The organism is Glaciihabitans sp. UYNi722 (genome assembly GCF_040549465.1).
Classification (GTDB): domain Bacteria; phylum Actinomycetota; class Actinomycetes; order Actinomycetales; family Microbacteriaceae; genus Lacisediminihabitans.
In genome coordinates, this window is record NZ_JBEPTL010000007.1 from 109509 (window position 1) to 153955 (window position 44447).

44 protein-coding genes and 4 pseudogenes (1 of these 48 only partly in view) are annotated in these 44447 nt (G+C 63.3%); 22 read left to right on the forward strand and 26 right to left on the reverse strand.

Annotated features, from left to right (window positions below; all coding sequences use genetic code 11):
- Positions 1-796 carry the 5' portion of an aminopeptidase N gene (gene pepN / locus ABIB56_RS07260; protein ID WP_354568442.1) on the reverse strand. The gene continues 1751 nt to the left of window position 1, outside the view, so 796 of the gene's 2547 nt are visible here — the first part of the coding sequence; its start codon is at positions 794-796; its stop codon lies beyond the left edge, outside the window.
- Positions 797-896: 100 nt separating this feature from the next.
- Positions 897-1544, reverse strand: coding sequence for a hypothetical protein (locus tag ABIB56_RS07265; protein ID WP_354568444.1), 648 nt, complete (start codon positions 1542-1544; stop codon positions 897-899).
- A gap of 224 nt (positions 1545-1768) precedes the next feature.
- On the opposite strand from ABIB56_RS07265, the pseudogene ABIB56_RS07270 reads away from it, so the two are divergent.
- The 6 genes and pseudogenes from ABIB56_RS07270 to ABIB56_RS07295 all read left to right on the forward strand — a co-directional run bounded on the left by ABIB56_RS07270 (position 1769) and on the right by ABIB56_RS07295 (position 7892).
- A pseudogene (locus ABIB56_RS07270) lies at positions 1769-3192 on the forward strand (NAD(P)/FAD-dependent oxidoreductase).
- Between the two features lie 436 nt (positions 3193-3628).
- Positions 3629-4273, forward strand: a complete 645-nt coding sequence (locus tag ABIB56_RS07275) for a DinB family protein (protein ID WP_354568446.1) — start codon at positions 3629-3631, stop codon at positions 4271-4273.
- A 48-nt stretch (positions 4274-4321) separates the two neighbouring features.
- Positions 4322-4807, forward strand: coding sequence for a ribose-5-phosphate isomerase (locus tag ABIB56_RS07280; protein ID WP_354568448.1), 486 nt, complete (start codon positions 4322-4324; stop codon positions 4805-4807).
- Positions 4808-4816: 9 nt separating this feature from the next.
- Complete coding sequence (locus ABIB56_RS07285; RefSeq protein ID WP_354568449.1) at positions 4817-5794, forward strand: Fpg/Nei family DNA glycosylase; 978 nt, start codon at positions 4817-4819, stop codon at positions 5792-5794.
- Positions 5791-6420, forward strand: a complete 630-nt coding sequence (locus tag ABIB56_RS07290; RefSeq protein WP_354568450.1) for an FMN-binding negative transcriptional regulator — start codon at positions 5791-5793, stop codon at positions 6418-6420. The genes ABIB56_RS07285 and ABIB56_RS07290 overlap by 4 nt, the downstream gene beginning before the upstream one ends.
- The gene (locus ABIB56_RS07295; protein WP_354568451.1) at positions 6417-7892 is read left to right on the forward strand and encodes an amidohydrolase; all 1476 of its coding nucleotides are present in this window, start codon (positions 6417-6419) and stop codon (positions 7890-7892) included. Before ABIB56_RS07290 ends, ABIB56_RS07295 begins: the two co-directional genes overlap by 4 nt.
- 51 nt (positions 7893-7943) lie before the next feature.
- Here ABIB56_RS07295 and ABIB56_RS07300 read toward each other — a convergent pair whose 3' ends face one another.
- Positions 7944-8432, reverse strand: coding sequence for a Dps family protein (locus tag ABIB56_RS07300; protein ID WP_354568452.1), 489 nt, complete (start codon positions 8430-8432; stop codon positions 7944-7946).
- Positions 8433-8652: 220 nt separating this feature from the next.
- Between ABIB56_RS07300 and ABIB56_RS07305 the strand changes: the two genes are divergently transcribed.
- On the forward strand, positions 8653-10044 hold the full coding sequence (locus tag ABIB56_RS07305) for a sensor histidine kinase (protein ID WP_354568453.1): 1392 nt from the start codon (positions 8653-8655) through the stop codon (positions 10042-10044).
- 58 nt (positions 10045-10102) lie between these two features.
- Here the strand turns inward: ABIB56_RS07305 and ABIB56_RS07310 are convergent, their stop codons facing one another.
- The 6 genes from ABIB56_RS07310 to fadE16 all read right to left on the reverse strand — a co-directional run bounded on the left by ABIB56_RS07310 (position 10103) and on the right by fadE16 (position 14471).
- Positions 10103-10252, reverse strand: a complete 150-nt coding sequence (locus ABIB56_RS07310; RefSeq protein WP_354568455.1) for a hypothetical protein — start codon at positions 10250-10252, stop codon at positions 10103-10105.
- 300 nt (positions 10253-10552) lie between these two features.
- Positions 10553-10945, reverse strand: a complete 393-nt coding sequence (locus tag ABIB56_RS07315; protein WP_354568456.1) for an Rv1678 family membrane protein — start codon at positions 10943-10945, stop codon at positions 10553-10555.
- Positions 10942-11496: a DoxX family protein gene (locus tag ABIB56_RS07320; protein ID WP_354568457.1), complete on the reverse strand. Its 555-nt coding sequence runs from the start codon at positions 11494-11496 to the stop codon at positions 10942-10944. Before ABIB56_RS07320 ends, ABIB56_RS07315 begins: the two co-directional genes overlap by 4 nt.
- A gap of 17 nt (positions 11497-11513) precedes the next feature.
- The gene (locus ABIB56_RS07325) at positions 11514-12503 is read right to left on the reverse strand and encodes an Rv1681 family radical SAM protein (RefSeq protein ID WP_354568458.1); all 990 of its coding nucleotides are present in this window, start codon (positions 12501-12503) and stop codon (positions 11514-11516) included.
- 2 nt (positions 12504-12505) lie between these two features.
- On the reverse strand, positions 12506-13330 hold the full coding sequence (locus ABIB56_RS07330; protein ID WP_354568459.1) for an Rv1680 family SBP-like protein: 825 nt from the start codon (positions 13328-13330) through the stop codon (positions 12506-12508).
- Between the two features lie 7 nt (positions 13331-13337).
- A complete protein-coding gene (fadE16, locus tag ABIB56_RS07335) occupies positions 13338-14471 on the reverse strand; it encodes an Rv1679 family acyl-CoA dehydrogenase (protein WP_354568461.1) in 1134 nt (377 codons plus the stop codon).
- 406 nt (positions 14472-14877) lie between these two features.
- On the opposite strand from fadE16, the gene ABIB56_RS07340 reads away from it, so the two are divergent.
- The 5 genes from ABIB56_RS07340 (at position 14878) to ABIB56_RS07360 (ending at position 18582) form a co-directional block, all read left to right on the forward strand.
- Positions 14878-15135, forward strand: a complete 258-nt coding sequence (locus ABIB56_RS07340; protein ID WP_354568463.1) for a dienelactone hydrolase family protein — start codon at positions 14878-14880, stop codon at positions 15133-15135.
- On the forward strand, positions 15132-15596 hold the full coding sequence (locus ABIB56_RS07345; RefSeq protein WP_354568464.1) for a dienelactone hydrolase family protein: 465 nt from the start codon (positions 15132-15134) through the stop codon (positions 15594-15596). The genes ABIB56_RS07340 and ABIB56_RS07345 overlap by 4 nt, the downstream gene beginning before the upstream one ends.
- Before the next feature lie 560 nt (positions 15597-16156).
- A complete protein-coding gene (locus ABIB56_RS07350) occupies positions 16157-16570 on the forward strand; it encodes a hypothetical protein (protein WP_354568466.1) in 414 nt (137 codons plus the stop codon).
- A gap of 12 nt (positions 16571-16582) precedes the next feature.
- On the forward strand, positions 16583-17308 hold the full coding sequence (locus ABIB56_RS07355) for an ATP-binding cassette domain-containing protein (protein ID WP_354568467.1): 726 nt from the start codon (positions 16583-16585) through the stop codon (positions 17306-17308).
- Entirely contained in the window at positions 17305-18582 is a 1278-nt protein-coding gene (locus tag ABIB56_RS07360; RefSeq protein WP_354568468.1) for a DUF7224 domain-containing protein, read from the forward strand. Before ABIB56_RS07355 ends, ABIB56_RS07360 begins: the two co-directional genes overlap by 4 nt.
- Positions 18583-19340: 758 nt before the next feature.
- Here the strand turns inward: ABIB56_RS07360 and ABIB56_RS07365 are convergent.
- The 6 genes from ABIB56_RS07365 to ABIB56_RS07390 form a co-directional block, all read right to left on the reverse strand.
- Complete coding sequence (locus ABIB56_RS07365; protein WP_354568469.1) at positions 19341-19538, reverse strand: hypothetical protein; 198 nt, start codon at positions 19536-19538, stop codon at positions 19341-19343.
- 107 nt (positions 19539-19645) lie between these two features.
- A complete protein-coding gene (locus tag ABIB56_RS07370; protein ID WP_354568470.1) occupies positions 19646-21028 on the reverse strand; it encodes an LLM class flavin-dependent oxidoreductase in 1383 nt (460 codons plus the stop codon).
- A complete protein-coding gene (locus ABIB56_RS07375) occupies positions 21025-22725 on the reverse strand; it encodes a dipeptide ABC transporter ATP-binding protein (protein WP_354568472.1) in 1701 nt (566 codons plus the stop codon). Before ABIB56_RS07375 ends, ABIB56_RS07370 begins: the two co-directional genes overlap by 4 nt.
- Positions 22722-23579, reverse strand: a complete 858-nt coding sequence (locus ABIB56_RS07380) for an ABC transporter permease (protein ID WP_354568473.1) — start codon at positions 23577-23579, stop codon at positions 22722-22724. The genes ABIB56_RS07375 and ABIB56_RS07380 overlap by 4 nt, the downstream gene beginning before the upstream one ends.
- Before the next feature lie 18 nt (positions 23580-23597).
- Positions 23598-24608: an ABC transporter permease gene (locus tag ABIB56_RS07385; protein ID WP_354568474.1), complete on the reverse strand. Its 1011-nt coding sequence runs from the start codon at positions 24606-24608 to the stop codon at positions 23598-23600.
- Positions 24586-26253 carry an ABC transporter substrate-binding protein gene (locus ABIB56_RS07390; RefSeq protein WP_354568476.1) on the reverse strand — a complete coding sequence of 556 codons (1668 nt, stop codon included), beginning with the start codon at positions 26251-26253 and terminating at the stop codon, positions 24586-24588. The genes ABIB56_RS07385 and ABIB56_RS07390 overlap by 23 nt, the downstream gene beginning before the upstream one ends.
- A 190-nt stretch (positions 26254-26443) precedes the next feature.
- Here ABIB56_RS07390 and ABIB56_RS07395 point away from each other — a divergent pair, with 190 nt between their 5' ends.
- Entirely contained in the window at positions 26444-27097 is a 654-nt protein-coding gene (locus ABIB56_RS07395; RefSeq protein WP_354568478.1) for a response regulator transcription factor, read from the forward strand.
- A 22-nt stretch (positions 27098-27119) separates the two neighbouring features.
- Here the strand turns inward: ABIB56_RS07395 and ABIB56_RS07400 are convergent, their stop codons facing one another.
- Together ABIB56_RS07400 and ABIB56_RS07405 are read right to left on the reverse strand one after the other, a co-directional pair.
- The gene (locus ABIB56_RS07400) at positions 27120-27290 is read right to left on the reverse strand and encodes a DUF2510 domain-containing protein (RefSeq protein ID WP_354568479.1); all 171 of its coding nucleotides are present in this window, start codon (positions 27288-27290) and stop codon (positions 27120-27122) included.
- Positions 27291-27417: 127 nt separating this feature from the next.
- Positions 27418-31248, reverse strand: a complete 3831-nt coding sequence (locus ABIB56_RS07405; protein WP_354568480.1) for an SCO7613 C-terminal domain-containing membrane protein — start codon at positions 31246-31248, stop codon at positions 27418-27420.
- A gap of 150 nt (positions 31249-31398) precedes the next feature.
- Between ABIB56_RS07405 and ABIB56_RS07410 the strand changes: the two genes are divergently transcribed.
- Positions 31399-32061: a pentapeptide repeat-containing protein gene (locus ABIB56_RS07410; protein WP_354568481.1), complete on the forward strand. Its 663-nt coding sequence runs from the start codon at positions 31399-31401 to the stop codon at positions 32059-32061.
- Positions 32062-32111: 50 nt separating this feature from the next.
- On the opposite strand, the gene ABIB56_RS07415 is transcribed toward ABIB56_RS07410, so the two are convergent.
- Together ABIB56_RS07415 and ABIB56_RS07420 are read right to left on the reverse strand one after the other, a co-directional pair.
- The gene (locus ABIB56_RS07415; protein WP_354568482.1) at positions 32112-32522 is read right to left on the reverse strand and encodes a VOC family protein; all 411 of its coding nucleotides are present in this window, start codon (positions 32520-32522) and stop codon (positions 32112-32114) included.
- A 10-nt stretch (positions 32523-32532) separates the two neighbouring features.
- Positions 32533-32985: a helix-turn-helix transcriptional regulator gene (locus ABIB56_RS07420; protein ID WP_354568484.1), complete on the reverse strand. Its 453-nt coding sequence runs from the start codon at positions 32983-32985 to the stop codon at positions 32533-32535.
- A gap of 57 nt (positions 32986-33042) precedes the next feature.
- Here ABIB56_RS07420 and ABIB56_RS07425 point away from each other — a divergent pair, with 57 nt between their 5' ends.
- The 6 genes from ABIB56_RS07425 to ABIB56_RS07450 all read left to right on the forward strand — a co-directional run bounded on the left by ABIB56_RS07425 (position 33043) and on the right by ABIB56_RS07450 (position 37515).
- Entirely contained in the window at positions 33043-33876 is an 834-nt protein-coding gene (locus tag ABIB56_RS07425) for an alpha/beta fold hydrolase (RefSeq protein WP_354568485.1), read from the forward strand.
- Between the two features lie 24 nt (positions 33877-33900).
- On the forward strand, positions 33901-34479 hold the full coding sequence (locus ABIB56_RS07430) for a DapH/DapD/GlmU-related protein (RefSeq protein WP_354568486.1): 579 nt from the start codon (positions 33901-33903) through the stop codon (positions 34477-34479).
- Between the two features lie 155 nt (positions 34480-34634).
- On the forward strand, positions 34635-34976 hold the full coding sequence (locus ABIB56_RS07435; protein WP_354568487.1) for a helix-turn-helix transcriptional regulator: 342 nt from the start codon (positions 34635-34637) through the stop codon (positions 34974-34976).
- Positions 34963-36207: a type II toxin-antitoxin system HipA family toxin gene (locus ABIB56_RS07440; RefSeq protein ID WP_354568489.1), complete on the forward strand. Its 1245-nt coding sequence runs from the start codon at positions 34963-34965 to the stop codon at positions 36205-36207. Before ABIB56_RS07435 ends, ABIB56_RS07440 begins: the two co-directional genes overlap by 14 nt.
- A 367-nt stretch (positions 36208-36574) precedes the next feature.
- Entirely contained in the window at positions 36575-37210 is a 636-nt protein-coding gene (locus tag ABIB56_RS07445; protein ID WP_354568510.1) for a site-specific integrase, read from the forward strand.
- Positions 37211-37242: 32 nt separating this feature from the next.
- A complete protein-coding gene (locus tag ABIB56_RS07450) occupies positions 37243-37515 on the forward strand; it encodes a hypothetical protein (RefSeq protein ID WP_354568490.1) in 273 nt (90 codons plus the stop codon).
- Positions 37516-37566: 51 nt separating this feature from the next.
- Here the strand turns inward: ABIB56_RS07450 and ABIB56_RS07455 are convergent, their stop codons facing one another.
- From ABIB56_RS07455 to ABIB56_RS07475, 5 genes and pseudogenes are all read right to left on the reverse strand, one after another.
- The gene (locus ABIB56_RS07455) at positions 37567-38043 is read right to left on the reverse strand and encodes a hypothetical protein (RefSeq protein WP_354568491.1); all 477 of its coding nucleotides are present in this window, start codon (positions 38041-38043) and stop codon (positions 37567-37569) included.
- 336 nt (positions 38044-38379) lie between these two features.
- Positions 38380-38709, reverse strand: coding sequence for a zinc-ribbon domain-containing protein (locus tag ABIB56_RS07460; RefSeq protein ID WP_502917581.1), 330 nt, complete (start codon positions 38707-38709; stop codon positions 38380-38382).
- A pseudogene (locus ABIB56_RS07465) lies at positions 38686-38775 on the reverse strand (zinc-ribbon domain-containing protein); the annotation flags it as partial. The gene ABIB56_RS07460 and the pseudogene ABIB56_RS07465, both read right to left, overlap by 24 nt.
- A 71-nt stretch (positions 38776-38846) precedes the next feature.
- Positions 38847-39578: a metallophosphoesterase gene (locus ABIB56_RS07470; protein ID WP_354568492.1), complete on the reverse strand. Its 732-nt coding sequence runs from the start codon at positions 39576-39578 to the stop codon at positions 38847-38849.
- Between the two features lie 1281 nt (positions 39579-40859).
- Positions 40860-41348 carry a hypothetical protein gene (locus ABIB56_RS07475; protein WP_354568493.1) on the reverse strand — a complete coding sequence of 163 codons (489 nt, stop codon included), beginning with the start codon at positions 41346-41348 and terminating at the stop codon, positions 40860-40862.
- Between the two features lie 254 nt (positions 41349-41602).
- Between ABIB56_RS07475 and ABIB56_RS07480 the strand changes: the two genes are divergently transcribed.
- Positions 41603-42424: an aldo/keto reductase gene (locus tag ABIB56_RS07480; protein WP_354568495.1), complete on the forward strand. Its 822-nt coding sequence runs from the start codon at positions 41603-41605 to the stop codon at positions 42422-42424.
- Between the two features lie 233 nt (positions 42425-42657).
- Here ABIB56_RS07480 and ABIB56_RS07485 read toward each other — a convergent pair.
- Both ABIB56_RS07485 and ABIB56_RS18490 read right to left on the reverse strand, forming a co-directional pair.
- Positions 42658-43107, reverse strand: a pseudogene (locus ABIB56_RS07485) (sulfocyanin-like copper-binding protein); the annotation flags it as partial.
- Positions 43108-43369: 262 nt separating this feature from the next.
- Positions 43370-43891: pseudogene (locus tag ABIB56_RS18490) on the reverse strand (transposase); the annotation flags it as partial.
- A gap of 86 nt (positions 43892-43977) precedes the next feature.
- Between ABIB56_RS18490 and ABIB56_RS07500 the strand changes: the two are divergent.
- Positions 43978-44447, forward strand: a 470-nt coding sequence (locus ABIB56_RS07500; RefSeq protein ID WP_354568499.1) for a helix-turn-helix domain-containing protein, incomplete at its 3' end; no start/stop codon positions are given.

Genomic DNA, 44447 nt, shown 5'->3' on the forward strand with positions numbered 1-44447 from the left:
CGTTGAACTCCGGTACGAAGAGCTGGTCGTACTTGGCGAAGGGATATGGGTAGTCGAACTTCTCCTCGTAGTAGGCGAAGCCCTGCCGGGTCTTCTCGAAGATGTAGTCGGCGTCGACGTACTCGCTGAGCGACTTACGGGAGAAGATGCCGAGCGGGATGACGCGACCGCTCGAACTGGTGAGCTCGCTGCGGATGACCGCGTACGGTCCCGCGATCAGCGCGGTGACGTAGGAGGAGAGCACCGGGGTCGGCTCGAAACTCCAGGTCGCGGAGTCGGTGCCTTCGACAGGCTGAGGAACCGGAGTGGGGGAGTTGCTCACCATCTCCCAGGCGGCGGACGCCGTCACGGTGAAGGTGAAGGTCGCCTTGAGATCGGGCTGCTCGAACACGGCGAAGACGCGGCGGGAGTCTGGAACCTCGAACTGCGTGTACAGGTAAACCTCGTTGTCGACCGGGTCGACGAAGCGGTGCAGGCCCTCGCCGGTGTTGGTGTACTCGGCGTCGGCGACGACGGTGAGCACGTTCTGTTCGGCGAGACCGTCGAGCTGGATGCGCACGTTGTCGCTGACCGCGGCCGGGTCGAGCTCTGCGCCATTGAGATTCACCGAGTGGACGGTACGGGTGAGCGCATCGATGAAAGTGGAGGCCCCTGCTGTGGCGGAGAAGGTCACGACAGTTGTGCTGCGGAACACCTCGCTGCCGGTGGTGAGGTCGAGCGTGATGTCGTAGCTGGCGACATCGACGAGAGCCTTACGCTCCTGTGCTTCGATACGGGTGAGGTTCTCTCCTGGCACTGGTGTGCTCCTTCTGCGTCGACGGATCGTGTCCGACAGCCAGCCTAACGGGACGGCCCAGCGTCTGGATGGAGAGGGTCAGCGGCCGACGGAACGGTCGTTACACAGATTGCATGGTTCGTGCGTGAGCGGTGACGCGGGGCTGCAGGTCGTCGATCGCGACGGTCAGGAGCCGCCGCATCCTGGCATCCGCATCGGGTACGCAGGCCTCGGCGATACCGACCACGGAGGTGCGGATGATGGCTTCGCAGAGCCGCACGACGGATCGCGGGTTGAGCGGCCCGACCGAGGACACGTACTGTCTTGCCCACTTGGCGGAGTCGGGCACAGCGGCGAGCGCCTCACTCACCAGTGCGCTGGCCGCAACGAGGGGAGTGCCTTCGAGCAGTTCCTCGCAGCGGATCAAGCCCGCGGCGAGCGCGTGCTGGCGGCTCGCGCTCGCGATCGCGATAGCCTCGCTGGCAGCTCGTACGGCGACGAGCACATCCGTGTCGTCATCGCCGAGCTGTCCGATCACCGAGGGAATGAGTGTCGCGAGTTCACCACGCGCTGCGTTCGACGTACAGTCGTTGACCGCCCTGGCCAGTGCGCCGAGTGCCGGATGGGTGCAGGTCGGATGGTCGCTCCACTTCTCCCCGGCGAGCACAGAGGCGTATTCCATGAAGCAGGCGCCGCGCCTGGCGCTGTGGTGTTTGCCTCGCGAGAGCACAGGCATGAGGTCCGGGGGACTGGTTCTCGTCGGGGACATTTCTTCCTCCCACTGCTCGCGCTCTGCGTCATACCAGTTTCCTCCCAGTTGGCCCGCGAATCCAGAGCTGGAAAGGAATAGTCCATCGGTCTATCCTCGTTTTTCGCGCAGTTTTCGAGTTGAAGCGGTCACGCACCCGCGACCCGCAGTTCGACTGAGGGTGTTTCGATCGGTTTTATGCACGGCTCACAGCACCGGCTCCCAGGGAAAGCTAATCTGAACGGGTGGCCAGCACCGTCTTCGAACGCTCAGTACCCGACCCCCGCCTCGTCATCGATTCGCTGACGGATGCCCGCCTCACTCCGTTCTGGCTCGACGACCTGCGTGCACCGACTCGCTTCCCGCGCTACCGGGGTACCGCCGGCTTCGACGTCGTCGTCGTCGGCGCCGGATACACCGGCCTTGGACCGCGCTGCAGGCCAAGGAGCGCGATCCGGGCCTTCGCGTTGCCGTGCTCGAAGGGAAGACCGTCGGCTGGGCGGCGTCCGGGCGCAACGGAGGATTCTGCGAGGCCACTCTCACGCACGGGGCATCCAACGGGATCACCCGGTTCCCTGATGAAATCGAGCAACTCGACAGGCTCGGCCTGCGGAACCTCGACGAGATCGAGGCCACGGTGGCACGACTGGGCCTCGACTGCGACTTCGAGCGCACCGGTTCCCTCGCGGTCGCGGTGGAGGAGTACCAGCTGCAGGAATTGAAGGACGCCCACGACGGCAACGGCGAGATCTATTTCGATGGCGCGGGCATCCGGAAGCTCCTTGATTCTCCGACCTATCTCGGCGGGCTGTGGAGCAAGAACGGCACGGCGATGATCCATCCCGCGAAGCTCGCCATGGAGCTCGCCCGCGCCTGCGTGGAGGCCGGGGTTGAGATCTTCGAGCGCTCGCCGGTCCGCGGCATCGACAGCGAGCTGCCGAGCGGTCCCGTCACGCTCATCACCGAGGGCGGCTTCGCTCACGCCGACAGGGTGGCGCTGGCCACCAACGCCTTCCCCTCGCTGCTGAAGCGCTATCGGCTGCACACCGTACCGGTCTACGACTATGTACTCATGACCGAGCCGCTCACGGATGCCCAGCTCGCCTCGATCGGATGGGGCGGGCGCCAGGGCGTCGCCGACACTGCCAACCAGTTTCACTACTACCGCCTGAGCGCCGACAATCGTATTCTCTGGGGCGGCTATGACGCGGTCTACCACTACGGGGGCCGCATCCGCCCCGCCTATGAGGATCGACCGGAGACCTTCCGTCGACTCGCAAGCCACTTCTTCACCACGTTCCCCCAGCTCGAGGGGCTGCGTTTCAGCCATCGCTGGGCCGGTGTGATCGACACCAGCAGCCGATTCTGCGCGTTCTTCGGCCGCGCGCGCCAGGGCCGCGTCGCCTCTGCGGCCGGATTCACCGGGCTCGGGGTCGCGGCCACCAGGTTCGCCGCGAACGTGATGCTCGACTACCTCTCCGGGGAGAGTACAGAGCTCACCTCGCTCGAGATGGTGAGTTCGCTGCCGCTGCCCTTCCCACCGGAGCCGGCAGCCTACGCAGGCGTGCAGGCGACCAAGTGGGCGCTCGACCGGGCCGACCACAATCGCGGTCGGCGCAACGCGCTGCTGAAATCGCTGGATGCTGTCGGCCTCGGCTTCGACTCCTGAGCTTTCGGCCGGTCGGGTGTCTTTGGCCACCGGTTTCCTCCGCTCGGCTTCCTTGGCTGTTGTCCCAGTTCTGCTATCCCGCCAGTCGGCTTCCCGCCCACCTTCCCGGCTGCCTTTCCCGGCCCGCCTTTCCCGGCCCGTGAACCTTCGCAGCCCGTGAACCTTCGCAACCTCACCAACAGGACGGATGCCACCCCGCTGCGCCGCAGCTCCTGTTCACGGGCTCACGAGGGGTATCCGTCCTGTTGACCGGCTGATCGGAAGTCGGTTCCGGCACGCGTTCCGGCACGGTTGACTGCCACTCGTCCCTACCATCCATCCGCTTGCCAACAGGACGGATGGCGCCCGGTGCCATCGCATGTCCTGTTCACGGGCCCAAGACGGGCGTCTGTCCTGTTGACGGGCTGGGGACCGGCGGGCCGAGGACGGAGGACGGATGACGGAGGACGGCAGACGGCAGACGGATGCGGATGTCGCCGCCCGCTGCTACGGTGCCCACATGAAACAACGAGACCTCTTCCTGATGGCCGATGCAGCGCTGCGCGATGTCATCGACATGATCGACCTCGACCAGCTCAGCCTTCCTGCTCCTCCGGAATGGTCGCGCACAGAGAACCCGACGCTGCGCGACATCGTCGCTGCCCACGCCTATGACGAGGCCTGGGTACCCGACGTGCTTGCCGGGCGCACGGCAGACCAGGTCGGCACGCGCCACGACGGCGACCTGCTCGGCGACGATCCGATCGAGAGCTACGACGCGATCAATGATGCGGCCACAGAAGCGGTGACTCGGGACCTCGAATCCGCTGCGATCGTGCACCTCAGCTACGGGGACTTCAGCCTCGCCGAATACCTCGAGCACGTCACCATCTACCGGGCATTCCAGGCCTGGTCGATCGCGAAACTCGTGGGGCTCGACTACTCACTGCCGGATCCTCTCGTCGACGGTCTCTGGGAGCAGCTCCTTCCCAATCTGGAGGACTGGCGCGCCATGGGGGTGTTCGGCCCTGAGGTCGAGGTGCCGGCCGGATCCGACCGAGAGGTGCAGCTGTTGGGCAAGACGGGGTACTGGGTGCCCTGATCGACTGTGCCCCGGAGAGCTCCCGGCTAGCGCGCTAAATTGGAGACCATGCGCATCCACATCGCGACGGACCATGCCGGCCTCGAGTTCAGCGAAGACCTGCAGTCCCATCTGCGGGCAGCCGGCCATGAAGTCATCGACCACGGACCGAAGGTCTACGACGCCGTCGACGATTATCCGAGCTTCTGCATCAACGCGGCCCGTGCCGTGGTCGCGGATCAGAAGGCAGGAGTCGAGGCCCTCGGCATCGTCTTTGGCGGCTCGGGAAACGGCGAGCAGATTGCAGCTAATAAGGTACTCGGCGCTCGTGCCGCTCTCGTCTGGAATGTCTCGACAGCGCTGCTCGCGCGCCAGCACAACGACGCGAACCTGATCTCGATCGGCGCACGCCAGCACACCGTCGACGAGGCGAAGCTCTTCATCGACACCTTCATCAACGAGCCGTTCTCGGGCGAGGAGCGTCACGCCCGTCGCATCGCCCAGCTTGCAGAGTACGAAGCGACCGGAGCTATCGCCGGGCACGAGATCGACTAAGGGCGAGTCGTGCCAGAGGGTCATTCCGTCCATCGCATCGCCCGCCAGTTCGCGCTGCACTTCGTGGGACACAAAGTCGCAGTGTCATCGCCACAGGGCCGGTTCGCCGAGGGTGCAGCGCGAATCGACGGCCTCGAGATGACGGATGCCCGTGCCGTCGGCAAGCAGATGTTCCTCGAGTTCGATCACTCGTTGTGGTTGTGCGTGCACCTCGGACTCTACGGAGCCTGGGATTTCGCCGGCGACATCACCGCGGATGCGACCACGGCGTCCTCGAACGGCCGCATGGGTCAGACCAACCAACGAGGCACGATCCTCGATCGCGACGCCGCCGAGGACTCCGCTGCGAGCATCGGCGCCCCGCGTCGCACGCGGCTGCGGATGTCCGAGCAGGAGAAGCTCGAAACGCCCATCGAGAGCTTCCCTCCGGAGCCGATCGGAGCGGTGCGGGTGAGACTGCTCACCGACGATGCTGTGGCCGACCTCCGTGGCCCGACCAAGTGCATCGTGCAGACACCCGACGAGGTGGATGCCGCGATCGGTAAGCTCGGACCGGATCCGCTTGTCGACGATAGCAAAGCCGCGGAGGAACGTTTCGTCAGCACGGTGCTCAAGAAGTCGACGCCTATCGCCCTGTTGCTGATGGACCAGAACGTCATCAGCGGAATCGGCAATGTCTACCGCGCCGAGATGCTTTTCCGTGCACGCCTCAACCCGCACACACCGGGCAAGGACCTATCGGTGAAGACAGTTCGTGCGCTCTGGCATGACTGGGGTTACCTGCTCGGCGTCGGCGTGAAGACCGGCCAGATGCTCACCATGGACGATCTCGACGACGAGTCCTACCGCAAAGCGCTCGCCCATCGCGATGACCGGCACTGGGTATATCACCGCACCGGACTACCATGCAGGGTCTGCGGCACGCACATCCTCATGGAGGAGTTGGGCGGCCGCAAGCTCTACTGGTGCCCGAAGGACCAGGCATGAGGCGCACGCCGAGCTACCTCCTCGAGGACGAGGCCGAGGTCAAGCGACTCATCCGCGAGAATCCGTGGGCGACGATCGTGTCCAACACGGATGCCGGGCTGGTGGCATCGCACTACCCCGTTGTGCTCGAAGAGGGTGCCGACGGTATCAGCATCGTCAGCCACGTCGGCCGGCCCGACGAGCAGCTGCACGAGCTCGGGCAGCACGAGGTGCTGGTGATCATCCAGGGTCCGCACGGTTACATCTCTCCTGGCTGGTATGACGCCAATCCGGCGGTACCCACTTGGAATCACGTCACCGCACACCTCTACGGAACGCCGGAGATTCTCAGCGACGAGGAAAACTACCGTGTTCTCGGTGACCTCGTCGACTTCTTCGAGAACCGGATGCCGGAGCCTCGTCGTCTCGAACACAACGAGGAATACGCCCGACGTATCGTCAAGGGAACCGCCGGTTTTCGCCTGCGCGTCACCCGATTCGACGCTCGGCTGAAGCTCAGCCAGACCAAGTCGCCGGAGGTCGTCGCGACCATCATCGACGAACTCGAGCACGGTGAGAACTACGCCCAGCCTGCCCTTGCCCGTGAGATGCGCCGGGTGCACGAAGGAAACGATTCGGTGCAGTGACATCGACGCTGTTGCGCGACGCCCGCCTGGTCGGAGGCCCAGATCGGCCGCAGGATGTTCTCGTCGCCGACGGGGTCGTCACGGCGATTGCCGACTCACTCCAGCCGGGAACCAGCGAGGTCGTAGAACTCGACGGGCGCTACCTCGGCCCAGGGCTCTGGGATCACCACGTCCACTTCAGCCAGTGGGCACTGGTGAGCCAGCGTCTCGACATCTCTGCTGCAACTTCCGCCGCCGAGGCCGCGGGGATGATCGCGACCCACCTGCTGAGCCAGCCGGACAAAGCAGTGCAGCTGGTCGGGTTCGGTTTTCGCGACGCACTCTGGCCGGATGCCCCCCACCGCAGTCTCCTCGACGCCGTCGCGCCCGCCGTGCCGGTGGTGCTGATGAGCGGTGACCTGCACTGCGTCTGGCTCAACTCCGTCGCGCTCACGTTGTTCGGCCACCCATACCACTCGACCGGAGTGCTGCGAGAACAGGACGCCTTCGCGGTCAACACAGCACTGAGCACGATCCCGGACGACCTGCTCGACCGCTGGGTCGACGAAGCGGCGACCGCCGCCGCAGCAAGGGGAGTGGTCGGCATCGTCGACCTGGAGATGTCGCTCACCCTCGACTCCTGGACGAGGAGGGTAGCAGCGGGAACCGGTCGACTGCGGGTCGACTGCGGTGTGTATCCCGAAGACCTGGAGGCAGTGATCGCCCGCGGGTTGAGAACCGGCGATGCGCTGCCCGGTACGGATGGCCTCATCCGGATGGGTCCGTTCAAGATCATCATCGATGGTTCGCTCAACACCCGCACTGCGGCGTGCCACGATCCGTTCTCGGGCTTCGAACACGATCCGAATCCGAATGGACTGCTCGCCTATGAGTTCGATGAACTCGTCGCCTACCTTCGCCGCGCATCATCGAACGGAATTGTTCCTGCCGTGCACGCCATCGGCGACCTCGCCAACCAGCTCGCCCTCGATGCTTTCGAGGCGGCCGGTGTCGGCGGAGGGATCGAGCACGCACAGCTCATCGCCGTGACCGACTTCGCCCGTTTCGCCTCCCTCGGCGTCACCGCGAGCGTGCAGCCGGAGCACGCCATGGACGACCGCGACATCGCTGACCTGCTCTGGGCAGGCCGCACCGATCGCGCCTTCGCTTTCGCGAGCCTCGTCGAGGCCGGAGTGACGCTCCACTTCGGGTCGGATGCGCCCGTAGCCCCGCTTGATCCGTGGGTCACGATGGCGGCGGCGCTCAGCCGCAGTCGCGACGGGCGGGAGTCGTGGCATCCGGAGCAGCGAACGGATGCGCGAACGTCGTATGCCGCCTCCACCGACGGCCGGACTGCAGTTGCCGTCGGTGACGTCGCCGACCTCGTGGTGACCGAGCTGGATCCGCTCATCGCAAGCGATGTCCAGCTGCGGTCGATGCCGGTGTTCGCGACCATGCTCGGCGGCGAATGGACGTTTCGTTTGCTGCGTTAACGACGGATGCCGCCCCGGCGAATCGGGGCGGCATCCGTGCTGCTGAGTGGGTTACTTCTCGCTGATGTGGGCGAAGAGGAACCAGCGGTCCTTCTCGAGGCCCCGAGCGATCTCGATCGCGACGTCCTGGCTCACCGGGTCGAGCGCCGCGAGTTCTTCAACGGCCGTGCGCACGGTGGCGAGCGCGGCATCGATGTGAGCGATGATCTCGGCGATCACGATGTCAGAAGGCTGGAAGCCGGGCGTGAGTTGCGGGGTCGTGGCCTTCGCGGCGACCGTCTGTACACGCACATCGAGCGGGAGGCCGAGGGCGACGACCCGCTCTGCGGCGGTGTCGGCGTAGTCATGAGCGTGGTCGACCACAGAATCCAGCAGCTCGTGCACTGCCTGGAAGTTGGCGCCACGAACATGCCAGTGTGCCTGCTTGCCGTCGACGGCGAGGGCGGTGAGGTCGATGACCACCAGCCCGAGGAATTGGGCGACACCAGACGTCACGTCAGGGTCGATCGCGCTTGTCGGAACTGTCTGCGTTTCGGTCATTTTTCTGCTGCCTTTCGGTTCTGCGTAGTTCAACGCTAGCCAGGCCTCCCTATTCCGCAAGCAAGCTGAGGCTCTGCTAACACCGCTGCGGCAGGGCTCACTCGCGGCATCCGGGGGTAAACCCCACCCCCGATCTGTGAGGCTGCCGGATGCCGCGCGCGAGTCGCAAACATGAAGCTGGATGCATGACCGGACCGACTTCGCGATGAAGGACACGACCATGACCACCACTGAGAACAGCGCGATGGCTGCCGAGTCTGCCACTCTGGATGCTGTGAGCACGACATCCGCTACACCGAAGGGCTCCCTCTACGGACGCCTGTGGCGCACGGTGCCGCAGGAACTCGGATTCCTGCTGGCGAGCCTGCCGATCGTGATCTTCGCGACGGTGATCCTCTGGGTCGGTATCTCGCTGGGCATCGGCCTGCTGCTGACATTCATCGGCATCTTCATCGTCATCGCGACGCTCTACGTCGCGCGGGGGTTCGGCACTTTCGAACTCATTCGCCTGCGCGGTGCCGGTCGTCCCGTCATCAAGCGTCCGAACTGGAACCCGTACAGGGTGTCCGGATTCTGGGCGAACATTTTCGGCACCGTTCTCAACCCGCACTACTGGCTCTATCTCGTGCACGCACTGTTGGTGAACATCGTGGTCGGGGCGGTGACCTGGGCGGTCTCCTTCGCCTGGGTGGTCACGGCCCTTTCCGGCATCACCTACTGGATTTATTCGCGCTGGATTCCGACCGGCGACAACGGTTGGACGCTCTACGACTGGGTGAAGCGCACCTTCTTCCCCGCCTGGAACATGGATCCGCAGACCGCCGACGCCCTGCTCTACTTCCTGATCGGCGCGATCTTCCTGGCGACTCTTCCCTTCGTCACCCGGGGACTGACCATGGTGCACTACGGCATCGCACTCGGGATGCTCGGGCGCTTCCGGGTGGCAGAGCTGCAGGGCGAGGTCGCGGGGCTCTCCGCATCGCGCACCGCGGCGGTTTCGGCGGAGGGCACCTCGCTCAGGCGGTTGGAGCGCGACATCCACGACGGTCCGCAGCAACGACTGGTGCGGATGCAGATGGATCTCGCTTCCGCCGACCGCCAGCTGGCCGACGATCCTGAGAAGGCACGCACTCTTATCGCCGAGGCCATGGAGCAGTCGCGCGAGGCGCTCGAAGAACTCAGGGCCCTCTCCCGCGGATTCGCGCCGCCGATCCTGCTCGACCGTGGGCTGGTGGCGGCCATCGAGTCGCTCTCCGACCGCAGCACCATCCCGGTGCGAATCGTCAACCTGCTTGCGCCAGGGGCGGATCTCCCACAGGAGATCGAGCGCAACGCCTACTTCGTCGCGGCTGAGATGCTGACGAATGTGGCCAAGCACTCCGGCGCGAACGACATCGAGTTACGACTCGAACTGCGACGCATCCCGGAGCCAGATGCCACCTGGCTGGATGTCGTGGTTGCCGACAACGGGATCGGCGGGGCCATCGCGCAGCCCGGCCACGGCATCGCGGGCCTCGAGGAACGCCTACGTGGTCTCGGCGGAACCCTCGAGATCAGCAGTCCGGCCGGTGGACCGACGGTGATCTCGGCTCACCTGCCGGTGACCTACTAATCAAACCCGTCGGTTGCTCGATTGCGCAGCGATCAACGACGCTCTCCGGCGCCGCCTCTCAGGTGCGTGAATCGGATGCGACGATTTCCAACAGTTCGTCGACCGACCATTGATCGCCGGCATGCGCCCCATACTTCACCGCAACGACGATCCCATCGCTGTTGACCAGGATGTCGGCAGTACACGTGGTACGAGCGGTCGTTGTCATCGCGCCGAGGAGAGCTCGGGGCAGGGTGGGCCAGGCGCCGAGAAGGGCGGTCGACGATCGCTCTACCCCGAACTTGCGGTAAGAGGTACTGGTGGGGATCCGCTACTACCGTCATCGGCAGTTCACTTTCGTAGCGGATCACTTCCTCGCCCGTGGAGTGGAAGACGACGACGTCGTCGAGGGTCGGTTGGCCGAATGGCATGAACAGCACTCACGCCACCGGCAACTCGTTGAACCCCCAACATCGGTCAGGCCGCGACGAGGGCTTCGTCAGAGTTCGCGAAATGAACGCTGATGTCATCAGCTCTCCTCTCGCACCGGCCGCGAGGTGATCCATATCGCGATGAACGCGGTGCCGAGTCCGACCATGAGCGCGGCAGCATTGACCGAGCCGGAGATGATGCCGATCGTCGCACCGTAGGTGACGAGGCGCACCAACCCGACGACGATCAGGATCGCGCCGGCCGCAAGCAGGAGCACGGGTTTCCGTAGTGCACAGCCGAGTGCGGCGAGGGCACCCAGCGCGACCAGCACGAGTGCCTGCACCAGGTTGACCGAGACGAACTGTAGCGGCGTGTAGTGCAGCAGGGAGAACAGGGAGCTCAGCGCGGTGAAGCCAGCGACGATCAGGCCGCGGATACGCCAGGCCGTTGACGTGGGAGCGGAAGGGATAGTGCGTGTGGTGGCGCTCATGAGAGCACCATCGCAATCCGGGCCGGCCGACCTGGGGTGAGCGACCATCGGGGTCTCAGCAGTCCATCGACACCGGCGATCCGCCCAGCCGCGGTGGCCAGAATCACGAACTGCGCAGCGAACATCAGGTAGTAGCTCCACTGCCATTCCCCTGGGGTGTTCAACACCGACAGGGTGATGGCCACGGTCTGCAGGATGCCGATGGCCGCCCAGAATCGCGTCAGGAATCCTGCGAGCAGGAACGCGCCGAGGCAGAATTCTGCGATCAGCACCCCCCAGCCGAACAGAGCGAAGTTGGGGTCGATGACGTTCTGTACCAGCCAGCTGAAGGCCCCGAGCACCGGATGCTTCACCGCGTCGGCGGTGTACTGGTACAGCCCGTTGTGCGCAGCCTGCCCGAAGTCGGGCGGACGTTTCCAGTTCACGTTCTGCAGCCACATCAGTCCCACTGCGATCCGCACGGCGGCGAGCACTGCGCGAGTAGGCCGCCCGATCGCGATCGCGTTGACCTCCCGCTCACCGGCGGTCACATGCGTTCTGGTTCCTGTCATTTCGTTCTCGTTCCCGTTCAGGCGCAGGCGAACATGGCCGACGCGGCCGTAACCGACGACCACTGTTGGGCGAAGAGGTCGCTGACCCGGTCGAGAGAGGGGGTGAGGGGCAGAATCTGGCGACTCACGAGCGCGTTCTCGTCAAGCGCGGCGACGGGATGCCAGTAGACACCCTTTGCCGTGACGGTCACCTCCGGGATCAGCGACTCGCGGGCGAAAGCCACCCCCTCCTCGGCGACTCCCTGCCGGGCGATGGGGCGGATCACCTGGTCGGATCGCGGGATCCCGAGTCCATCGAATAGAGCGTGCAGCTCGTCGAGGGCGGGATCATCGTTCGCCGAGATGGTCGCGGCGACCCGAACGGTGAAGCCCTCGTCGAGTGCAATCCGGATGCCGGAGAGCGCCCGTTTCCAGCTCCCGGCGCCGCGGTGTGAATCGTGCACCTCAGCGGTTGGGGAGTCCACACTGATCTGCAGCGCGAAGCCCTCGCGCGGCATCGCCTGCAATTTGCGCAGCCCCTGGCCGCGGAACAGCATTCCGTTGGTCAGCAACGTGGTCGGCAGCCGGTCGACGCAGGCCCGTACGATGACATCGATGTCGGGTAGCAGAAACGGCTCGCCGCCGGTGAGGTACAGCGACCGCACGCCCCAGTCGGCGGCTTCGGCGACGAGTGCCAGGATGTTGTCGATGCCAAGCAGTCGCGGGTCCGTCTTCGGTGATGAGGCCACGCAACAGTAATCGCAGGCCAGGTTGCAGTGAAAGTTCGTGTACAGCCAGAGCCGCGCCCCGGGCATCCGGTCGGCGGGGATCATGCTTCCAGGGTTGCGCGGCCGGCCTCGGCCTATAGTGACCTGACCGGTATCCTGTTCGACCATCAGGGTGTTGACGAGGGTGTTGCCGGTCTTCTCGCACCAGCGGCGCACCAGATCCAGTTCGCTCGCCGACGCCACCGAAAACTCAGCCGTATCGCCCTCGGCCATTTGTTCGACGATGCGCATGAGCGCCATGACTACCATCGGGAGTCGACGCCCTGTTCCGCGATCGCCGCAAATAGCCCGTCATAGCCCTCGAGGTGCGGTTCGACCCATTGGGTGAGTCCCTCGAGTTCGAGGATGCGCCGGTGCGCTGGCACCTCCCAGTCCATGGCAAGAAGCTTCGCCACCCACGGCGCATAGACCGACTCAGGCAGGGTGTCGAGAGCGGTGAACATGCAGTGCGAGTAGGTCTCGGTCTGCCATACCGGCTCGAGCATCCCAGGCATTAGGTCGCCGCGACCGATGTTCTCCCACACCGTGATGCCGATGGCAGCGACATCAGCATCGCCGGCAAGTACCGCATCGATCGCGTCCAGCTCGCTGCGCCCGGTGTCACCGTGTTTGCCGATGTCACTATTGAAGCGCTGGATGTGCATGTGGTCGACGTCCACCCCCGCTGCGCGAAGGTAGTGCAGAGGCAGGATTGCCGCGTGAGCTGAGTCTGCCGACCCGAGTGCCAGTCGCCGGGTCGCGATGTCGCCGGGGCCCGACCAACCGCTTTCCGCGGCCGCCAGGAACACCGTTGAAAACTTGGCGTCCGTGTCGCGCATGGCGAGCGCCCTCACGTGCCCGTCGGTCTGCAGAACCGCGCGCGCATACGCGAGGTTGGTATTCCAGGCGATGTCGATCATTCCCGCCTGCAGCGCGTCGACCAGGCGTCCGTAGTTCGAGAACAGCACGAAATCCATGGTCGTACTGGGGTCGTCGAAGTATTCGCGGATGCCTTCCCAGATGGGAACGACGTTCGGCGTGTAGGCGACCGCTCCGACGAGCAGAGGCGCTCCGACGAGCTTCGACATCCGAAACTCAGAACAGCGGAAGGCCGGTAACGGCCTTACCGTAGAAGTCGTAGAGCACGTCGGCAGTCGGCGCCATAACCGAGCCGGCGCGTGCATCTCGGAACGCTCGCTCGATGGGCAGGTGTTTCGAAAACGCTGCCCCACCACACACCCGCATTGCCGATTCGGTGATCGTCAGCGCGGCATCGTTCGCGGAGGCCTTCACCCCGAGCACAAACAGCGGAGTGTCCTCAGCCGGGCTCGCTACTTTCGCGGCCGCCTGGGAGAGGTAAGACTTCTGAGCCGTGAGCGCGATGCTCATCTTCGCGATCTGTGACCGGATGGTCGGTAGAGCGGAAAGCGCCTGATCCAGATGCTCCAGCCGCGCACCGGTCACGTGCGCGGTTGCCGCGTCCACCGCAGCGGTGGAGAGCCCGAGCGACACCGCCGAGTTGCCCAGGTTGAACCACGGCAGCACGGTGGCCATCATTGTGCCGAAACCGCTGCCCGGCTCACCGATGCGATAACTGAAAGGAATAGTCACCGCTACCGATATCGGGCTCGACGCATTGCCGCGAAGCCCCAGTCCGCTCCAGGGACCGGCGATCTCCAGACCCGCCGTTTCGGACGGGATCGCATACAGGTCCACTGTCTCGGGGTCGACCGCGCTCTTCGACGACATCACATACACATCGGCATAGCCGGCCGAGGTCACCCAGCTCTTGTCGGCCGTGAAGTGAACGTCGTCCCCGTCGGCGACCGACTCCGACACAGGAGCCCAGAAGTGCGAGCGTGACCCTTTCTCGCTGAAAGCCAGCGTGCCGAGTACCTCGCCCGATGCCATCCGCGAAAGGAGGTTCGGCATCGCTGCGGGCGGGGCGGATGCCACCGTCACCGCGGCGGCCACGTGCATCAGGTAGATCATCGCGGTCGAGCCGCACGCCGCGGCAATTGAGCCCAATACCTCAGTGAACTCGCCCGGACCGGCGCCCATGCCGCCAGCTTCTTCACTGATCACCAGGCCCAACAGCCCGCTCGACCGGAGAGCAGCGACTGAATCGACCGGGTAGGTGCCGTCAGTATCGACCTGTTGGGCGTGAGCGGCGGCTACTGCCGTCACCTGCGCAACGGCTTCTTCGAGGGTCGACTGCGTCATGGTCATCCGGTCTCCTGGCATCGTTGCTCAAGTTTCTCGACACCGCTCTCGCGGGACCGACCAGCCCAGTATCCCCCACAGGGACGTCGGGGCAACAGGGAATTCCTTACGGATGTCTAACAATGATCGACGGGCACCCGATCGCCCGCGCGCGTCACACTCGAACGAATCGTCGCGGCGGCCACCCGAGCCCGCCATTGCACGCAGGGGCTGGCCCTCACATCCGGGCCATAGACAGCACGTCGTGGGAGGGCTTGAATGTCGTTGAAGCCGTCGGGCGAGGTGTTTCTTCACAAAGCCATGACTCCATGTCGGGCCTCGTTCGAAGGCACCCCGTCTATACAGGGCTGCAGAGCCCCCACGGACGTGGCGGGGAGTCCTCGACCGCAAGATGCGACCTCAGGAGAACGCTATGGATGACCTCGTAGAGACCACGCTCAACTACACCTCGGACGGCGTCGGTTACCGCGCCTTGCTGATGCACCCGCCAGGCAACAAACCCACAGCTTTGGTCGTCCTGCTTCCAGACTGGCAAGGTCAGAGCCCGCTCGCGCGGGAGCATGCTGGTGCCCTCGCAGCTCGCGGTTGCGCTGTGGCCGTCGCCGACCTGTACGGCGACGGCTGGAGCCCGACCGACCCTGATCAGGTCGGCCGTTGGTGCAGAGGTTGATTGCTGACCGACCGATCGGGGTCGCAGCGCTGGTCGCCTGCGTGGCAGAGCTCCGCCTGCTCTGGGATGCCCCGCTGGTCTGCCTGGGATATAGCGCGGGAGGAATGGTCGCGCTCGACTATGCCCGGAGCGGCCCCGACGTCGCCGGTATCGTGCTGTGCTCGGCCCTGCTCACAACGGCCGTCGAGGGCACGAGGACCAAGGTCGACGCGCCCGTGCTCGTGTTACAGGGCACCCAGGACCAAGTCTCACCGGTAGCGATGATCGCGGACGTGATTGCCGAGATGGACGCAGCCGGTAACGATGTGCGCTTTGAGCTCTACACGCAAACCCACCACGCCTTCGACAACCCGGATGCGGGCGATGATCCCACGTCACGTTTGGTGTACTCATCGATCTCTGCGCAGCGCGCCCATGACGCTATCGCCCGATTCATCACCGAAGTCAGCAGCGCCAAGTAGAGAGATCCAGGGGAGCCACGGCGTATCACCACGACGCACCACAACCCACTCCCGAGCAAGGGAGCCTGCCATCACAACGCCAACGGCCACGACATAAATGATGTTGAAGCGTGTGAACAAAACCGAACCGGCTGTGAAGGCGAGGCCGCCAAACTGTCGTCGCAGAACTGCAAACGCGATCATCGCAGCGGCGGTAACTGCCGTCGGCGCGAGGTATTGCCAGAGCTGCCGCGCCGCTCGTACCTTCCGGTGGTTTGTTCAGATTGGATCCGGGCGACGGTTGGGTGGCCGACGGTTGGGGCTTAGTCAACGACGATCGGCATCGCGAGTCAGAATCTCGATCGCCCCCGGATCGACGTAGAAGCGCACCTCGCCCGTCGAGACATCCAGAGAGGCTTGCACGGACATGCTAAGGGCTAAGGGACGGCATCGATAGCTCAAAGTTGTGAGAGTCGTCGAGAGATGTCTATGTCCTCTAAAGTGAGGAATATGCAGGTTCGATCGTTCAACATGAGACTTAGATTGCCCGGCAACCGCCGGTTCAGTCAAAGGAGTCAGAAATGAAAATCACTAAACGTCGTGCTCTCGTCGTCGGTGCGTTGATCATTGGCACCAGCGTTCTCGCCGCCGGCCCCGCCATGGCAGAGGGAAGTTGGTCCTCGAGCATCAGCGGCGCGGTGACAGGATTTCAGTCACGGTCGTGGCAAGACAGCAACCTGGACAACGTCGAAACGAGGGTTGTTTTCTCGGGCTGTAGTGTCGATGGTGGTCAGACCTTCACGAAGACGCAACTAGAGATGTGGGGCGAGTTCGGAGCGTTCCCAGACCAGAACTTGGGAAACATCTCAAATACGTGCAACACATCGAATTGGGGTCGTGTCGCCAACAATTCGTATCACTTCAGAGTCAACACGATTAACGGCACGACGTCGGGGTATCACTTGAGCGTGACAACCAACAACACGTATTACTAGAGGACTAACTCCATGGCATTGTCCGTCCGAGACTGTTGCTTCGCATATCGCCGACGCCCGCCTTTGTTTTCCAACCTGGACGTGGTGTTCGAAGCCGGGCGGACAGTGCTTTTGGGGCCAAACGGTGCGGGGAAGTCCACCCTTTTGGCGCTCTGTGGCGGCGTCATGAAACCCGGGGGCGGGACTATCGCATTGAATGAAGAGTCCCGCACAACCTCTCCGAAATACCGCGCACGCGTGGCATGGCTCCCTCAAACCGTTTCCGTGTTTCCTGGGCTTACCGTCCGTGAACAGGTTGTGTACTACGGCTGGTTAAAAGGAATGCCAGTCGCGGCAGCCAAGATTCGAGCGGACGATGCACTAGAGCTTGTGCGGCTAACTTCATCTTCGTCAAAAAAGGCTCGAGAGCTTTCCGGCGGACAGCTTCGCCGGCTAGGAATCGCGGGTGCACTCGTTCAGAATGCAGATGCCATCCTCTTGGACGAACCATTCGCCGGCTTGGATCCCACACAGCGCGACTCCTTGTCAAATATTTTGCTAGCGCTGCCTGGGGAGACGATCCTCGTGGTATCAACGCATCAAATCGAGGACTTAAGCAGTCTCTACACTCGAACTGTTGTACTTGACTCCGGCACAGTGCGCTTTGACGGCACCACCGATAAATTTTTGCAGTCCGGCCACGGGGCGGTCGACCCTGCGCGTGTTGCATACGCATCATTCGTCGGAGCGGAGGAATGACTCTTCGGCCGTTATGGCGCCGCCCAGCGTTTCTGCTGCTTGTTCCTGCGTTAGTGCTGGTGCTCCTCTATTCACGGGCGTACCTCGATGGCCGGGATTTCGCAGGCTATTGGCTGGCCGTCACCGCAAACAGCGCTATATTCTTGTTCATTTCCGCTGCCCCAGCTGCAGTCAGCGCGGCGCTCGAGGCATCACGTTTGCGCTCAGCAGGGTCAATCATCGCCACGAGCTCCCGTCCAGCCTTTGTCGTGATACTCCAGCAGATCTGGCCATCACTGGCTACTGCTTTCGGGGTTCAGCTTTTCGCTTTGCTGCTCCTAAGCAGGAACACCTGGGGGGCTCCGGGTGAATCGCCCATCATTCTTTTGGTTGCATTCGCCGCTATTCTCATCTTCCATACCGCACTCGGGTACTGCCTCGGAAGGCTTCTCCCGCCGGTTTTGAGTGTTCCTCTAGCTCTCTTCGTCTCGTACGTTTGGCTTGGGTTTACGTGGTCGACTCCATTCTTTCCGCTCCGCTACCTGGCGGGTCTTGCTCTGGTGAGCTGTTGCCGAATCGACGAAACGATGCCCCTAGAGGCTCCGGCAGCTGCGGTGATCTTCAGCTTGCTTGGAGCGGTCGCGTTCACGCTGATCGCAGCGAGAAGGTGGCGTGGTCAGCGGGCGTTGACTTCGATTGTTTTGGCCGGTTTAGCGACCACTTTGTTGGGGGTGGGTTCCGTCGCTGGCCTAAACGTGGCGCGAGATCTCGGTCCGCAGCCGACAAAGCCCAGGGAGGCTGCACAGCTATCTTGTGAAGGTACGTCTCCCCAGGTGTGCTTGTACCCCGAGCAAGACCGGACCGAAGTGCGGACAGTATTAAAGCGGGCATACTCAAACTTGGCACGCACTGGACTTCCGCTAGCTGGCAGTATTACCGCTTCTAGCGAAGCATCAACCGCCGCGACCTACAACATGGCGATAGGCAACGACACGACAACCGACGATTTGGTCTATTCCTTCGCCTCGTCCTTCGTGCATCCCTCTGTCATCGCGGATTGTCCGACCGGGGGTAAACAGCGCCAAGCGAGTGCCAACGTGATCGTGAGCTGGCTGACCCTTGAAGCTGCTCGCGGTATCGATAAGGCGTCCGGTATCCCTCGAGGCTTCTTCCAGGAAGGCCGCGCCGCTGCGATTTCTCTCACCAGGCTTGATCCATCAGAGCAAGTCGCTTGGATCGAGCACAATCGGCGGGCCATTTTGGACTGTTCAACAATTCCTCGGCCGGTGCCGTAGCGATGCTGTTGTGGGCGCGTACCCGGCGTTTCGGCTACCTGCTGCTGCTGGCCGTCTCAGCACCGGTTCTTGGCTCTATAGTCGCGGGAACCTCAGTAATGCTGCCCTCACTCACTTCGGGCAGCCCTTTCGGCAGCGTTCCAGCGAGCGTTCTCTTGGCCATGGTCCTGCCGCTCAGCCTCGGCACATCTCTCCATGGCGCGACCCCGCTGCTCGGATCGACAGCATCGAGGCCAATATCGCAGCTTGACACCGCCGCATGCCTTCTCTGCCTCGCTGTTTCAGTTTCCACCTGCGCGTTGCTTGGGATTGTCGGTTGGAACGAGTGGCAAATCTATGTAAGGAGTTCCGTCACCCTTTTAGCAGTCTCCCTATTGGGCCTGCCCCTTGCCGGATATCGGTATCAATCGATTGTGCCGGTGCTTTACGTGTTTTTTGCAGCAGTATTCGGCCGGGGACCTGGGGGCAAACCAGCGGTCTGGGGATGGGTAATCGATCCTCAACTGCAGCCTTGGCATCTGCCTGCCGCGGCAGTGCTGCTGGGGGCGGGAGCGACTGTTGCAGCCCTATTGGGCCCGCGTTATCTGGGCAAGAAGTAGGCCTGTAACCTCAATCCAACGAAGTTGTTGATTGAAACAGGCGCCGCAGATCGTCGAAGGTCAAGTCCTTTTGTGGAGGGGTATTGATTTCCCTGTGATCCTTCGTGTTCTTATGAGCTGAGGGTGTGGAGGTCGGGGTCACCGAAAGTTTGGGCTTAATCAACGACGATCGGCATCGCGAGTCAGAATCTCGATCGCCTGCGGATCGACGTAGAAGCGCACCTCACCCGTCGACACATCAACGGAAGCTTGCACGGACACTCGGTGACGTGCATCGACGCGCTTTCCGACTGAGAGCTCAACGGGCCAAACGCCAGAGGCAAAAACGCTCAGCCCGCTAATCTGCGAATCTTCCATGTGATCATCCTTTCACCCCGCCGCCCACGAAGCGATGACTCCCCGCAATCGGGACGACCTGCGGACGCGATTTCGAGCTCGCACTCGACCAACATGAGTGGGCGCGTCTACTCGACCGGCACGGGGTCCGCGAAGGCACCGCGGTAGCGCGCCGCCGGGTGACGGTCGTTAAGTGGCGGCTCACCGAAGAGCTTCTGGCGAAGCGGACCGGGTGCATAGTCTGCCTGCGCCAGGCCGCGCTCGCGCAGCACGGGCAGCACCGAGTCGGCGAATTCGGCGAACGAACCGGGGATCACCCAGTTGATCACGTTGATGCCGTCGACTCCCGCATCTTGCCACTCCTCGATGCGGTCGGCGATCTGCTCGGGCGTGCCAACGATTCGCGTGCTTCGGGACTGGTTGAGCGCGAGGTCAGCCACCGTCGGCTCGCGGTCGGTGATGTACTTGCTCGTCCATTCGAGGAAGCCCTGTGCCCCATTCGTCGTGACGTCCCGCAGGAGAGTGTCGGGCGGATACACGCGCCCAGCCTTGTCGACGACGGCCGAATGGGCGAGATAGCCGTCGACACTCACATACTTCTCGTATTCGAGCGCCTTCGCTTGAGCCTCCTCTTCGGTCTTGCCGATGACGAAGCTCAAGCCCTGAAAGAATTTGATGTCTTCGGGACGGCGACCGTTCTCCACCGCGAAGTCCCTCGTCTCCTCGATCTGCTGCTTCGCGATCGCCGGGGATGGCGCGACGATGAAGACCGCTTCGGCGTGACGAGCGGCGAAGCGACGACCGGATACGGATGACCCGGCCTGGTAGAGAACCGGCGTCCGTTGCGGCGACGGCGACGGCAGATGCGGACCCTCGACCCGGTACCGCTCTCCGACGTGATGAATCTTGTGCACCTTTGCTGGATCCGAGTACGAGCCGCCCTCTCGATCCTTGATCACGGCATCCTCATCCCAGGATACTTCCCACAGCTTGTAGGCCACGTCTACGTATTCGTCGGCCCAGCGGTAACGCTCGGCGTGGTCGGTGAGCGCGGTGAGACCGAAGTTACGGGCCCCGTTGTTCTGCATTCCGGTGACAACGTTCCAGGCGATGCGGCCCCTCGAAATGTGATCGAGCGTCGATATCTGCCGGGCGAAGTTGAACGGATGATTCTGCATAACGTTCGACGTGAGCGCGAGTCCGATGTTGGTGGTGCTCACGGCGAGCGCGCTCAACAGCACGGACGGATCGTTGCTCGGAATCTGCAATCCCTCGCGCACGTAGACATCGAATTCGGCATCCGAGTCGCCGTAGAGCCCACTCACGTCGGCGAAGAACATCGCATCGAACTTGGCGGCCTCGAGTAGTCGAGCGAGATCGATCCAGGTATCGACATCGTTGAATTCGGTCTGGCCGGCATCCGGTCGTCGCCATTGGCCATGATGGATGTGAGACGTGGTGTTCATCACGAAAGCGTTGAAGTGCAGCGGTCGACGGGTCGTCATGGTCATCTCCTGATTGGTGGGTGGTCAAGGCTGGGCAGGGATCCGACGAGCTGTCTGGTGTACGGATGCCGCGGACTGTGGAAGATCTGCTCGACCGTGCCCTCCTCGACCACGACGCCGTCCGTCATCACCAGCACCCGGTCGCTGAGATGACTGATCACGCCGAGGTCGTGCGAGATGAAGAGATAGCTCACTCCGAGCTGCTTCTGCAGTTCGGCCAGCAGGTCGAGAATCTGCGCCTGGATCGACACATCGAGTGCAGAGACCGCCTCATCGAGCACGATCACCGATGGAGATGGGGCAAGCGCGCGAGCGATCGAAATACGCTGGCGTTGGCCGCCAGAAAGCTGGAGCGGAAAACGCGATAGCAGTTCCTCCGGCAGTCCAACCTGTGCGGCCAGCTCGCGCACTCGCGCACGCTTGCGATCGGACGTCGGATAAGCGTCCTCCGGCACGGCGTCGAGCAGGATGCGCTCGGCATTCCAGCGTGGGTCGAACGATCCGAGCGGGTCCTGGTAGACGACTGAGATGCGCGAGCGCAGCCGGCGACGCTTCGGTTCGGAGAGGGAGGACCAGTCCTGGCCGAGAAGTCTCACCACCCCGGCATCCGGCGACGTCAGGGCGAGGGCGATGCGACCGGTCGTGCTCTTGCCCGAGCCCGATTCGCCGACGATGCCGAGCGTCTCACCCCTGGCCAGGCTGAACGACAGGTCGGAGACCGCTCGCTGCGATCCGCCGCCCGGAGTGGGAAAGCTCTTGACCAACCCGATTGCCTCGAGCACCGGGCCGGAGGAGTCCCGCAACTCTTCAGCGATCTGCTCGGGATGCGGAGCAGCGAGCGCCGGGAAGTCCGGCCCGAGACGCCGCCCCCGCGTCTCCTCGCTCGGAACAGCGGCGATCAGGCTGCGCGTGTAGTCATGGCGAGGATGCTCGAGCACCTGTCGCGCATCGCCCTGTTCGACGATGTGGCCACCCTTCATTACCAGGATGGTGTCGGCCAGCTGCGCGACCACGGAGAGATCGTGGCTGATCAGCACGAGGGAAACCCCGCGCCGCTTGGTCTCCTCAAGGAGCGCAAGCACCTGCGCCTGCACGGTGACATCGAGTGCCGTCGTCGGCTCGTCCGCGATAATCAGCTCTGGATCGAGGGCAAGCGCCGACGCGATGAGCGCGCGCTGGCGGAGACCGCCGGACAACTCGTCGGGCCGCTGTTTCGCCCGCTGTTCCGGCAGTGGAACGCCGACGCTGTCGAGCAACTCGATCACCTTCCTCCGGCGTGAGCTCCGCGTGCCCCAGCCGTGCAACCGAAGTGCTTCCTCGATCTCCTTGCCGACCGGCCGAAGCGGGTCGAGCGAGACCAGGGCGTCCTGCAGGATGAAGCCGATGCGCCGTCCGCGGATCTCTCGCCAGGCCCGCGGCGACAGGTCGGAGATGTCTTCGCCGTCGAGTAACAGTCGTCGCGACGAGACCACGGAGTGGGCCCCGGTGAGGCCGACGAGGGTACGCGCGGTCACGCTCTTGCCCGAGCCGGACTCCCCGACGATCGCGACGCACGCGCCGCGCGGCAATTCGAACGAGAGATCGCTGACGACCGGATGCTGCACCCCGCCGCGCGAGAAGGCCACACTGAGCCCCGACACCACCAGCAGGGGTACGGTGTCGGTAGCCTTCGCGACCCGATCCACACTTAGGGTGTCGGTCATTTCTCACCTTTCTCGAGCACGTTCTGGATGTGTTTTCCGAGCGTCGTGGCGGCCAGCGCAAGCGCGACGATCACGAGGCCGGGAACGATGATCAGCCATCCGGCCTGGGTCACGTAGGTGCGACCGGCATCCAGAAGCGCTCCCCATTCGGATGATGGCGGCGCAACGCCGAGGCCGATGAACGCGAGACTCGACGCCCAGACGATCGACTGGCCGATCGAGAGGGCGATGATCGCAACCAGCGGGCGCACGGCGTTCGGCACGAGATGGGCGCGGACAATCCGCCAGCGACTGTGGCCGAGAGCGACGGCCGCTTCGACGTATCCGGAATTCTTCGCCGACAGGATTTGGCCGCGGATAATTCGTGCATATCCCGGTGCGGTGCCGACGCCGACCGCGACGATCTGCGTGATCATTGACGGCCCGAGGACGGCGACGAGCAGTAGTGCGAGCAACAGGGTCGGGAACGAGAAAAGCACCTCGATGATGCGGTTGACCGTACCGGCGACGAAGCGCCCGGCAAGACCCGCAATGGAACCGAGCAGGAGGGCGATGGAGATGCTGACCGCGGTGGCGCCGACGCCGATGGCGAGCGATTCCCGGGTGCCGTAGATGATGCGGCTGTAGAGATCACGGCCGGATTCATCCGTACCGAACCAGTGCGAGAACGACGGCCCCTGCAGTGAGTGATCGAGATCGAGGGCGGTCGGACCGTGGCTGGCGAGCGCACCCGGGGCGAACGCCGCGATCGCGAAGAATGCCAGCACGGCGATTGAGGTCCACAGGCCGGGACCGGCGGCGACGAGGGGATGCGAGCGCACCCGCGGAAGAACTGACGGTCGGAGTGATGTCATGGGGTTCTCAACAGCTTCTCAGGCGCTGGTTCTCAGGCGCGGATCGATCAGAACGTAGATGACATCGACGACCAGGTTCGCGACCACGTAGAGGGCCGCGATGAGCACAACGATGCCGGTGACGACGGGCAGGTCCTGGGTATTGACGGCCGTCGTCAGTGTGCGGCCGATCCCCGCGCGGGTGAAGACCGATTCGACGATCACCGCCCCCGAGATGGTCGCCCCGAGCGCCCAGCCCGACAGGGTCACCGCCGGAAGCACCGAATGGCGAAGCACGTGTCGGAGCCGCACCGCAAGATCGCCCATTCCTCGCATCCGCGCCGAAAGCACGAACAGCTGCCCGAGTGAATTCTCGAACTCGGTGCGCGTCGCCTGCCCCATGAAGCCGGCCAGCGGAATCGCCAGGGTGAGCGCGGGCAGCCACAGGCCGCGGATGCTGCTACCGCCGATTACCGGAAACCAACCGAGACCGAGGGCGAACACCAGCAGCAGGATGATTCCGAGCCAGTAGTGCGGGAGCCCGGCCGTCACCGTGTCGACGAATTCGCCGAACCCGCTGACGAGTCGCGAGCGCCCGGCAGTGAGCGTGACCCAGACGATCATGAAGATCCAGGCGAAGATGATGGTGGTGAGGGTGAGGATGAGCGTCGGTGCGAGCTGCTCGCCGATGATCGAGGTCACCGGTCGGAACTGCTGGTAGGAGACTCCGAGATCCCCTCGGAACAGTCCGCCGATGTAGTGGAAGTACTGCTGCACGACCGGGTCCTGGAGCCCGTACTGCGAATTGATCTGCGCGAGTTCGGTCGGCGTGCGCTCGATAGCCTGGCCGGCGCGGGTATTCAGGATGACGGTTGCGCGGTCACCCGGCAGTGCAGCCTGCGCCGCAAATGCTACGGTGGCCGATCCCCACAGGACGATGGCGGCGCTCAGTATTTTGCGGCCGACCAGTCGCGCTCGGGCGGCGGTCAGCGAACCCGTGTGCTGGGGAGCGCTGGTTAGCAGCGAATCATTTGACGAGGTAAGCGTCATAGAAAACAGGTCCTCCCTGCGCGGTCTCCTGCCACACGCCCTTGAGTTTCGGGGAGACAGCGAGCGTGCTCAGTCGGTCATAAACCCCGATCGACAGCGCGTGCTCTGCGATGTAGTTCTGCGCCTTGGCGTACAGCGCGTTCTGCGCGCTGATGTCGCGTGTCGAGTTCGCTTCGACGATGCTCGATTCGAGCGCCGGATCGTCCAGGAAGGCAGCGTTGTTGAAGTTGGGGTCGTCGGCCGTGCTCGGTCTCCAGTTGATATCGAGGATGCCGCCGTTCACCGCGGTCCAATAGCCGACCGCGAGATCGCGTTCGGTCTGCTTGGAGTAAGCACCGGCGAAGAATGCGCTCGGGGGAACGGGGACCAGTTTTACCGCGAATCCGACGGCCTTCGCCTGTTCCTGGATCCCCTGGAAGATTGCGGCACCGTCCGCGTTGATGATCGATCCGGCTCCGTACGGGAGCACGACCTCGAGTCTCTTGCCGTCTTTGGCGCGGACGCCGTCGCTTCCCTTCGTCCAACCCGCGGCATCCAGAAGTGCCTGTGCCTTTTTCGCGTCGTAGTCGTAGTGATCGGCGGCCGTCTCGCTGTAGCCGGGTGTGGTCTGGCTGACGCCGCCGTTGCCCTCGTACGGAATCACCCCGCGGCCGATCGTTTCGACGATCTTCTTTCGGTCGAGGCTGTAGGCGAAGGCCTGACGCACTCTCTCATCCGTGAATGGTCCCTCGGCCGTATTGAACGAGATCTGTTGCGGCCGCCCCGGGGTCACGTACTTGAGCTCCTGAAAGCCTTCGTTCTTCAGCGTTTTCCACTCGATCGCTGGTACGTCGTAGATCGCGTCAGTCTCTCCTGACCGCAGGGTCGCGACGCGGGTGGTCGGGTCTGCTACGAACTTCCAGTCGATGGTGTCGGCGTAGGCCGCGCCGGTGTGCTTCGCGTTCGCCGGTGGGGAAGTGTAGTTCGGATTGCGCTTCAGGATGATGTCCTGGCCGCGGTTCCACTTGCCAACCGTGAAGGCGCCGGAACCGATCGGCGCCTCGCAATTCTGCTCCTCCGAACGGGTCTTCAGGGCGTGCTCCGACTGGATGCCGAAGTAGCTCTGGGTGAGGTTGTCGGCGAATCTCGGGTATGGCTTCTGCAGAGTTACCTTCACCGTGTTCGCGTCAACTGCCTCAGCCGATTTGTAGTAACCGTGCAACCAGACCTGCGCCGTGCTGTTTCCGCCCTTCGCCCAGTGATCGAAGTTGTAGGCGACGGCCGCGGCATCCACCGGTGTTCCATCGGTGAATGTGACGCCCTTCTTGAGCGTGAAAGTCCAGCTCAGCTGGTCGTCAGACGGCGTCCACTTCTCGGCCAACCAGGGCACCACCTTATGGTCCTTGTCGAGCGACACGAGGTTGTCGATCACCTGGTACGAGAGGTAAGCCTGTTCGATCCAGCCGCCGAAGACGCAGGCCGGCTCCTGCTGGTGTCCGTATTCAATGGTGCCGCCCTTTACCCGCGTAGCGGTGACGGACGAGGTGGATGACTCGGCGCATCCGGTCACGGCCACCGCGGTAAGACCGAGGACGACCAGGGATGTGATGAGAGAGCGTGAGCGAAGAATGATTGACTCCTCGAGATGGGACGGAATGTGCCGCAACTCTAGGGAGGGTCGGGATGCGCTGTCGCGGGCGCGAGTAACACATCGTAGGGAAACGACGCATAAGGCGACATTGCCCAATCGCCCCGAGCTTGTGCTAACGGCTGTGGCTCTCGCTGCATAGCCCGCGGGACTCTCAAAGCAGCAGCCCTCACCAAGGCAAGAGAAACTACTCATCTAGGGTGGAAGCGTGACAGAGACTCCGCTCCGCGTGCTGGTGGCCGATGACTCGGTGCTTCTTCGTGAGGGGCTCGTACGGGTTCTTGTCGAGGCGGGCGTCGACGTGGTCGGCTCCTACTCCGACGGTGATTCCCTGCTCGCCGATCTGGTCGATCTCGCTCCGGACCTCATCGTGCTCGATGTGCGGATGCCGCCAACCTTTCGCGACGAGGGCGTGCGCGCCGCGATCAGGGCCCGCGAACTGCTCCCGGATGTCGGCATCCTGCTGCTTTCGCAGTATGTCGAGGTTGCCTACGCGCAGGAGCTCCTCTCCACAGGCAGCGGAGGAATCGGATATCTGCTGAAAGACAGGGTGGCATCGCTCGACGAGCTGAAGGACGCCATCGAGCGGATCGCATCGCGGAGTACCGTGCTCGACCCCGAAGTCGTTGCTCAGTTACTGGGGAGGCGACACGACCCGCTCGAATCCCTCACGCCACGAGAGCGTGAGGTGCTGACGCACATGGCAGAGGGCCGCACGAATGCGGCCATCGCCTCCGAGCTGGTCATCGGAACCGGAGCGGTGGAGAAGAACGTGACATCTATATTCCAGAAGCTCGGGCTCGACGACTCAGGCAGCGACCATCGTCGCGTACTCGCAGTGCTTACCTGGCTGCAGCGCTGAATTCTCAGCCTGCGGGTCCGTGTTAGTTCGCGCCGACCAGCAGTGGTTCGGCGGCGGCGACCATCTGGATTTCCGGACGGCGCTCCTGGATGTCGTTCGTCCAACTCGCACCGTTCCACCAGCGAACCTGGGGAAGGCCGAGTGGGTCGCGGTACCAGCCGGCTGGCACGGCTGAAGGATTCACTGAAGGCATCGGGAAGCTCCTGTGTGGATGTTGCCCTCGCCGCAGGGAGGGCCATTCGGGGCGGCTAGATACGACACTAGTCCCCCTTTATGAGGACAGGCAGCCCCCTTATGGGGGCCAAGGATTCCTCGATTCCTCAGCGAAGAGCTTTGATCCGCATCGCGACGCTTCTGAAGCCCCTCATGTTCTTCTCGAAACGGGCGCCGAGTACCACGATGATCACACCGCCGAAGGCGAGCCACAGCCACCACTCGACGGATTCGTACACAGCGCGGATCTGCGGGGAGAAGGTCGCGATGGCATGAATGATCGTCACGACCACGGCGATCAGGAACGGCGCCTGCAGCCGCAGCGCAGCGCTGATGACAATGATCGCGATGCTCACGATGCCCAGACCGAGGAGCCGCCACAGCGGAGCGTCCCACGCGGTGGCCACGAGCGAGGGGACGAGCAGCACGGCGACGCCCGGCGCCAGCCACGGCCAGGTGCGCGCTGTGGGCGTGCTGGCCAGTTTCATGGCTCCTGTGCCGATGAGGGCGACCGCGAGGGGGATCGATCCGAGTTCCACCCTGTCGAGCGCTCCGGTGCTGAGTCCTCCGATCGCGGCGATCGCCGCAAAAGCTATGGCTACCCAACCCACCAACCGGGTGAACGGTGCACGGTCGGTGGCGAGGGCGATCACATGAAGCGCGGCGAAAAGCAGCACGACAGCCAGGGCCCGCATCGAACCGATGCTGCTCGGACTGAAGGCGTACAGCTCGAGCAGCAGCATGGCGGTCATGGCGAAGAGCCCGAGCACGAGGCTGGCTGTGGTGCGCAATGCGACACTCGCGTCGTCGCGGGGCCTGGCCTGGCCGAAGGCGGCGATGACCAGAATGATCACCGCTGCGGCGAGCCAACCGTCAAGGCGCAGGTCGGGGGCACCGCTTTCCCGAGAGACCGAGATGGCCCGGCCGATCGTCACGATAATGACGCCGATGCCGCCAGCAAGAGCCGCAGCATCGAGATACGGACGGATGCCGCGACCACCTGTCACGACGCTGCCGACGATGAGCAGCACCGCCGACACCGCTCCGACGATGATCGTGCGGGGGAGAGCACCGGTGGTGGCGTTCAGTGCGAGGGGAAGGATGGCAACCAGCAGCCCGCCGAGAGCGACGAACGGTGCTACCTGGCTGGGGGAGGCATTCGCCCTGCTCCTGTTGGCACGCCAGAGCAGGAGCGCGGTGAGCAGCAGCGCGCCCGCGACCGGCAGCACGAAGGGTTCGAGTGCCTGCACCCGACCCTGGAAGAGTCGCCACCAGAGGCCCGCGACAGCGAGGGCGAGGGCGAGCCAACCGACGAATCGTCGTGGTGAGGTCGAGGAGAACAGCCCGTCTGCGCTGATCGAGAGCATGAGTGCGGTGACGGCCGCGATCACGAGCACGAGCCAGGTCGCGTCCTGGCGGAGAACGATGGCAGAGAGAACTGCAGGAACCGCGACGATCGCGATGCTCGCTTCGCGGGCGCCACGTGTGCTGCCCGGTCTCAGCACCGTGACGACGAGCGCACCAACCGCGGCCAGGAGAGCGGCAGTGATGGGCGAGACCGAGCGAGCGAAACCCGGCAGATCGAGTACTCGCACGAAGGAATCCACGAGCCAGTAGACAGCGGGCGCCAGAGCGATCGATGCCGCGACGCGTTCCAGCCGCAGCGCCGCATTTCGGGAGGGCCCGATCCAGAGAACGAGGGCGATCAGCAGGCCGGCGCTCGCCGCGAGGCTTGTGCCGTATTCGGGCAACAGTGTGTCGACGCGGCCGATCGAGAAGTTGTTCAACTCGAGGCGAGTCACGATACCGGCAACGACCGCGGTGATACCGGAGATCCAGAACAGCGTGCGACGGTCGATGACGGAGACGAGTCGACTGCCGATGACCGCAGCGGTGGCGAGCAGCACGATCGCAACGATGCCGGCGGCGCGCGTGGCGTTGAGATTGTCGACCAGGAACCCGGGTTGCGTTGGCAGCGCCAGTTGACGTGCGAATGCGGCGGCTCCGATCAGCAGGATCACCGTGGCTCCGCCGAGAAGCGCAGCCCGACCGATGGTCTGGGAGGTGAGCAGGCGACCCGCGAGCAGAATCGCGATGACCACGATCATCACGATCCACCAGGTCGAGGTGCTGCCCCAGGACGCGAGGTAGGCGAAGGTGGCGGATGCCGCGAGCAGCCCCACGAGCGGTGGCGAGTAGCGTCGACTGCCGCCGCCCCGCCGCCGCAGAACAACCAAGGTCGCGAGTGCAGTGACCGCGAGCAGAAGCCATACGGCCAGCACCGCCCACAGGACGGACAGGAGCGGCACGGCAAGCACCACGATCGCCGCGCCGAACCAGGCGAGAATGCGTCCACGAGTCCTGGCAGCCCCTCCGAGAGTCCAGGCCACTGCCGCCAACAGACCGACCGTCATCAGGCCGAGGATCGCGAAGCCGTAGTTGCTGTTGGTGGGAATGATCTCAGCCGTGGGTGCCGCGCTCCAGGCGTTGACGAGTCCTTTGCCGACAGCGGTGACGGTTGCCGCGATGGAGACGAGAGCAGGTGCCAGTAGCGCGAGGGCCAACACTGCAGCGGCAGCCCAGGTGGCGACACGAAGGTGGCCGGCAAGTCGCGGGTGCGGCATCCGGCGTGCGGCCAATTCAAGAACGAGCGCGACGACGACCGCCGCGATCGGCGGCGCGAGTACACCGAAGTTCAGTTCGCCGACACGGAATACGGCGGACCCGACGGCCAGAGCGGCGCTGGCGCCCGCGACACCCGCAAATGCTCCGCCGAAACCTCGGGGACGTGGTTCCGCGCCATCCGTGTCGACCAGCACGACGTGCATAGCAGCAACCGCCGCGACACCAAACAGCGCGATGGTGGACGCCCAGTCCGAGTCCGGCGAGACGACGAAGGCGAAGAGAGCTGCCCCGAGCGTGGCGACGAAGGCAGTGACGAGCACGATGATCCGCTCGGCCATCGCCGGAACAGCCGGCCGCGATTCCCGTGCTGGCCGGGCAGCGAGACGGTGCACGACGCCGGCGAGCGCGGCCGCTGCGAAAGCGAAATAGCCGCGGGACGTGACATCCGCCGGCTGGTCGAGACCGGCGACTACCAGACCGATACCCGGTGCGAAGGCGGCGAAGCCGATGATGCTCGCAGTCCGCAGGCCGGAGAGACGATTCCACAGCACGAAGACGACTGCCGAGATCACGAGGGTCCAGCCCCAATACGCCATGCCGTCGGCCGACCCCAGCCCGAAGAAATCGTTCGAGCGCAGTGCGAAGGCATCCAGGTAGACCAGCACGACGGCGAAGACGGCGATACCTTCGGCGGTGGCGGTGAGGGAACGTCGTCGCAGCATCGACGCGACGACGAAAGCTGCGATGGTCACGGCGGCGATGATGAGCGATCGCACGAGAATGCCGTAATTGATGAAGGCGTAGACCAGGAAGAAGATGGCGGCGACCGACAGCAGCGAGATGCCGACGATGACCAGGATGATTTGCACACTCGAGCGTCGCGGGCCAGTGGGCGTCGACGGAGCTGCGGGTTGTGGGGGAGTAGCAACCGTCGGTGGGACCGCAGCGGGCGGCAAAACGGCAGGCGCGGCGATGACGGAGCTCACCGAGGCTGCGGGAGCACTGACGGGTACCGACGGAGCGACGGGGATCTCCGCGTGCCGCCGCGCAGCGTCAGCCTTCTGGGCCGTCTCGAAACGGATACGCCCGATCACATCGAGGCGACGATCGAGCACGGCGGCAGCATCCGCTGACAGCACCGCCAGTTCTGCCGCCGCGGGGTGGGTGAGGTCCAGCCCACAGCTCGTGCAGACTGCGCCGCGCCACGGGGCGAAGCACGCAGGGCACTGCGCCGTGCTCGTGAGGTCGTTGGGCGTGCGCGGAAAGACGACCCGCCCCGCGTACTGCCTGAAGTCGGTCTCGGATTCGGCCATTGCCACGTGCTCCCCTGAACGGTCGTTGGTACAGGGTAGCGGCAGCCCGCAGAAGTTGGCGATGGGCACGACTGCCCTGTGGAGCGCGAGCTCACATCATTGGCAGGATGGAGTGGTGTTGCACCGGCAGCGCACCAGTCTGGAGTCGAGATGCCCGCCCGATCGAAAACAACCACCGCGCCACGGCTCGATTTCAGGGCGCCGACACAGCTGATCGACATCGATGCCGCTGGCCTGATTGCTGGCGAGGATCGCGACCAGGAACGCTATGCGGATGCCGACCTGTCGCACCGGGACCTCACCGGATCCTCCTTCACCGAGTGCGAGTTCGACGCAGTCACTCTCACCGATGCCCAGCTCCGCGGTTCCCGGTTCATCGAGTCGCTCCTCACCGCGCCTTTCGCCCCGGTACTGCTTGCTGCCCGCACCACCTGGCGTGATGTGCTGATTGAGAACCCGCGCTGGGGATCGGCCGAGCTGTTCGACGCCGAGATGCGCACGTTGCACATCCGCGGCGGCAAGATCGACTATCTCAACCTGCGCAACGCCCGTCTCACCGACGTACTCATCGAGGACTGCACCATCACCGACCTCGACCTCGGCGGATTCCACGGCACACGGGTCTCACTCCTCAACTGCCGAATCGAGACATTGGACCTCACCCGAGCCACGTGCAAGGATGTCGATCTCCGAACCAGCGACTTCTCGGCTATCAATGGACTGGATGGCCTCAGGGGCGTCACGATCGACGAGTTCCAGCTCTCCCTCTTCGCCCCGCTGCTCGCGGCGCACCTCGGTATCGTCGTCGAATAGGCGTACGGCAAGGATCAGAGTTACTGCGGCTCCCACCCGCCGAGTCGGAGCTAGTCCTTCGGTGCCTGTGCGATTCGCACAGCGTTGCCCGACGGGTCGCGAAAGGCACAGTCGCGCGGCCCCCAGCCCTGATCGATAGGTTCCTGGAGTACTTCCGCACCCGATGCCCGCACGGTCTCGAAGGTCGCGTCGACATCGTCGGAGTTGAAGACGAGGAAGGGCAGCACACCTTTGGTGAGGAGTTCCTGTAGCGTGTCGCCGTCGGTCTGCGAGCGGCCAGCGTGCGGCACGGAAATCACGATTCCGAGTCCGGGCTGCGTTTCGAGACCGAGAGTGACCCAGCGGAAGTCTCCAGAGGACACGTCGTTCTGAACCTGGAGGCCGAGCGCGTCTCGATAGAAGTCGAGCGACTCGTCGACATCGTTGACGGTGATGTTGGTGTATTGGAGTGAGATTGTCATGCGGATAACGCTAGGCGGCGGCTGTCGGCGTCGCTTCTCGAATCCTGCTCGACCCTTTCGCAGCGGCCCGTCGCAGTGGCCGGGTTGTCACCTTCGCAACGAAGGGTGGCATGGCGGCTATCGCGTGGTGTTTCCTGCTGCGATATGCGCTCGGGGTTTCCCCGGCGATCTCGGTGAAGCGCGAACTGAAGGACCCGAGCGACGTGGCTCCCACGGCCATGCAAGCGTCGGTCACAGTCATGCCGTTTCGCAGCAGCGCCATTGCGCGCTCGATCCGGCGGGTCATCAGGTAGCCGTAAGGCGTCTCGCCATAGGCCGCACGGAACTGCCGGGAGAAGTGCGCGGGAGACATCAGTGCGCGGCTGGCCATCGTCGGCACGTCGAGGGCGCTGGCGTACTCCCTGTCGATCAGGTCGCGTGCACGGCGCAGATGCGCCAGTGTCGCAAGTGCTTCTGGTGTCATGGGAAGAAAATACCACCCGAGTTCCATCAGTCCACTGAATTTCCCTACGATGTGCGAATGATCTCAGTTCAGGATGTCTTGTTGAGGGATGGGCGCGTGCTGCGGGTTCATGACAGCGGCGGGCCTTCGGATGCATTCACCGTGCTATGGCACCACGGCTCTCCGCAGACCGGTGCGCCGCTCGACCCGCTGCTGTCTGCGGCCGCTGAGCGCGGCATCCGTCTCGTCTCCTATGGTCGGCCAAGCTATGGCGGGTCGTCGCCGTTGCGGGGGAGGGATGTGGCATCGGCCGCCGACGACGTCCGCCAGATCGCGGACGCGCTTCGTCTCGACACGGTGGCCGTGATGGGAGCGTCGGGCGGCGGCCCTCATGCGCTGGCCTGCGCCGCGCTGCTCCCCGATCGCGTGACAGCGGTTGCCTGCCTGGCGAGCCTCGCTCCTTTCGACGCCGATGGCATCGACTGGTTCGGCGGCATGGCCGCCGGCGGCGAGTCCCTGCGGGCAGCCGTTCACGGGCGAGAAGCGCGCGAACTGTACGAGGAGACGGCGGAATTCGACCCGGAGAGCTTCAACGCGGGGGACTACGCGGCTCTTGACGACACGTGGTCATCGCTGGGCGACGACGTCGGAGTCGCCTCGAAGGCCGGTACCGAGGGGTTGGTCGATGATGATCTCGCCTTCGTCGTGCCATGGGGCTTCGATGTGGCGGACATCGCCGCACCGGTGCTGCTCGCCCAGGGCGGCGACGACCGGGTGATTCCGGCCTCTCATGCGCACTGGCTGCTCGGTCGCTGCACGGACGCCGAGCTGTGGCTTCGTCCGCATGACGGTCACATCTCGATCCTGAATACCTCGCCGCTCGCGATGGACTGGCTTCTCGCCCACGGCTGAGCGCCGATGCGCAAGAATCGTAGGATGGCCAGCGACAATCTGATGCTCATCCACGATCCAGAGCTTCTCGCCAGGGGTGAACGGGTTCTCGGCGCCGAGTTCACCGCGATGAGCGAGAGAGTGCTGCGGGCCACCGAGTTGACCTCCCGTCTCAACGTCCTGCCCTTCGATGACGAGACGGGTAAGGCGGCCCTGCTCGAACAGATCCTGGGCCACCCTCTTCCGGCGAGAGTGACGATCTACCCGCCCTTCTACACCGACAACGGGCTTCATCTGGATCTCGCTGAGCGGGTGTTCATCAACCAGGGGTGCACGTTCCTCGACTACGCCGGTATTCGCTTGGCCGAAGGCGTGATGATCGGCCCGAAGGTTACGTTCATCACCGTCGGCCATCCTGTGGATCCGGAGGAGCGACGCCACTTTCTCACCGGCGCCCCGATCGACGTCGCGGAGAACGTGTGGATCGGTGCTGGGGCGATGATCCTGCCCGGGGTCAGTATTGGGCGCGACGCGGTTGTCGCCGCCGGTTCGGTCGTCGCTGACGACGTGCCGGCGGGAAGCCTCGTGGCCGGGCCGAAAGCCGCTGTGCGCCGAAGCTGGTAGCGCGTGACTGCGGTGGTGAAGTTCACAGCATGAAGTCGGCCCCGCAGGTCGCTCATCTTCACGGAACTCCGTGGTGGGCAGAACACTATTTCCTGGAACATGGCTACAATAAAACATGTCTAGGGGGCGTTAAAACGTGTTTTAAGAAGGTTGAAATGGCTAAGCGAACTGTGTCGTTGCGCCCGCATGTCCAGGACGCTCTCGCCGTGTGGGGGCAACTCATCCGGCGCGGTCGGCTCGACCGCGCCTGGACAGCCGAGGACCTCGCTGCGCGCGCGAACGTTTCGGAGCAGACGGTCTACTCGGCCGAAGCGGGCAACCGCGGCACAGCCGTTGGCACGATGATGGACCTCGCAGACCTCGTCGGCGTCCCCATTTTCGGGGTGGAGGACCGCGCCGAGCTCGCGATTCGCCGTCAGCGCGGTGAGGAGATGCTCGCTCTGCTCCCAAGCCGCGTGCGCCGACCAAAGGGCGGCAGCGACGATGACGACTTCTGATGAACTCTACGTCTGGACGTGGCTGCCGGGCCAAACCGAGCCCGTCCTAGCCGGAAGGGTAGACCAGGCCGGACCGCTCGTCACCTTCATATATGCACTGAGGTACCGAACCCGGTCGGACGCCATCAGCCTGTTCATCCCGGAGCTTCCGCTGCGATCCGGGATCCAGGAGCCTGCAGACGGGCTGACCATCGCGGGCGTCCTGAGGGATGGGAGCCCGGACAGGTGGGGCCGCGGTGTCATCGAACGTCGACGGGGTGCTGCACCGAACTCCCTGACCGAAATCGACTACATGCTGAGCTCTAGCTCGAATCGCTTCGGGGCGTTGGACTTTCAGGTCGGTCGTGAGAACTACGTACCTCGGGATGACTCGGCGACCCTCGATGACCTGCACGAGGCGGCCACCATCCTCGATGAGGGACGAGAGCTGCCCGCAGGTCTGGACGCGGCACTGATGCATGGCACGAGCCTCGGAGGTGCACGCCCGAAGGCGACACTCACGGATGCAGACGGGAGCGAGTGGCTAGCGAAGTTCGCGTCGTCCGATGACCGTGTCTTCTCAGCGGTGAACGCCGAGGGGGCGATGCTTGAGCTCGCGCGACGGGCCGGCATGAGCGTACCCGACAGTAAAGTCGTCTCCTCTCTCGGCAAGGAGGTTCTCCTCGTCCGACGATTCGACCGAGATGGGGCAGGCGGACGACGCCACGTGGTCTCCGGCCTGACGATGGCGCAAACCGACAAGATGTATGCCCGCTACGTGTCTTACCCGCAGATACTCGATGTGCTCCGCGAGTACGCCACGGACGCCACCAAGCCCGGGCCCGAGCTTTTCAATCGCATCGCAATGAACATCGCTATCAGCAACAACGACGACCATGCCCGAAACCATGCAGCGTTTTGGGACGGGACGCACCTTGAGCTGACTCCGGCCTACGACCTCGCGCCGGGTCAGAGGTCGGGTGATACATTCGCACAGGCGATGGCATACGGCCGAGGGGACGGTGGCGAGAAGGTGTCCAACTTCGCGGCGTTGGTGCGTGAGTCGGAGACCTATGGGCTCAACGCCGCAGAAGGTCGGGACATCGTCGACCATCTCGTATCGAGCATCCGTGACAACTGGGCCGACGCTGCCGAGGTCGCGCGTCTGAGCGCGTCATACAAGCAGAACCTTTACGACAAGCAGGTGCTGCCGAGGGCGGCGTTTTTCGACTTCGAACCGGCACCGCTTTAGCGGAGTAGGTCGGCGCGGAAGCTGCCAGCGCGTATATAAAGCGGCGATGGCCGTACATTCAGCGACAAATCCAGCGCGCGCGCTCACAGTTTCCTTTGTGGTGCGCCTGAGGGCTGCCGTGGTTATCCACAGGTCCGACCACGCGGCGGACGGGGCATCGTGATGACCTGTTCCCTCAGAACAAAAATCGGCCCCTCAGAACGATCATCCCCATGAGTTCGCTTGTGATCAGCCAGTTGGTGGTTATCTTCACCACGGACCGCTTCTCGACGCGATGGGTGTGTGGTGTCGTCTGCGCCGGTGCCCTCATCGTCATCGCGATCGCTATTGCTCAGTTTCGGAAGCTCGTCAGAAGCAAAACTGATGAATCGACGAGTTAGTCGCGGGCGGCTCCTCCTCTTCGCAGACGGCTTCGCATAAACCGTCTCACCGACGCTGGGCAGTCAGGATTCGGTTTGCTGCATTCTCCGGACTGCGCTCTGCGGAGATAGCCGGGTTGCGGGTGCGAGACGCGAATCTGGCTGCTGGGCATATCGAGGTTCGGCAGACCGTTCGGAGGGTGTCGGGGGAGTGGGCAGTCGGCACGCCCAAGTCCGCCCGGTCCACCCGCAACGTGCCGCTACTGAACCGGGGGCCGATTGCCGAGCTACGGATGCTGCTGCTGGCGCACCCGGACTCCGGCAACCCTGACGCGTTGTTCTGGCCCGCCCGGGCCTACTCGACCCACGCAGCGGACTGGACTCGCCCCTGCGACGTGTGGAGCATTCGTCGCCACGCGATGGCCGCAGTGGTGGAGGAGTTAGGGATGCCGCCGATGAGATTCCACGACCTCCGGCACACCTACGCGTCGCTGATGTTCGCCGCCGGATTCAAGTCCTCCGAGGTCTCCCGCTGGATAAGCCACGCGTCGGTCGCCACCACGGATTCAATTTACGCCCACCTATACCCGAGCGACTACAACGAGCAGATCGCCATGTTCGAGGCGTTCGTAGCCGAAGCCTAAAACCGCACAACCACCACCAAGGAGAAGGAACTATGAAGACGCAAGAAATTGAAGCCCAATCCCAAATGACCGAGCTGAGGAAGATCCTGCGGGAGTTTGTTGATCCCGCGACAAACGAAGTCACGGACGTTAGGAGTGCAGCTATTTACCTCTCCTTTGAGGCCTTGTACCGGGTCAAGCTGCTTCTCGACGAACAGCTCATCGAGAGCGACTACGCCGAGATTTTCCGGGCAATAGGCGACCTCACTGCCGACATCGCCTGGGACTGGGCTCGGCAGGAAGACGATGGTCTCGAGTACTGCTGACCTTGTAGCGACGACTAGCCAACCGCGACCTAAGACCGTCGTCGCGGTTGGCTAGTTCGCGCTGGTGATCTCGACGGTGAGAACCTTCTTGAGTTCGTCCAGCGTCAGATAGTAATCGCAGGACACCTCCATGTCTGAGCCCTCTTCTGTCGACCAGATGTATGAGCGGAATGTCTCGCAGGTGTTCTCGCCGCCATTGTCGTCGCCAACTATCGCTGTGAAGGTGGGTGTGTTGCGGGACGTGTCGCCGACCCTCGACACGTGGACCAGGAAGCTCATTTCGGAGTACTGGGCGTTGGACTTGAGCTCGCCGGTATCGGCGATTGACCAGCCCTCTCCAGAAAGGTCTCCAGTGACAGCCACTGTTCGTGAACCAGAGTTTGCCGCCCATTGCTGCCGCTGGACAGAGCTGTAGATCCCCGCGATTACAAAAATTAGCACGATGGCGAGAATGACGATCCCCGCTATCCCCAGACACCCGATCTTGCGCTTCGGCTTCGGCAGGAAGGGGGCGTTGTCGAGGCTCATGTGCTCAACCTATCGTGAGGTCGACTCATCGGCAGTGGCACCTAACCGCGACGGGGTTTACACGGGGATTGATGATTGACCCGAGTGGAGCATGGGTGTACCTTCGCAATTTAGTGGATCCTGCAGCGTCAATTTGACACCAAGTGTCAACTGCAGCTGGGGCCTTTGTCCAGGGGAGTTCAGTTGACAGAATTGATGAGACTCTGAAACTGGTCCGCCTAAACCAACTAGGAACACCTGATCAAAGGCTGTTTTTTAAATTGTAGACCTTCGAGCGAGATCGGTGTAGACGCAGAAATGGCCCATCCTAAAGATGGGCCATGATTGTGTTTTAAGTCACATTTTGCGAAGCCAGGCGGAGCGGAGTTCGGGTTCGCATTTGGTGCACCCGCAGGACTTTACTCGATTTGGAACGCTCTGGCGGGTGCTGTGTCCGAAGACGCATTTCCAATTTCGGAGCGTTGTTCCTGGCATGACCTGATGTGGACCAAGGCCTTCGTTGGATGCCATGTTCCAATCGATTGCGATATCGGGGTATCGAGAGGCGACATCTGTTTCGCCGGGTGCTAGGACTCGATGATTGCATTTGCCGCATCCGGCGCCTGCGACTCGTCGGTCGGCTCTTGGCTTACGCGGAGCGCAACGGTGACAGCCGTGACCTTGGATTCGGCTGTAAATGAGCGCCTGCCATTCGTGTCCGAAACGGCATCGCCACCAAGCCATAGTCGTACTGCTTGCGTTGAGGGCTGCGTTTCGTTGGGGTCAGGCATTGACATCCTCCGCCCACATCACGGACAGATCGGTCAGATCGACCAGGATGACGTTTCCGGGGTTTCTTTGGCGAGGGACACGATTTGCTGCCCGGTATTCAGGCGGACGCTGTCACGCACATGAAAATGGCCGTGTACCAACAGCTTCGGCTGGGTGGCCTCCCATACACGGGTGATGATCGCGGCGCCGGTCTCGGCGTACGCGATCGCGGGGGGTTCCCATGATCCGTGAGTGGCGCGGATTGAGGCGACTTTCGGTGTCGCGGGGTTTGGGGAGTCATGGGTGATCAACATGTCCACCCTGCCGCCGTTGGTTACAGCAACAATGTCTTCCTCAGTAGGAAGTTCCTCTGGCCACCAGGACACTCCAGGGACCCGCCAATACCGATCAATGGATGCAGTCCCACCGAACGACATCAACACCTGATTTCGTTGTGTCCACCGGTAGCCGCGCGGCAGAACTGAAACGTGTGAGCGGATTGGACCCGGCATCCCCGCTCCCGCTTGGTCGAAAAGTTTCCATAAATATGACCAGTCCTCGTGGTTGCCTGTGGTGACCACGATAAACACGCCACTTTCGGCCGCCCAACCGTTGACACGGTCGAGGAACAGAGCGCCCGCGCGGTCGGTGTAAATGGAGACGTCTCCGACGTGGTGCAGCCGGGTGACCCCGAGCTCCGCCAGCCGGAACAGCTTCTCCCGAAGGAGATGATCCTTGCCGTGCCAGTCCCCAGCGATAGCGATGATCGGACTGTCATCGCTCACTAACCATGGGCTATTTGGTTCTGTCATGCCGCTCCGTCCATCGGGCCACGGACTGCCCGCGACGAGTGAATACGAAGGCGTTTTTGTGGCCCTCGCGTCCTGAAATCTAGTGAGGCGCGCCGATGCGTTGGCCTCGTGCAGGCATGCATATTCCGCAAACGTGCGCGGTGAGTCCCGGATCCGCGCATAACCATTCCGACGCTGCAACCGCTGCAGCTCGGAAAGGCACACATGCTCACCCCGCCCCGACTGGAGCGCCTCCTCGCGCAATATGCTGCAATCGCAGCGCATCCTCCGATCCACCCGAGCGCAGACCTGCAACGGTCCCTCACTTACTTCCGGCACGATATACGCGATCAGGCAGTGGATGTGTTGTTCGGACAGCCCGCTGTCCGTACCGTCGCGTGGTTCAAAAATCTGAACCGACTTGAGCTATTCGTGGCGGGGGAAGGGCGTTTTCCTCGCGAAAACAATCGTCCCTCCGGCAGGCAGATCAGCGTGGAAGAGCGTCAACTCGCAGTCTGGGTGCGCACCGAACGCACCGCCGCGAATCTTGGGCGTAGATGCGATTTTCAACTCCAGAGACTCGCCTGCGTGCCCGGGTATCGAGAGACGCCGTTGGATGACCGGTGGATGGCGCGTTTCCTCGCATATGAGCGGTCACTTGCCAGCCTTGGCCACCCGCCGGTGTTGAGTGGGAACAATCCGGGGGACAGGGCCCTCGCCGGGTGGGCTGCGAAACAGCGCATGGCTCACCGGTCCGGAACCCTCGGCGTGAGGCGCCAACGCCTGCTCCAAACTCTCTCGATTTGGACCTGGGGAAGCGGCCGACCCTAGCCAACACGCCACGCCACACTGGGTTCGCCCTTTGGACGGTCACGGACCCTCCCTCCTTTGTCCGCACGATGTTGAGTCAAGACTTTCTGTCGTCCGAGTGCTTGGAATCGCTCGCCGAGATGCTCGAAAGCGATCGGGCTGGGCGAGACGTGATGCGGCGACCGATGTTCCTGTGGGGACGGAATCCGGCAACGAAATGAAATGAGGAGTGCCACCTGATCTGGATTGCGAAGATATTGCATTCCTGCACAGGGAATCCCCGCGCCTCGTAGGCGCCTGTCGGGGCCTATCTGGGCCTATCGTCAGAATCAGTGCGCCGTGGGGCGAGGATAAGGACAGACCGAATGTGCGCTCAGATCAAGAATCGGGTGATGCATCCCACCGTGGACACCCTGCTGATTCCAACTGCATGCTCGCCGGCAATTGTCGAGGTTGTATCGAAACTCAGCGGATCGATTGAAGCAGCCCATGAACCCGACCCCCGCTTTGCCCGCCAATGAATGGGACGTACTGCTCGGCCCGTTCTATCTCGTCACCGATGTGGCCCGGTGGATCGGGGTCAGTACGCGCGTAGTTCGATATCGGATCGCCGCCCGGCAGCTCATCGGCCTGAAAACGACAGATCGGATGTTGCTCCCGAGCTTTCAATTCAACGAATATCGCGAAGCTCCAAAGCGCCTCCGAGAAGTTCTTACCGCGATGGATCCGCCAGGTATTGATCCGTGGGGCGATGCCGCCCTCCTCCGCGAACGCCGAGAAGAATTGGGCGATCGCAGTCCAATCGAGGCACTCTGGGCCGGTCAATACGAGGAAGTGCTCGCGCTGGCAACTGAGCTTGGGGAAGTGGTGCGGGAACTGGTTTCCCCACAGCTCGGTGTCCGAAAAACGACCAAGTCGGGCGACGCGACCGATCTGACATTGCGGACTGGCCACTCACCCGCGTCGACAGACGGATAGCTCCAGAGGGGTGACCGGGTGTTCGTGAATCTGCGGCCCAATCAAATCGACAGCAGTCCCAGAGGACTCCACAATGCTCAGCGACTGGCGTCATCTGCCTTGATGTTCGACTGCTTCTGAGAGATTGGACCGATGTTCCTCTCGAATTACACTCTGTTGGGAAGCAATTTCAAGAAAGCGCAGCCAAGCGGACAAAACCGTGCTCGCGCAAACCTTTGAGGGAGAAAACCATGCCTGCAGTGACCGACACCTTCACCCTGTCAAACGGCGTCAAAATCCCCCGCATCGGCTTCGGCACCTGGCAGATCCCCGACGGCCCAATAGCCTACGACGCAGTCGCCGCCGCACTTGATGCCGGTTACCGCCACATCGATACCGCGCGCGCCTACGGAAACGAGGCGAGCGTCGGCCGGGCGATTCGCGACAGCGGGATTCCACGTGACCAGATCTTTGTGACCACCAAACTCCCGGCCGAGGTCAAGAGCGGCCGTGAGGCGGAGGTCAGCTTTGAGACGACGATTTCGGCCCTGGGCCTCGACTACGTCGATCTTTACCTGATTCACGCTCCCTGGCCCTGGTCGCAGATGGGCAAAGACTGCCGAGCCGGGAACATTGAGGTGTGGCGGGTATTCGAGAAGATTCTCGCCGACGACCGCTCGCGTTCCATCGGCGTCTCGAACTTCGACCCCGCCGACCTCCAGTCGCTGATCGCTGCGACCGACGTGACGCCCCACGCAAACCAAATCCGCTATTTCATCGGCCACACACAAAAAGAAACCGTCGACTACTGCCGCGAGCGAGAGATCCTGGTCGAAGGCTATTCACCGCTGGCCACAGGCGCGATCCTCGACAACGAGAACGTACACGAGATCGCCGCGAAGTACGGGAAGTCGGTAGCCCAGATTTGCATTCGCTACCTGCTGGAGAAAAACATCCTCCCACTGCCAAAAACGATAACACCCGACCGCATGACCCAGAACGCCGACATGGACTTCACAATCTCGTCCGATGACCTGAAGGCTCTCGACGCACTGATCGACACCGCGCCGTAAAGTTTTCTGATCAACGTGAGGCCCACGACCGGTGAAACTCGAACGATTAGCGGGCGGCATTTCACTGTGCTCGTCGAAACCGATTTCAGGGTGATTTTCGACCTGGAGGGTGCTCGCAAGGGGAAAGGTGATCGCATTTGGTGAAACCAGTCAAGTACCCGCATGGTGGGCGCGAAGTGCGTCAGCGGCCCACTGGTCGAAATGGCTTCGTCGCTGTGTCCGGTGACGGTGAGTTGGGTGTACATGCCAGCGGCGTAGTGGCCGGGAAGATTGCAGACCAACTCATACCGGCCCGGCACCAGCGTGACGCTCACCCAGCCTGAGGTTCCGGGCAGGATGCCTTGGCCCGCGCCTTCTCCGCAGGTAGTGGATGCCTCCCCCAGGCTTCCCGCCTCGTCGATCTTCCCGTCGCCCCCGAAGGGCTGGGTTCCCGCGATTTGAGATTCGGGAAGGGGAAGGACAAGCAGTTCGTGGGTGACGCTGCCCCCGTTCGTCACGAGGAACGACACAGTCCCATGTCGAACTGTGGCACGGTCGGCGGTTAACCGCATGGCACCACCGGACATCGGCCCACTGTCACCTCCCATCATGGGCCCACCCACGTCCGTAAAGGTGACGTCCACGATCGTTCCAGAAAGGTCCGGCACCGTACACGCTGGAGCGCCCCAGGTTTGATGTCGCATCCTTTTGAGTTGTAAGGACGGATCCACGTGCCCAAGAAAATTCTTCTCGAGGTCCAGGCCCGCGCCGTGCGTTTGGTGGCCGAATCAATCTTGGCCGAAATTTTCACGTATTCGGATGTATAAGTAAGGAGGTGCGTCGTGTTGATTGGGTCACGTCCCGCCGGGAGGGGTAATTTCCGTCGTCCGTCGGCGTCAGTTGTTTTAGCTTAGGTGGCGGTAGGTTCTGGGATGATGGCAGCTCCTCGACGTGGTCCGTGCCGAGGTTCATGACGGCTAGTTCGAGGATGGACGATCCGGAAAAGTTGCCGCGGTCGCCGGTTTCCCATTCGTCGTGTCGCTCGATCAGACCAGATCCTGCCAGGCGCAGCGCAGCAGCGCAGCGGGGTTCGGGAACACACCGACGACACGGTGCGGCGTTGACCTCTTTTCTGACCCGTTCCAGCGGTTCGTGGGCCAAATCTGGTTCCAATACCCCTTGGGAAACGACGCGAACGCGAGGAGGTAGTGGCGCGCCTCGTCGAGCCTGACCGCGACTTTTGGATAGGAGCGGGCGAGCATCGGCGTCACTTCGGTGAACTGGGTGAGGATGTGCTCACACGGTCGGGTTGGGCGAAGACGGTGTGGATGATCGAGGCAACCTTGTCCTGGCTGCCTTGGGAACAACGAAGAGCATCTTGCGCATGAAATGGACCCGGCAGCCTTGTAAGGGTGCACCTTGGCACACGGTACTGATCGCTTTCTTCAGCCTGGTGTGGGCGCCGGAGATGACGAGCTTCACCCCGTCGTCACGATGGTCGCTGGCCCGGAAATCGTCGCTAGTGTTGCGTGTCGTTGAATCATTTAGGTGTGGAGTGGCATCAGACTTGAGTCATGGTTTACCTGGCTCGGGCGTTGGTTTTGCGTGATGGTGACCGGTCGAGGCTGGAGCGGCTCACGCGGGGAAAAGCGGTGTCGGCAACTCTGGCGGTGCGGGCGCGGGTCGTGCTTTCGGCCGCTGACGGGTTGCCGAATATCGAGATTGAGAAGCGGACGGGGTTGACGCGTCCGAGCGTGCTGAAGTGGCGAGGCCGGTATTCGGAGTCCGGGATCGAGGGCTTGAAGGACGCTCCCCGGCCGGGTCGGGAGCCGGTGATCGATGAGCTCGCGTTGATCGCGGAAACCCTTGCCGATCAGGGGAAACCACCAGCGGAGTTGGGGATCTCGCATTGGTCGGCCCGGTTGATGGCCACCCGAAGCGGCGTGTCGTTCTCCAGCGTGTCCCGGATCTGGCGCAAGTGGAGAATTCAGCCGCACCGTCTCGACACGTTCAAGTTCTCCACCGACCCCGAGTTGGAAGCGAA

Excerpts from the sequence above, each read along its gene's own strand:
- ABIB56_RS07265 (WP_354568444.1), bottom strand. The coding sequence starts at position 1,544 with ATGTCCCCGACGAGAACCAGTCCCCCGGACCTCATGCCTGTGCTCTCG.
- ABIB56_RS07275 (WP_354568446.1), top strand. The coding sequence starts at position 3,629 with ATGACGGAGGACGGCAGACGGCAGACGGATGCGGATGTCGCCGCCCGC.
- ABIB56_RS07280 (WP_354568448.1), top strand. The coding sequence starts at position 4,322 with ATGCGCATCCACATCGCGACGGACCATGCCGGCCTCGAGTTCAGCGAA.
- ABIB56_RS07290 (WP_354568450.1), top strand. The coding sequence starts at position 5,791 with ATGAGGCGCACGCCGAGCTACCTCCTCGAGGACGAGGCCGAGGTCAAG.
- ABIB56_RS07300 (WP_354568452.1), bottom strand. The coding sequence starts at position 8,432 with ATGACCGAAACGCAGACAGTTCCGACAAGCGCGATCGACCCTGACGTG.
- ABIB56_RS07305 (WP_354568453.1), top strand. The coding sequence starts at position 8,653 with ATGACCACCACTGAGAACAGCGCGATGGCTGCCGAGTCTGCCACTCTG.
- ABIB56_RS07310 (WP_354568455.1), bottom strand. The coding sequence starts at position 10,252 with ATGACAACGACCGCTCGTACCACGTGTACTGCCGACATCCTGGTCAAC.
- ABIB56_RS07315 (WP_354568456.1), bottom strand. The coding sequence starts at position 10,945 with ATGAGCGCCACCACACGCACTATCCCTTCCGCTCCCACGTCAACGGCC.
- ABIB56_RS07320 (WP_354568457.1), bottom strand. The coding sequence starts at position 11,496 with ATGACAGGAACCAGAACGCATGTGACCGCCGGTGAGCGGGAGGTCAAC.
- ABIB56_RS07325 (WP_354568458.1), bottom strand. The coding sequence starts at position 12,503 with ATGGCGCTCATGCGCATCGTCGAACAAATGGCCGAGGGCGATACGGCT.
- ABIB56_RS07330 (WP_354568459.1), bottom strand. The coding sequence starts at position 13,330 with ATGTCGAAGCTCGTCGGAGCGCCTCTGCTCGTCGGAGCGGTCGCCTAC.
- fadE16 (WP_354568461.1), bottom strand. The coding sequence starts at position 14,471 with ATGACCATGACGCAGTCGACCCTCGAAGAAGCCGTTGCGCAGGTGACG.
- ABIB56_RS07340 (WP_354568463.1), top strand. The coding sequence starts at position 14,878 with ATGGATGACCTCGTAGAGACCACGCTCAACTACACCTCGGACGGCGTC.
- ABIB56_RS07350 (WP_354568466.1), top strand. The coding sequence starts at position 16,157 with ATGAAAATCACTAAACGTCGTGCTCTCGTCGTCGGTGCGTTGATCATT.
- ABIB56_RS07355 (WP_354568467.1), top strand. The coding sequence starts at position 16,583 with ATGGCATTGTCCGTCCGAGACTGTTGCTTCGCATATCGCCGACGCCCG.
- ABIB56_RS07360 (WP_354568468.1), top strand. The coding sequence starts at position 17,305 with ATGACTCTTCGGCCGTTATGGCGCCGCCCAGCGTTTCTGCTGCTTGTT.
- ABIB56_RS07365 (WP_354568469.1), bottom strand. The coding sequence starts at position 19,538 with ATGGAAGATTCGCAGATTAGCGGGCTGAGCGTTTTTGCCTCTGGCGTT.
- ABIB56_RS07370 (WP_354568470.1), bottom strand. The coding sequence starts at position 21,028 with ATGACCATGACGACCCGTCGACCGCTGCACTTCAACGCTTTCGTGATG.
- ABIB56_RS07375 (WP_354568472.1), bottom strand. The coding sequence starts at position 22,725 with ATGACCGACACCCTAAGTGTGGATCGGGTCGCGAAGGCTACCGACACC.
- ABIB56_RS07380 (WP_354568473.1), bottom strand. The coding sequence starts at position 23,579 with ATGACATCACTCCGACCGTCAGTTCTTCCGCGGGTGCGCTCGCATCCC.
- ABIB56_RS07385 (WP_354568474.1), bottom strand. The coding sequence starts at position 24,608 with ATGACGCTTACCTCGTCAAATGATTCGCTGCTAACCAGCGCTCCCCAG.
- ABIB56_RS07400 (WP_354568479.1), bottom strand. The coding sequence starts at position 27,290 with ATGCCTTCAGTGAATCCTTCAGCCGTGCCAGCCGGCTGGTACCGCGAC.
- ABIB56_RS07405 (WP_354568480.1), bottom strand. The coding sequence starts at position 31,248 with ATGGCCGAATCCGAGACCGACTTCAGGCAGTACGCGGGGCGGGTCGTC.
- ABIB56_RS07410 (WP_354568481.1), top strand. The coding sequence starts at position 31,399 with ATGCCCGCCCGATCGAAAACAACCACCGCGCCACGGCTCGATTTCAGG.
- ABIB56_RS07415 (WP_354568482.1), bottom strand. The coding sequence starts at position 32,522 with ATGACAATCTCACTCCAATACACCAACATCACCGTCAACGATGTCGAC.
- ABIB56_RS07420 (WP_354568484.1), bottom strand. The coding sequence starts at position 32,985 with ATGACACCAGAAGCACTTGCGACACTGGCGCATCTGCGCCGTGCACGC.
- ABIB56_RS07425 (WP_354568485.1), top strand. The coding sequence starts at position 33,043 with ATGATCTCAGTTCAGGATGTCTTGTTGAGGGATGGGCGCGTGCTGCGG.
- ABIB56_RS07430 (WP_354568486.1), top strand. The coding sequence starts at position 33,901 with ATGGCCAGCGACAATCTGATGCTCATCCACGATCCAGAGCTTCTCGCC.
- ABIB56_RS07435 (WP_354568487.1), top strand. The coding sequence starts at position 34,635 with ATGGCTAAGCGAACTGTGTCGTTGCGCCCGCATGTCCAGGACGCTCTC.
- ABIB56_RS07440 (WP_354568489.1), top strand. The coding sequence starts at position 34,963 with ATGACGACTTCTGATGAACTCTACGTCTGGACGTGGCTGCCGGGCCAA.
- ABIB56_RS07450 (WP_354568490.1), top strand. The coding sequence starts at position 37,243 with ATGAAGACGCAAGAAATTGAAGCCCAATCCCAAATGACCGAGCTGAGG.
- ABIB56_RS07455 (WP_354568491.1), bottom strand. The coding sequence starts at position 38,043 with ATGAGCCTCGACAACGCCCCCTTCCTGCCGAAGCCGAAGCGCAAGATC.
- ABIB56_RS07480 (WP_354568495.1), top strand. The coding sequence starts at position 41,603 with ATGCCTGCAGTGACCGACACCTTCACCCTGTCAAACGGCGTCAAAATC.